Here is a 55976-nt window from a genome sequence, read left to right as displayed (position 1 = left end):
GGCCCAGCGGCAGGAAGCGGGGCTGGGCCACCTGCGGAGCGTCGCGCAGCAGGGCCTCGCGCTGTTCACGCTTGTCCAGTGGCCGGAAAGCGCCGCCGGCGCCCGGCCACGGCGCCACGCGCAGCGTCCGGGCCAGGGCGAACCCGGCGTACACATACCGCTCGAACCCGGTCAGCACCAGGCCGGGCGCGACCGCCGCGGCGGCGAGCGCCGCACGGACCGCGTCCGGGTCCTGCGGCCGGTCCACCGCCACCTCGGCATCGAACTCCCGCCGCCCGAGCAGCCTGCGCCAGCGCAGATACGCGGGTGTCTCCACCAGCACCGCCCGCATACCGCGGCGGCGTGCGCAGTCGAGGTACGGGTCCAGGCCGTCGCGGGTGGCGCCTACCTGCACGAAGTCCCCCGGGGAACTGCCTGCCGACACGGTCACCGGCCGGAGAGCAGCTCGGACACCACGGGGCCCTCGGGGCTGTGCCGGGTGTGCACCACTTGCTTGTGCGGGTCGCCTTCGAGGATGGCGTCGATGAGTTCACCGCCGGCGGGGGTGAGGCTCGGGAGCCGGAGCGAGCTGCCGTAGAGCACCTGGAGCTGCGCCAGCGTCAACCCGCTGGCCGTCTCCAGGCGTGTGACGACCCGGGCGGCTTCCCCGTCCGCCGCCGGGGCCGTGCCGGCCAGCAGCGCGTGGATCAGCGCGGTGTGGGGGAGCAGGTCCGGCTGCTCGGCGGCGAGGTAGGTCTCCAGGTTCGTGCCCTTCTCCGTGAAGGGCGCGTGGACCATGGCGACGAGCTGTTCCTCGGTGAAGCCGTACGCCTGCGCGGCATAGGCGTCCATGGCCGCCCGCATCCGGTCGGCCCGGCCCTCGTAGCGCTCCCGCATCAGCTCCACGAGCTGCGGCGGGAACTCCTTCTTGTGCATGAGGGAGATGGCGAACTCGACGTAACCGGCGAGTCCTTCGGCGTACGACTGGCCGTAGCGGTGCTCGCACTTGAGGGCGCGCAGGTGCGCCATCAGCGCGGGGTTGCCGCAGTCGGACTCGGTGAAGCTGAAGGCGATGTCGTCGAAGCGGAAGCCCAGGTGGTCCGTGAGCAGTTCCCAGTGGTCGCCGGAGGCGTACGCCGTGTCGTCGTAGATGGAGAAGAACTGCAGGCCGGTGCGGACGTCGGTGGTGATGGCGTGCTCGGCGACGACGTCCGGCGCGTCCGGGCCGTGGATGTCGGCGAAGTACGCCTGCGAGATGTTGTCGAGCGAGGCGAGGAAGCCGCGGAAGCCGGCGCGCATGTCGCGCGGCGGCTGGAGTCCGAACTGCCGGGCGAGCCGGGTGACCCACAGGTAGTAGTCCCGCTGCTCCCGCTGGGAGTCGCCGGTGATGATCAGGTCGACGCCGCCGTCGTACCCCGCGGCCAGGCCGAAGGAGTTGACCATGCTCAGGTTGCAGGCGTTGCAGAAGGTGGGGCGGGCGTCGGCGGCCGTGCGGTGGCCGGTCATCAGGATGTCGAGGCGGTTGCGCCCCACGACGTCGTCCGTCTGCGGCAGCGTGACGTCGAAGGTGCGCACCTGCTGCCCGTCGATCAGCAGCAGTTCGCAGTCGGGGTCGTTCGGCAGGCGCAGGGCGCGGTAGGCGCGGTCGATGTTGTCCATCACGGCCTGCGGCATGCCCGCGTGCCGGTTGGTGGCGACCCGCATCCGGAATGTCGCGCCGTGCTCCTGGGCGAGGATGAGCTGCATCGTGCGGACGAAGGCGAGCGTGTACGAGCTGTCCTTGCCGCCGCCGTAGGCCACCAGGACCACGTTGCGGGCGAGTTGCTCCTTGTCGGGGAGGGATTCGTACAGGCGCCCCGCACAGCGGACGGCGCCTTCGTAGTTCTCCGCGGACAGGACGGCTCGCAGCTCCTGGAGGGCCGAGGCGCGGTCGGGTGCCGCTGAGCGTAAGGGCATGGACGCGTCAATAGCCATGGCGGGCGGGTACCTCTTTCAACCGGACGATGGCGGGCCGGCGCCAGTACGGCGCGCGGCGCGCGGAGACGGGTCTGGTAGGGCGCGGGAAGGCAGGGAAAAGGGAGCGGGCGGGCTGCCCACCCGGCGTTCAGTACTGAAGAACGGAATTCAGCTCAGCGCGGCCTGGCGTTTGTGCATGAAAGGCCCGATGGTGTGCCGGTCGGCCTGCCGGTGTTGTGCAAAGGCGGCCGGCCGGCCGGGCAAAAGAAAGGAATAGCCATCCGGAACTTCCCCCCGTCCGGAAACTGCAGCGCTTACGGACTTCGCTGTCCGGGGCCTACTCTTGATCACGGTTCTTCACGTTGTCAATCAACTGGTCTCAAAAAGTGGACCCGCTGGCCGGTTGTCACATCCTGAACTTCACGGCGCGGCCGGCCCGGTGTTCAGCCGGCGTCCTGGGCCGACCGGGCGACATCCCCGCAGGGCCTGGCGGAACCGGCCCCCGGGAAGCGCCCGCGCAGCGCCGCCAGCGCGGCGTGGACGGCGGGCCTGCGGCCGGCCCGGGAACGCCAGACGGCCGAGAGCCGGCGGGCGGGCGTGGGCCGCATCGGGACGACGCGGACGGTGGGCGGCAGCACCCCGCGCCCGAGCCGCGGCAGCACCGTGACCCCCAATCCGGCGGCCAGCAGCGCTATTTGAGACTCGTATTCCTCGATCTGGTACGCAATGTCCGGTTCGGTGTCGAGGCTGGAATAGGACCGCATCAGCCACTCGTGGCACATGGCCCCGGAAGCCTGCCCGATCCACCGCTCGTTCCGCAGGTCGTACGGGGTCACCACGGCCCGGTCCGCGAGCGGGTGCCCGGCGGGCAGGGCGACATCGGCGATGTCCTCGCCCAGTTCGCCGACGGACAGCGAAGCGGGCAGCGTCAGCGGGGTGTTGTGCCAGTCGTGCACCACCGCGAGGTCCGCCTCACCCCGTGCCACCAGGCTGATGGCGCGGTTGGGGTCGGCCTCCACCAGCCGGCAGTCCAGGGCCTGGTGCCGCCCGGCGAGATCGGCGAGCCCGGCGGCCGCGAACCCGCGGCAGGCCGTGGGGAACGCGGCGAGCACCAGCCGGCCCGTGGGCTGGTCACGCTGTTCCTCCAGGCGCGAGCGGGTCCGCTCCAGTACGGCCACGACCTCGTCGGCCGCCTCCGCGAGCAGCCAGGCCGCGGGCGTGAGCTCCACCTTGCCGCCCTGCCGGTCGAGCAGGTCGGAACCGGTCTCGCGCTCCAGCTTGGCGATCTGCTGGGAGACGGCGGACGGCGTGTAGCCCAGCGCGGCGGCCGCACCCGTCACCGTGCCGTGGGTGGCCACGGCACGCAGTGCGCGCAGGCGGTTGAGGTCGAACATGAAGCGATGCTAATACCCCACCTTCAGAAATCTTCGCTGGCCGTCCCGGACGTGCGGCTGCTGTGATGGGACGTCCCGAAAAGCGCGTCCCCAGGAGCCCTTGGCATGAAGCCCGTACACGTCGCCCTGGCGGTGACGGTCGCCGCCGTCTGGGGCGCGAACTTTGTTGTCATCGACGTGGGGCTGCGCGATTTTCCGCCACTGCTCTTCTCCGCCGTACGTTTCCTCCTGGCCGCACTGCCCGCGGTCTTCTTCGTCGGGCGGCCCCGGGTCGCCTGGCGCTGGGTGATCGCGGTCGGTGTCGCGCTCGGCATCATGAAGTTCGGGATGCTGTTCGTCGGCATGCACATGGGGCTGCCCCCGGGGCTGGCCTCCCTGGTGCTCCAGGGCCAGGCGGTGTTCACCGTGCTCTTCGCTGCGGTGCTGCTGAAGGAGCGCGCCCGGCGGGTCCAGGTCGTCGGCACGGCGATCGCCTCGGTGGGCATCGTGCTGGCCGGGCTGGACTCGTCAGCCGGCACACTGGCCGGATTCCTGCTGGTGGTGGGCGCGGCGGCATGCTGGGGACTGTCCAACGTCGCGATGCGCAAGGCCAGTCCGCCGGACACCTTCCGGTTCATGGTCTGGGTGAGTGTGGTGCCGCCCGTTCCGCTGGCGCTCATCTCCGTACCCTTCGAGGGCTGGGAAGCGGACCTGCGAGCGCTGCAGCATCTGAACCTCAGCGGAGTGGGGGCCGCGCTGTACGTCGCGTGGGGCGCGACGCTGTTCGGATTCGCCGCATGGGGATACCTGCTGCGGACCTACGACGCACCCACCGTCGCCCCCTTCTCGTTGCTCGTCCCGGTATTCGGCCTGGCCTCCGCCTGGATCTTCCAGGGCGAACGCATGACCGTCCTGACCTTCTGCGCCACGGCACTCGTCATCACCGGTATCGCGGTGGGAATGCTGCGCCGTACGAAAAAGCCGGCTCCGCTCCAGCCCGAGCGGCCGGCCGTACCGGCCGCGACTCCCTGAGGCTCCGGTTCGCCGCCGCATTCCGTATTCCGCACTCTCCGATGTGCCCTTTTGGGCACCATGCGGTCGACTGGCTCTTTCCGCGGCGGGCGGCCGCAAGGACGTACACGATTCCTGAACAGGCATGGCCCGCGGCAGCGGACGTGCAGTAGACAGTCCCCATGACTGATCTTTCGCCGGACGGGCCGCCGGAAACGGAGCACCGGACGTTCTACCGGAGCCTCGGTGCCGGCCACTACGAGAGCACCGCCGCCACCGCGGGCCCGTGGAGCACCAAGACCCAGCACGCCGGGCCGCCTTCGGCCCTGCTGGGGCGGGCCCTGGAGCGGCACGAGGCCCGGGAAGGATTCCGCGTCGCACGCGTCACCGTGGACCTGCCGCGCCCGGTCCCCGTCGGCGGCCTGCACGTCCAGGTGCGTACCTGCCGCTCCGGAGGGCGTACGGAACTGGTCGAGGGCGAACTGGCCTCGGGCGGCGAGACGGTGATGCTCGCGCGGGCGTGGCGGATCGCCGCCGGCCCGGCCGACACCCCACGGCTGCGCCCCGAGAGCGGACCACCGCCCCTGCCCGGACCCCAGGCACCCCGGACCATGGCCGGCGCCCACCTGGACGGATACGTCGCCGCGATGGAATGGCGCTTCGAACCCGGAACGGACTTCGACACCCCCGGGCCGGGAACCGTCTGGGCGCGCCAGCGCATCCCCCTGGTGGCCGGTGAACCGGACACACCGCTGACCCGCGCGCTCACCCTTGCCGACAGCAACTGGGCGGTCGCCTCCGAGCTCGACCACGTCCGCCAGTTCGTCATCAACACCGACATCACGCTGGCACTGCACCGCGACCCGGTCGGTGAATGGCTCTGCATCCGCGCCTCGACCGCCGCCAGTCCCGCCGGCTCCGCACTGGCGCTCGGACAGCTCGACGACACGGCGGGCGACTGCGGCCGCATCCTGCAGACACTGCTGGTCGCCGGCCGCTGACATGACCCGATCCGCGCAACGACGCACCGGGAGCCCGCCGTGCCGCACGTGACGACCCCGGACGGAACCCGTATCGCCTACCAGCTCCGCGGCGCGGGGCCCGTACTGGTCCTTCTCCCCGGCCAGGCCAACAGCCACCGGTGGTGGGACGGCGTACGCGAGGACTTCCACGCCGCCCGCAGCACACTCACCCTCGACCCCCGGGGCACCGGCGACAGCGACGTGCCGGACGTCCCGTACAGCACGGAGCAGTTCGCCGGCGACGTGATCGCGGTCCTCGACGCGCTGGGGATCGGCGCGCGGACGTCTACGGCACGTCCATGGGCGGCCGGGTCGCCCAGAAACTGGCCGCCCGCCATCCCGGCCGGGTCCGCGCCCTCATTCTGGGCTGCACGTCCCCCGGCGGCCGGTACGGCGTCGAACGGAGCGCCGCCGTACGCCGCTCGCTGGCCACCACGGACCCGGCCGCCGCGCAACGCGCCCTGGCCGCACTCATGTACACGCCCGCCTGGCTCGCCGCCCACCCCGGCCCCCACCGGACGCTGGGGGATCCCACGATGCCCGCCCACGCCAGGCGCCGGCACCTGGCGGCCGGCCGTGACCACGACGCCTGGGAGGACCTGCCCGGCATCCGCGCCCGCACCCTGGTCCTGCACGGCACCGACGACCTCCTCAACCCCACCGCCAACGCGCCCCTGCTCGCCGGCCGCATTCCGGGCGCCCGCATGGTCCTGCTGCCCGGCGCCCGCCACGCCTACTTCGAGGAATTCCGCGGCACGGCGAGCCGGCTCGTACTCGACTTCCTGGCCGAGCGACTTCGGGACGTCTGATGTGACGCCCCTGAAGCGGGCATGGAAACTTCGCTCTTCTGATCCGCCGCCGTCAGGCCGGCTCGGGTCCACGCGAACCAGGTCGAGAGTTACGCGGACAGCCTGACGCGCGCCTCGGACTGCCCCAGGACGCCCGGTGGCCGGGGCGGCCACCGGCATCCGCCCGGACCCTGGAACAGGGCCCGGTGGGGGTCGGGTCCAGGGTCCGGCGAGGGCGGGCCGGTAGCCGGCGGGTGTCAGCTCCGTACGGCCAGGGACAGCGCGAAGCGCCCTTGCGCGTCCGTCCACCAGCGGCTCAGGTCGAACCCCGCGGCCCCCAGCTCCTTCCGCACCCCTTCCTCCCGGAATTTCGCCGAGATCTCCGTCCTGATCTCCTCGCCCTCCGCGAACGGCACCGCCAGATCCAGTGCCGGGATCTTCACCGTCAGTTCCTTCGTCGCCCGCAGCCGCATCTCGATCCATTCCCGCTCGGCGTTCCACAGGGCCACGTGCTCGAAGTCGGCCGGGTCGAAGTCGGCGTCCAGTTCGCGGTTGATGACGTGCAGGACGTTCTTGTTGAAGTCGGCGGTGACGCCCGTCGCGTCGTCGTAGGCGGCTACGAGGGTGGCCTCGTCCTTGACCAGGTCGGTGCCCAGGAGGAGGGCGTCGCCGGGGGAGAGGAGGTCGTGGGCGGAGCGCAGGAAGGCGGCGCGCTCTTCCGGGAGGAGGTTGCCGATGGTGCCGCCCAGGAAGGCGAGCAGCCGGGGGCCGGGGGTGCCGGGGAGGGCGAAGCCCTGTTGGAAGTCGGCCACCAGGGCGTGGACGGTCAGCGAAGGGTGGAGGTCGAGGAGGGCTTCGCCGGCGGCGGTCAGGGCGGTCCCGCTGACGTCGACCGGGACGTAGGTGTGCAGGCCGGTCAGGGCCGCGATGAGGTGGCGGGTCTTGTCGGAGGAGCCGGAGCCCAGTTCGACGAGGGTGCGCGCGCCGGTGGCCGCGGCGATGTCGGCGGACCGGCTGATCAGGATCTCGCGCTCGGCGCGGGTCGGGTAGTAGTCCGGCAGGGTGGTGATCTCGTCGAAGAGCTCACTGCCGCGGGCGTCGTAGAACCACTTGGGCGGCAGCTGCTTGGCCGTGCGGGTCAGCCCGTGCGCCACGTCGGCGCGGAGCGCGGCGGTGGTGGCGTCGGCGGGCAGGGTGCGGGTGACGGTGAGGGGACTCACGCGGTGGGCTCCTTGAGCGGGGTGAGCAGGACGTCGGTGGGCGTGGCCGCGAGCAGGGTGTACGGCGGGACCTCGGTCCAGTGGGGGGAGGCGTCGTACGGCTCGGAGGCGACGGTGGTGCTGCGGCCGGGTTCGGCGAGGTGGAACAGGGAGTCGCCCCAGGTGGTCGCGGTGATCGTGACGCCGTCGGTGAGCAGCAGGTTCAGCCGGGCGCCGGGCGCGGCGGCGGACACCGCCGTGACGGTGTCGGCCAGCGCCTCGGCGGGGTCCATGCCCGCGCTGAGGCGGTGGTGCACCAGCTCCCACAGGAAGGCCGAGTCGCAGCGCGCCTGGAGGGACAGCAGCCGGTGCGGCGGCAGTTCGGCGGCCAGGCCGGCCAGTGAGCCGGGCCAGCCCGGTACGGCACCGTTGTGGCTGAACAGCCACGGCCCCTCGGCGAACGGCGCGGCGGCTGCCTCGGGGTCCGCGCCGGCGAAGGTGGCGTCCCGTACGGCGGCCAGCAGCGCGGTGGTCCGCACCACCCGGCACAGGTCCAGGATGCCGGGGTCGGCCCAGATGGGCCCGGCCCTGCGGTACCGGGCGGGCACCGGGTCGCCGGGCGCGTACCAGCCGACGCCGAAGCCGTCCGCGTTGACCGTGCCGTGGATCTGGTGGCGCGGCTGCCACGACTGGCGGTACAGGCCGTGGGACGGGGCGGTGATCAGGGCGCCGAGGGGGAGTTCCGGGCCGAGGTAGGCGAGGTGGCGGCACATCAGGGTCGCCTCCGGACGATGCTGAGCTGCGCTTTCCGGGGCTCCGGCGGCATCGGGGCCCTCATGCGCCCGCCGTGTCCGCGTCGCGGGCGGTGCGGAAGCCGGCGAAGATCTGGCGCCGTACCGGCAGGTCCCAGTTGCGGAAGGTGCCCCGGCAGGCCACCGGGTCGACGGCGAACGAACCGCCGCGCAGCACCTTGTACGGGCCGCCGAAGAACACCTCGGAGTACTCGCGGTAGGGGAACGCGGCGAAGCCGGGGTACGGCAGGAAGTCGCTCGCCGTCCACTCCCAGACGTCGCCGATCAGCTGCCGTACGCCCAGCGGCGACTGGCCGTCCGGGTAGCTGCCGACGGGCGCGGGGCGCAGGTGCCGCTGGCCCAGGTTGGCGTGGGCGGGCCCCGGGTCCTCGTCGCCCCACGGGTAGCGCCGGGACCGGCCGCTGACCGGGTCGTGCCGGGCGGCCTTCTCCCACTCCTCCTCCGTGGGCAGCCGCCGGCCCGCCCATCGCGCGTACGCGTCGGCCTCGTACCAGCTCACGTGCAGAACCGGTTCGTCCGGCGGTACGGGCTCGGTGACGCCGAAGCGCCGCCGCAGCCACCGGCCGCCGTCGCGCCGCCAGAACAGCGGCGCGTGCAGCCCGTGTTCGCGGACGTGGTCCCAGCCCTCGGTGGTCCACCAGCGTGGCTCGTCGTAACCGCCGTCCTCGACGAAATCGAGGTAGGCGCCGTTGCTCACCGGGGTGGTGTCGATGCGGAAGGACGGCAGCAGACGGCGGTGGGCGGGGCGTTCGTTGTCCAGGGCCCACGGTTCGGTGGAGGTGCCCATCGTGAACGGGCCGCCGGGCACCAGGACTTCGGCGGGCAGGATGCCGTCGGAGGTCACCGGCGGTTCGGGGGCTGTGAGCACGGCCGGGCCGCGCCGCAGCTGGTGGGTGATGAGCATGGTCTCGTCGTGCTGCTGTTCGTGCTGCGCGATCATGCCGAACGCGAAGGCGGAGTCCAGCAGGGGCTCGCCGCGCAGCGGGCTGCTCTCCAGCACGTCCAGGACCCGGCCGCGGACGTCCGCCACGTAGCCGTGGGCTTCGGCGGGCGGCAGCAGGGGCAGGGACGGGCGCTCGGCACGCGGGTGCTCGAAGGCGTCGTACACGGAATCGATGTCCGGGCGCAGCGCGTCCCGCTTGCCGACCGCGCGCAGCAGCCACTGCTCCTCCTGGTTGCCGATGTGCGCCAGGTCCCAGACCAGCGGTGACATCAGGGGGGAGTGCTGGGCGGTCAGGTCGCGGTCGTCGACGCAGGTGGTCAGTGCGCGGGTACGGTCACGCGCGGCGAGCAGGGCGCGGGCCGCGCGTTCCCGGAGCGACTCGGGATCGTGGGTCACAGACTGTCCTTCCCAGGGGTGAGCTGGTCCTCGTACGCGGCGTCCACCGGGTGGGCCGGGCCGGTGCGGGGCGCGGCGGGGGAGGCGCCGAGGGGGGCGGCGGACGAGAGGGTGCGGGGTTCCGGCGGGGCGGTGCCCACCGGACCGGGCGGCCCTTCATCCGTCGCGGACGGCTCCCCGTACGCCCCGTCCAGCAGGTCGTCCGCCGGGCAGCGGCCCCGTGCCACATAGCGTTCGGTGAACCGGGCGACGGCGCCGCGCACCCCGGCCGGCACGTCCAGCCGGGCCAGCGCCTCCTGCGCGATGGTGAAGCAGGCCAGCGCGGCGGCCCGCAGTTCGGGGTCGGTCAGCGCGGCGCGGGTGGCGTGCCGCCACAGCGGATTGCGCGGCGCGGGCCGTGCTCCGGCCGTCTCGGCGAGGGGCTTGACCACGCGGTACACGCTCTCGGCGGCCTCCGGGTCGTCGAAGAGCGCGGCCGTGACGGCCAGCGGCACGACCCAGCCGCTGTCCCCCGGCTGCGCGTCGATCATGCGCAGTTCCAGGTGGCCGCGCGGCCGTACGGGCGGGAAGAGCGTGGTGACGTGGTAGTCCAGGTCCTCCTCGGTCGGCGGGCGCGGCGCACCCGTACGGACCCAGTCGCGGAACGTCAGCCCCTCGGGCGCGTCCCACGGGCCGTCGTCGCCGCGCAGGCACATCACGGGCGCGTCCAGGACGTAGGCGGCCCAGGCGGCACGCGGGTCAGGGCCGTCCGGCGGGGCCAGGGTGCGGGCCGGGTCCATCTGGGACCACACCAGCTGGCGGGTGGAGCGGTAGCCGGTCGGGCAGCCCTCGCTGACGGGCGAGTTGGCGAAGGCGGCGACCAGGACGGCGCCCAGCAGGTGCGCCAGCCGCCAGCGGCGGCCGAGGCCGAGCGGGCCCGGCTCCTCCTGGCCGGCGTCCAGGCAGACCTGTACGGACGCGGTGCCGCACATCATGGATCTGCCCGCGGGGCCCCAGCGGTCGAAGTACGCCTCCATGGCGTCGTAGCGGGGTTCGATGAGCACCCGCCGCGGGGGGTGCCAGGGGTTGTGGCCGTGGCCCGCCATGCCCAGGCCCAGCTCCCGCATGGCGGGGCGCACCAGGGCGAGGTCGGCCGAGACGGCCTCGATGCACGCGGTGAGGGAGGTGGCGGGCAGCGAGCTGAGCTCCAGCTGTCCGCCGGGTTCGAAGGTGAGGGCCGACCGCAGGGGGAGGGCGCGGAGTGCGGCGGCCGCTTCGCGGTGTCGTGCGGGGTCGACGGGACATCGGGGGTGGTGGGCGTCGTGGACCAGCCATTCGATCTCGACGCCGGTGCGCCGGGGCGGTCCGGTCTTGAAGCAGATGCCACGCAGGTGGGCCTCCAGCTCCGCCTCCGTGACCGACGGCCGTGCAGGCATGGGCTCCAACTCCCTCGGATCGGGACGGCGGCTGCCGTCCGACGGCGGGAATGCCGTCCCCCACCTAAGCGGGTGCGGGCGGCGCACTCAAGGGCACATTCTCGTCGGCCCGGTGCCGGCGCGCGAGGGCACCGGCCCGGGGCGGCCTGGCTCCCGGGCCGGTGCGTCCGTCTCTGCCTGCGGTGATGCCGTGGTGGGCACGGGACGGAGGGGGGTGCGGAGGCGGTACGGAGGGTTCGTTTCTTTGTGCGAATTTGGTGAGCGGCGGGGCCGGCGGACCCCGGCCGGTCAGGCCCCGGCCCAGGCCCGCCGTTCCGCGCCGCGGGGGTCGTCGGTCAGGACCCAGGCGGCGTCGACGCGCATCGTCCGCCGGCGCTCGTTGTCGTACGGCTCCCAGCCCGGGCTGCCGGTCGTGGCGAACCGGACCCAGCTGCCGTGCATCCGTGCGGCGAGGTCCGCGGGGGGCGCGCCGGGGCCGAGCAGGCCGCCGGGTCCGCGCAGCCGGGGCAGCTGCGTGCGGTCGAAGACGAACGGGAGCTCCACCGCGTGGGCGGCGCCGAGCGTTCCGCCCAGGGCCGGGGAGCGCCAGGCGAACTCGTAGGCGAAGGTGGCGGCCCCGGGGTGGGCGGCATGGGCGGAAGCCAGGGCCCAGCTGCCCGCGCCGAACAGCGCGTCGCCCATGACGGCGGACCGCAGCGCGCCGTAGGACGCACCGGGACGTGCGGTGCGGTACGTCTCGACGAGCCGCGCCGGGGCCGGGTGCGAGGCGGCCGCCACCGCGTCGACGTCAGCGGCGGTCGAGGTGGCGTACCGGCCCACCGGGGACAGGTAGAGGTTCCCTTCCTCGGCGTTGGTGCCGATCAGCAGGTCCACGCCGGAGCCGGACCCGGCCGCGACGGACTCGGCGGGCTGGGTGTCGAGGACCAGGCTGAAGGGGCTGAGGCCGAGCAGCGGGTCGCGGTGCGTCCCGGTGCGCAGGTCGATGCCCGCCAGCCCGGCCGCGGCCTCGGCCAGGCGCTCGTCGCTGAGGTCCGCGAACGCGCCGGCGTGCGGCTCGGCCCCCAGCGCCGCGGCGGCCGCCCGGGTGACGCGCGCTGCCTGCTCGCCCGTGAACGCCCCCAGGCCGCTCCCGCTCTGGACGATGGCCCGGCGGAAGAGGCCCGTGGCCTCGGGGGTGGCGAGGACGCCGCCGACGATGGTCGCCCCGGCCGACTGGCCGAAGAGGGTGACGCGGTCCGGGTCACCCCCGAAGGCGGCGATGTTCTCGCGTATCCAGCGCAGCGCGGCGACGACGTCGAGCAGGCCGCGGTTGGCGGGCGCGCCGGGGAGGTCGAGGAAGCCCGCGATGCCGAGCCGGTAGTTCAGGGTGACCAGCACGACGCCGTCGCGGGCGAAGCCGGAGCCGTCGTACAGGGCGGACCGCGTCGAGCCGGCGACGAACCCGCCGCCGTGCACGAACACCATGACGGGCAGGCCGCCGGCCGCGTCCGCCGGCGTCCAGACGTTGACGGTGAGGTAGTCCTCTCCGCGGCTCCAGCCGGTGCCGAAGTAGGGGGTCATGTCCAGGTTGCCCAGATTCCGCGCGGACTGCGGTGCGTTGGGGCCGGGCGCGGTGGCGTCCCGTACGCCGTCCCAGGGCGCGTGCGGCCGCGGCGGCGCGAACCGTCCGGCGCCGACGGGCGGGGCGGCGTAGGGGATGTCCAGGAAGGCGGCCGTGCCGTCCTGGCGCAGGCCGCGGACAGCGCCCTGCGCGGTGGTCACGACGGGGGCCGGGTGACGGTGGTGCGTCGGTCTCACGGGCATGCCTCTCTGCGGCCTCAGTCCTGCTCGGTGTACGGGGTGAACGGGGCCCAGCCCTTGACGGCGAACGTGCTCCCGTCGCGCACCACCTCCACGGCACCGTGGCCGCCCAGGTGCGCGGGGATCACCAGGGCGTTGGTGTCGGCCGCCCGGCCCAGCACCTTGCGCCGGGTGGCGCGGGCGCCCGCGGGATCCTCGCAGAAGCAGCTGTTGGCGTCCGGTTCGAGGATCTGCAGCGGGGTGTGCAGCAGGTCGCCGACGAACACCGCGCGGTCCGTGCCGGACGCGAGGGTCAGCACGCAGGAGCCGGGGGTGTGCCCGGGGGCCGCGTCCAGGCGCAGGTTCGCGTCGATCCGGTGGCTGCCCTCCCACAGCAGCGTCAGACCGGCCTCGTGCACGGGCGCCACGCTGTCCTCGAAGACATTCTGATTGCCGCGGCCGAGCAACGGCCGGTGATGGTTGAGGGGGTTCCAGAACGTGAAGTCGTCCTTCGGTATCAGATAGGTGGCGTTGGGAAAGGTGGGCACCCAGTTCCGCCCGTCCAGATACGTGTTCCAGCCGACGTGATCGACGTGGAGATGGGTGTTGATGACGACATCCACGTCTTCGGGCGCGACACCGGCCCGGGCGAGACCGGCCAGGAACCCGGTGTCGAGACGGCTCCAGACCGGGGCGTACGGGCGCTCCTTGTGATTGCCCACCCCGGTGTCGACCAGGATGTTCTTCCCTTCGCTGCGCAGCAGCCAGGTCTGGACCGCGGACCGGACGACACGGGTCCGCGCGTCCATGAAATCCGGGGAGATCCAGGAGGCGTTGTCCTTCCACACGCGCTCCGGAAGGTCGGGAAAGAACGTGTCCGGCGTCATGCCGACCGGGCCGAAGAATTCCCGGACGCGCGTGACGGTGACCTTGCCGAGTTCGATGGTTTCCATGGTTTCCCTACCGTGCCTTTGCGAATCCGTGAGCTGTCCCGGAACCGTACGAACGGCCCGCGCCTGCGCGGTATCCGTCAGGTGACTGCACCCGCGCACGCCCCGTACGCCGTCGCGGCGGGTGATCCGGCCGCTTGTAATCTGGGCGTGACGAGGCACGGCGGCTCCGGCACGGGAGCCCACACCCCTGGAGACCCCGTGGACGAGCACCCAGCGGCCTCCGGCGCGGCCGGGGGACCGGTGCCCGACACGGAGGACTCCCTCGTCGGCCGGGGCGCGGAACTGGCGCGCCTCTTCCGTACGGTGGACTCCCGGGCGGCGGACCCGGCAGCCGCGGCCGGCCCGGTGCTGATCCTCACCGGAGACCCGGGGGCCGGGAAGAGCGCGCTGCTGGACGCCGCGGCGCGCCGGGCCGCGGCGCAGGGCGCCCGGGTCCTGCGCGCCGGCGGGAGCGAGTCGGAGTCGGGTCTCGCGTTCTCCGCCCTGCACCAAGTGCTGCGGCCGGTACGGTCCGTGGCCGACACGCTCCCGGAGCGGCAGCGCGCGGCGCTCCACGACGCCTTCGGTACGGGACGGGCCGCGGCGTCCCCCGACCCCATGCTGACCGGGCTCGCCGTCCTGAGCCTGCTGTCCGCGCTGGGCGAGCGGCAGCCCGTACTCGTCGTACTGGACGACGCCCAGTGGTGCGACCGCGCCTCCCTGGACGCCCTGGCCTTCGCCGCCCGGCGGCTGGCGGAAGAGCCCGTCACGCTGCTGGCCGGCGTCCGCACCGGCGACCGCCTCCCGGGCTTCGACCGGCACGTACCGGCGCTCACCCTCGGCCCGCTCGACGACACCGCGGCCCACCGCCTCCTGGACCTCCAGCCGCAGCGCCCCACCGGCCGGGTCAGGACCCGCGTCCTCGACCAGGCGGGCGGCAACCCCCTGGCACTGATCGAGCTGGCGCGGTCCGCCGCCGAGGCCGGGGATCCGCTGTCCGCGGGCCCGCTGCCGCTCACCGACCGTCTGGAGCAGCTCTTCGCCGCCCGCCTGCACGGCCTCCCGGCCCGCACCACGCGGGCGCTGCTCCTCCTGGCCGCCCTGGACACCGCCGACTCCGCTCAGGCCGGACCGGCCGGGCATCCGCCGCACACGGGGAGCGACGCACGGCTGCCGTACGCTCAGGACGGGCACGGGCTGCCGTACGCCGAGGGTGCGCCCGGGCTGCCGTACGCCGACGACGCCGCCTGGCCGCCCGCCGAGGAGGCCGGGCTCATCCGCCGGACCGGCCGGGACATCCGGTTCCGCCACCCGCTCGTGCGGTCCGCCGTGTACCACGCGGCGCCCTTCGAAGCGCGGCGCGACGCCCACCGTACGCTCGCCGAGAGGCTGCGCGACGCACCGGACCGGCGTGCCTGGCACCTCGCCGCCGCCTCCGCCCGCCCGGACGCGGCCGTGTCCGCCGCACTGGAGCGGACCGCCGGCCGGGCCCGCCGCCGCGGCGGCCACGCGGCAGCGGCCAAGGCCCTGCAACGCGCCGCCGAACTGGCACCACGGCGCGCGGACAGCGCCCGGCTGCTGGTCGAAGCCGCCGGCACGGCCGTGCTCACGGGCGATCTCGCCTGGGTCGAGGAACTGGCCGCCGCGGCGCGCGCACGGACCGACGACCCGGTGCTGCTGGCCGCCGCGGCGGCGCACGTCGGCCGGCTGGCGGCGCTGACCGTACGCCATGGCGTGGTCTTCGCCCGGCTCGCCGGTACGGCCCGGGAGCTGGCGGCCGCGCAGCCCGCCACGGCGCTCGACTTCCTGTCCGCGGCCGCCGTGGTCCGCTTCTACTCCGGGGAGGAGAGCCACCGGCAGGACATCCGGGACATACTGCGGCTCATCCCCGAGTGCGAGCCCACATCGCAAGGCTGGCTGCGCGCTTGGGTGCGAGCCGTATCGGACCCGTTCCGCGGCAGACCGCAGCTCGTGGCGGCCCTGCGTGCGGCGACCGCCGCGGCGGAGCACCGGCCCGACCGGCTCACCGCTCTCGCGGTCATGGCATGGCTCCTGGACGAGACCCCGCGGGCCGCACGCGCCTTCGACACGGCCTTCGACCACCGGCAGCCGCACGGACCGCTGCCGGCGGGGCTGGGTGGTGCCGCCGCCTGGACCTACGTGGAACTGGGCAGGTGGGGGCAGGCCCGCGAGGTGTGCGCCCGTACGGCGGCGGTCGGCGCCGCGGCGGGGCTGGACCACGCCGTGGCGTGTACGGCCGCGGTGGACGCCGTGGTGCTGGCCCACCAGGGCGACGCGGCGGCAGCCCGGGCCCGTGCCGAGGACGCGCTGGCCCTGATCGACCCGCTGGAGAGCCGTTCGGTCGCCGTCTACGCCCGGCGCGCGCTCGGCGCCGCCGCGGCCGCGGACGGCGCGTACGACACCGCGTACGATCAACTCCGGTCGGTCTTCACGGCAGACGGCGCGCCCGTCCACTACCACGCCTCCTGTCCGGCCCTCGCGGACCTGGCCGCCGCCGCGGTGCGCAGCGGCCGGCGTGCGGAGGCCGCCGCGATCGTCGAGCGCTGCGCCCGCACGCTCGGGGACGACGCCTCACCCCGGCTGCGCGCCCTGCTCGGCCGCGCCCGCGGTCTGCTGGCGGCCACGGCCGACGCCGAACCGCACTTCCGGGCGGCCCTGGCGGACCCGGCGTTCGCCTCCTGGCCCTTCGAGCGTGCCCAGACCCTGCTGGACCTCGCCGAATGGCTGCGGCGCCGTCGGCGCATCGCGGAGGCACGGCCCCTGCTCGCCGAAGCCCTGGAGACGTTCCGGCGCCTGGGGGCGCGCCCGTGGACCGAGCGCGCCCGGGCCGAAGCGCGCGCCGCCGGCCTCGACGCCACGGCGGCAGCCCCCGACGCGCTCGCCGAACTGTCGCCGCAACAGCAGCAGATCGTCGCCCTCGCCGCCCGCGGCCTGACCAACCGCGAGATCGGCGAACGGCTCTTCCTCTCCCCGCGCACGGTCGGTTCGCACCTCTACCGCAGCTTCCCCAAGCTGGGCGTCACCGCCCGCTCGCAGTTGCGCGACCTCGTCGACGGGACGGGGGACGCGGAGAGCTGACCGGTGCTGCCGGATGCCGCCCCGTGCGGGCCGCCGGTGGCGGCACCGAGCACGGCGCCCCGCGCTCCGGGCCCCGGCGGCACGGCTCACGTACGATCGTTCCGGTGGCCGGAACGGCCGGCACCGGACGAGGGGACGCGATGACGAGAGCGGGCAGCGGCGGTCGCGGCGCGGCGTCGCGGCCCCTGGCGGTCTTCGACCTGGACGGCACGCTCGCCGACACCGGACACCGCCAGCACTTCCTGGAGCGCCGGCCGCGCGACTGGAAGGGCTTCTTCGCCGCGGCGCCGGACGACCCGCCGCTCGCGCCGGGCGTCGAACTGGCCCGGAAGAGCGCCGAGGAGTGCGAGGTCGTCTACCTGACCGGCCGCCCCGAGCGCTGCCGCCGGGACACGCTGGCCTGGCTCGGGCGGCACGGCTTGCCGGAAGGACGGCTCCACATGCGTCCGAACGAGGACCGGCGCCCCGCCCGGTACACCAAGCTGGAACTGCTGCGCCGCCTGGCGGGCAACCGCGAGGTGCGCCATGTCGTGGACGACGACGAACTGGTCTGCGACGCCTGCGAACAGGCGGGCTTCCCGGTCGTACGGGCCCGCTGGGCAGCCCCCTCCACGGACCTGAAGGACGCTCAGGAGCGGGAGGGGCGTACCTGAGTCGGCGGAGCTCCGTAGCGCTCTGCGCGCGGCGGCCGCCGCCCTGTCGAGGAGGTGCGGGCCGCGTACTGCCAGCCCCTGAAAGGACAAGGCACGGGAAGGAACGGACGGTGGACGGTACGACCACAGGCGTGGCCGAGGTGGACGGCCTGCGGCTGCACTACACCCGGGCGGGCTCCGGCCCGCTGGTGGTGCTGCTGCACGGCTGGCCGCAGACCTCCCGCTGCTGGCAGCCGGTCCTGGGCGAACTGGCCAGGGACTACACCGTCGTCGCGCCCGACCTGCGCGGCTACGGCCGCAGCGACAAGCCCACGACCGGGTACGACAAGCGGCGGATGGCGGCCGACATGGCCGGTCTCGTCGAGTCGCTGGGCTTCGCCCGGGCCGCCGTCGTCGGGCACGACCGGGGCGCGCGGGTGGCCCACCGCTGGGCCCTGGACCGGCCGGGACAGGTGGAGCGGGTCGCGCTCCTGGACATCGTGCCGACGCGCGAGATGCTCCGCCGGATGGACGCCACGATCGCCGCCGGTTACTGGCACTGGTTCTTCCACCTCCAGCCCGACCTGCCCGAACGGCTCGTCGCCCCGGACATCCGCGGCTACCTGGAGTACTTCTTCGAGCGCTGGACCTACCACCGGCACGCCCTGACCGACGAGGCCGTGGACGCGTACGTGGCGGCGTTCTCCCGCCCCGGCGCGCTGCGTGCGGGCTTCGACGATTACCGGGCCGCGGAGGACGACACCGCGCTCGACGACGCGGACTTCGCCGAGGGGCGGCTGCTGACCGTGCCCGTACTGGCCCTGTGGGGCTCGGCCGGCCTGCCCGCGCGGCTGCCGACGCTGGACATCTGGCGGGACTATTCCGCCGACCCGGACCAGGTGACGGGCGCGGAGATCGCCGAATGCGGCCACTTCATCGCGGAGGAGGCGCCGGAAGCGCTGCTCGGGCACCTGCGGGAGTTCCTGCCGGAACCCGGCTGACATCCGTGCCCGCCCGGCCCGCCCGACGGCCCGGCGCCCTTCACCGCACCCGACCGCTCCCCACCAGCGCGGTGTGCGGCAGGACGAGCCGCCCGTCCGGCCCCGTGAACTGCGCGCACAGCGCGTCGTACCGGCGCTTGATCTCCGCGATCTCCGCGGGCGGCCGGCTCACCACGATCTGGCCGGCCGACGCCACCCCGGCGGCGGGCCCGCTCCACCATTCGTCGGGGGTGGCCCGGTGGTCCCAGGCCAGCGTCGTACAGCGGACGTCGGCGAGCCCCGCCGCACGCAGCAGGCGGGCGAAGCCCTCCTCGGTACGGGGGAAGTCGTCCTCGGGGGCGAGGGTGGGCAGGTGGGCGGGGCGGGTGACGCCCGCGGCGCGGATCGCGCGGCCGATCAGGGCCTGGCCGGGGGCCGGCGGAGCCGCCCAGAGGGAGAGCGCGACGCGGGCGCCCGGGCGCGCGACCCGGCGCAATGCGGCGAGAGCCGCGCGCGGGCGTCCGACGTGGTTGAGCACGAAGTTGCCCACCACGGCGTCGAACCGGCGGTCGGCGAAGGGCAGACGGGGCAGGGCCGCGACGCACACGTCCGCGTCCGGGACGGCCGAGGCGGCGCGGGCGGCCATGCCGGGGTCGGCGTCCACGGCCGTCACCGTGGCGCCGCGCTCGCCGGCGGCGCGGGCCGCCGTGCCGGTGCCGGTGCCGGCGTCGAGGACACGCAGGCCGGTACGTACCTCCGCGGCGTCGAGCAGCGCTGGTACGGGGTGGGCGCAGAGCGCGGCGAAACTCCGCTCGTACGCCGCCGCCCGCCCGGCCCAGGCGCGCCGTTCGGCGGCGTCGAAAGCGGTGGAGAACGTCGGCATGGCCGCCGCCTTTCCGGTGCGGGGATGACGGCCCGTCGAACGGCGGGGAGCGCCCCGGTGTCCGCGCGCGGTGGTGCTGACCGGCGGTGCGGCGTGCGGGCGGCCGGGCTCCGGGAGAAAACGGACCGGATGCCTCCGAAACTTGTCATAGACACGGAGACACTATTGGATCAGGGGTGCCGGGTGCGTACTATGCGCCACAGTTGATCGATCAAAGACCGGCATGTCTGTTTCCATATCCGGCCCCCTGTGCCGTGACGCTGCTGAGAGGTGGTCAGGAGTGGGATCCGAGCTGACCGTTCCGCCGACCTACTCGCCCCTTCCGCCCGCCATCCATCCCCGGCACCTGGAGATCGAGGCCCGGACGACCGCATGGGCGAATCGTTTCTCCATAGGCTCCGACGAGCTGCGCGCCCGCCTGGTCACCCACGGGATCGGCGGCTTCTCCGCCCGTATCCTGCCCGACGGCCGGGAAGAGGTCGTCTCCCTGCTCGCCGACTTCGTGCTGTGGCTCTTCGGCGTCGACGACGGTTACTGCGAGGAGAGCGACCTCGGGCACGACCCGGGCGCGCTGACGGGCGTACTGCACCGGCTGCTGCGCGTGGCACAGAACCCCGAGGCCCCGATCCTGCCGGGCGACAGCCTCGCCGAAGGCGTCCGGGACCTGCGCCACCGCGTCTCCCGGTACGGCACCGCGGGCCAGGCCGCCCGCTGGGTCGACGCCCTGCGCGAGTACTTCTTCTCCGTGGTGTGGGAGGCGTCCTACCGCCGCTCGGGCGCCGTGCCGAGCCTGCCCGACTACACCCTGATGCGTCTGTACGACGGAGCCACCTCGGTCGTCCTGCCGATGCTGGAGATGGGGCACGGCTACGAACTCCAGCCGCACGAGCGCGAGCACACGTCCGTTCGCGCCGCCGCCGAGATGGCCTCCTTCATCATCACCTGGGACAACGACATCTTCTCCCACCACAAGGAGAGCCGGGGCCCGGGCTACTACCTCAACGTGCTGCGCGTCCTGCAGAACGAGTACGGCATATCCCAGGACGAGGCCCTGACCACGGCGATCGCCCAGCGGGACCGCGTGATGACGCTGTTCATGCGGCTGAGCGCACACCTGCGGCAGCAGGCCAGCCCGCAGCTGCGCCAGTACCTGCACAATCTGGGCACATTCATCCGCGGCTCCCAGGACTGGGGCATCACCTCCCTGCGCTACACCACCCCGGACGACCCGGCCCAGCTGCCCTCGACGCTGCGCACCACGCCCACCGACGCCAGCCACGCGCCGCTGGACATCCCCGTCATCTCCTGGTGGTGGGACCTGATCCCGGCCGCCCACGCGCAGGCGCGCGGGGGAGCGGACGAGGGCGCGCGCACGCACGCGTGGGCGGCGCAGCCCACCGGCTGACCCCCGGCCCCCGGAGCAGGGCACTTGGCTGATACCCGGCCCCCGGGGCAGGGCGCTGGCTCCCCCCCCCGCACAGCCCACCGCGCACCCGGCCGGCTCACTCCGCCGGGTCGTCCGGGCGGTCGCCGAGCCGGTTGCGGCCGGTCAGCGACCGCTGGAGACGAGTGAGCGTGTTGCTCGGCGACCGCCTGCGCAGGGCGGCGCGCGCCGCGTTGGCACCCGGCGCGCCGTGCACGCCGCCGCCCGGATGCGCCCCGGCCGAGGCCAGGAAGAGGCCCTTGACCGGCGTCTCCGGGCGTCCGGTGCCCGGCACCGGGCGGAAGATGAGCTGCTGGTGCATGGCGGTCGTACCGCCGTTGATGGCGCCGCCGTGCAGGTTGGCGTCGAGCGCCTGGAGGGCGGGCGGCGCGAGGATGCGGCGGGCCCGGACGCGGGCGCGGAAGCCCGGTGCGTACCGTTCCACCTGCTCCTCCACCCGGTCCGCCATCGCCTCCTGCTCGCCGGGGCTCCAGGTGCCGGTGATGCCGGCGTCCCCGGCGTCCGCGCGGACGTCGTGCGGTACGTGGGTGTACGCCCACGCCGACTCGGTGCCGGCCGGCGAGCGGGTGGCGTCGGACGTGGTCATCTGCCCGAAGAGGGCGAACGGCCGGTCCGGTACCCGGCCCGCCGCGAGCTGCGCGGCGAACCGTGTCAGTTCGTCGACGCCGTCGGCCAGGTGCACGGTGCCGGCGCCTGCCGCCTCCGGGGCGGCCCACGGCACCGGGCCGTCCAGCGCCCAGTCCACCTTGAACGTCGCGAAATCCCACTGGAAGCGGCGCAGGTCCGCCAGCAGCCGGGTGGGGAGGTGCCGGCTGTCGACCAGGTCGCCGTACAGGGACGGTACGGAGACGTCGGCCAGCACGGCCCGGCGCGCGGGCACCGGCTCGCCGCCCGCGGTGCGCACCCCCACGGCGCGGCCCGCCCGTACGACGACCTCGGCCACGCGTTCACCGCAGCGCAGCACTCCGCCGCGCGCCTCCAGCCGCCGTACCAGGGCCTCGGTGAGCGCGCCCGCGCCGCCGACCGGCACGGGGAATCCGTACGACTGGCCCAGCATGGACATCAGCCAGCCGAAGCCGCCGCTGCCCGCCGCTTCCGGCGCCAGGTCGGCGTGCAGGGCGTTGCCCGCGAGCAGCAGCCGGCCGCCCTCGCCGCCGAACTCCTCCTCGCCCAGCCGCCGTACCGGCAGCACCATCGTGCGGGCCAGCCGCAGGCCGCCCGCGCTGTGCAGCCGGGCGGCGAGCCGGGCCGTGGCCCGTACCGGCGGGAACGGCGTGAACAGGGCGCTCAGGATGTCCGGGCCCACCCGGTCCCAGATCTCGCAGAGCCGCTGCCAGGCGGCGCCGTCGCCGGTGGCGAAACGTTCCAGTCCGTCGGCGGTGGCCGGCCGCCGGCGTTCCAGCACCGCGCACCGGCCGTCGGTCAGCGGGTGCGCGAGGACCCGGGGCGCGTGGCTCCAGCGCAGCCCGTGCTCGTCGAGGCGGAGCGCGTCGAGCACGGGCGAGGCGGCGGCCAGCGGATAGAAGGAGCTGGCCACGTCGTTGACGAAGTCGGGGTGTACGCCGCGGTCGCTGCGGACCGCGCCGCCCGCCTCGGGCTGTGCCTCCAGGACCTCCACGCTCCAGCCCGCGTCGGCCAGCAGGTTGGCGGCCACCAGCCCGTTCGGGCCGGCACCGATCACTACCGCGTCCGGCATTCCGGCCTCCTTCCCGCCGCGCTCGTCACACCGCCTCGCTCGGCTGCCGCGGGCAGCTCTCGACGACCTTGGCCAGCCGGCCCAGCATGCTGCGGTGCCGGAGCTGGAACAGCGCGTCCAGGACGGTGTTGTGCACCAGCCCGCCGGGTCCTTGCAGGGGGTGTTCGTCCATGATGATCAGGCTGTGGTCGCCCCAGGGGCGGATCTCGATCGCGATCCGCGCGGTGCCCAGCGCGCCGCTGTCCACCTCCAGCTCCAGTTCCCGCGGGGCTTCGCAGCGCCGCACGATGGTCCGGCCGGTGAGGTTCAGCGGCCCCAGGCGCACGCTGTACGAGAGGGTGGCCCCCAGCTCCGGCCAGTCGCCCTCGCACGGCCGCGACCGGTACGGCCCGACCACCCAGTCCTGGTACCGCGTGCCGTCGGCGAGCACCGCCCACACCGCGTCAGGATGCCTCTTGATCAACTGATGTCTTACCGCCATGCGGTCTCCAACGTCGGGGGGAACCGGTCGTCGGCGTCGCTTGTCAGCGTAGGCCGGTCCCCTCGGTTCGGCCTCCGGGACCACACCCGTGTGCCCACGGGGCACCGGGCCACACACGGGCGCGCGCCGGGCCGCGCGGCCGTCACGGCGTTACGTTGAGGAAGCCCGCATCCGGGTACCCGCCCCCGGATCCGCCCGCCTGACCTCCCCGCACCCGCCCGTACCGCCCACACCCCCGGCACCGTCCGCAGAGCCCGTGGAGGACCGCCCGTGAGCCACGACCTCCCCCTGCGCGGACGCACCGCCGTGGTGACCGGCGCCGCGCGCGGTCTGGGCGCGCACATGGCACGTTCACTCGTACGGCGGGGAGCCGACGTGGCCCTGCTCGGCCTGGAGGAGGACGAACTGGAGCGGGTCGCGGCCGGCCTGCCGGGGCACGCCGCCCACTGGCCGGTGGACGTCACCGACGAGGACGCGATGGACCGGGCCGCCGCGCTCGTGGAGCGCCGCTTCGGCCCGCCGTCCGTCGTCGTCGCCAACGCCGGGGTGGTGGCGGGCGGCCCCTTCCTCGACACCGACCCGGCCGTCTGGCGCCGCGTCGTCGAGGTCAACCTGATCGGCAGCGCGGTGACCGCCCGCGCCTTCCTGCCCGGCCTCCTGCGCACCCGGGGCTACCTCCTCCAGGTGGCCTCCCTCGCGGCCATCGGCCCGGCGCCGATGCTCTCCGCGTACTGCGCCTCGAAGTCCGGGGTGGAGACCTTCGCACAGGTGCTCCGCGCCGAGCTGGCGCACCGTGGGGTGGGTGTCGGCACCGCGTACCTCAGCTGGGCGGACACCGAGATGGTGCGCGCCTCCGACCGCCGGGCGGCGATGCGGGAGCTGCGGGCGCATCTGCCGTGGCCCATGTCGAAGACGTACGACGCCGCGCCGGTGGCCGACCGGATGGTACGGGGCATCGAACGGCGGGCCGCCACGGTCTACGCACAGCCGTGGCTGCGCGCGGGCCAGGCGGTGCGCGCCGTCCTGCCGGGCATCGTGACGGAGGGCTCCCGCCGCGCGTTCCTGCGCCTGGCGGGCCGCGCCGACCTCCCGGCGACCGGGCTGCTCGGGGCGGGCGGCCGGGCGGCCGAGGACTCCGGCGACCTCCGTGCCTGACCGTCCGCAGGGCGGGGACGGGGGCGGGGCGGGGCGCGGCCGTTCGGCGCAACCGGCACGCGGTCCCGCCGCCCCCGGGACAAGCTCGGGGCATGGACCAAGCATCGGCTCCCCGGGCGCGGCTCGGGCTCGTGTTCCTGCTGGCGGCGGCCGGGGTCGCCGCCACCCTGACTCCCGGCGCGGCGGCCCAGGACCGTACGGGTGCCGCGCCCCGGGACCGTACGGCCGCCACGGACCGAACGGTCTCCGCCTGGCTGCCCTACTGGGGCGACACCAAGGGCGCCTACCGCGACGCCCTCCAGAACGCCGCCCACCTGCACACCGTCAGCCCCTTCTGGTACCGGGCCACCTCCGCCACCACCGTCAAGGGCCAGCACGACGCGGGGGACCGGCAGGTCATCGAGGGGCTGCACCGGGCCGGCATCAAGGTCGTGCCGACCGTCAACGAGTCCATGGACGCCGCCGCGATGGCCGCGCTGCTGCACGACCGGGCCCGCCGCGGCGCGCACATCGCGGCGCTGCTGCGGCTGGTGGCCTCCCGCGCGTACGACGGCATCGACCTCGACTACGAGACGATGGCGACCACCGGAACCGCCCGGATGCGGGAGCGGGTACGCACCGGCTACGCGCTGTTCGCCGAGGAGCTGTGCGCCAAGCTGCACGCCAAGGGCAAGAGCTGCGTCATCACGGTCATGGCCCGCACCGGCGGCTCCGGCAAGGCGTACGACTACGTGCGCCTCGGCAAGGCCGCCGACCGCGTCCGGATCATGGGCTACGACCTGCACTGGGCGGAGGGCGCACCGGGCCCGCTGTCCTCGCTCGCCTGGTACGAGGAGTTCCTGCGGTACGCCACCCGCACCGTGCCGCGCGACAAGCTGGAAGTGGCCTTCCCCGGTTACGGGTGGGACTGGACCCAGGGCGTCAGGGCCCGCGCCAAGCACGTGACCTGGAAAGAGGCGGAAGCGCTGCGCCGCCGTAAGGGCGCCGCCTACCGCTTCGACGAGAAGTCCGGCACGCCGCACTTCACGTACCGGCAGGGCCGGGCCGTGCACCACGTCTGGTACCAGGACGCGCGCGGTGTCGCCGCGCACCTGCCGGTGCTGCGCAAGTACGGCGTGCGGAACAGCGGGCTATGGGCGCTCGGGTTCGAGGATCCGGGGTTCTGGAAGGCGCTGCGCGGCGAGTAGCCGCAGCGCCGCCTCGGACGGGCTGCCGGCCCGCGCGGTGAACATCAGCAGCCCCTGCCCGGAGCTGTCCGGCGTGTGCAGCATCTCGAAGTCCAGCTCCATGGCGCCCACCAGCGGATGGTGGAAGTGCTTGACGCCGAAGCTGCAGTTGCTGACGCCGTGCCGCGACCACAGGGCGCTGAACTCGGCGCTCTTCATGGACAGTTCGCCGACCAGCTCGGCCAGCTGCTGGTCGTCCGGGTGCTGCCCGGCCGCCATGCGCAGCGCGGCGACGGCCCGCCGGGTCTCCGTCTCGCGGTCCGGGTACAGCTCGCGGGTGTGCGGGTCGAGGAAGAGCAACCGCTGGGTGTTGGGGCGGTCCAGCGGCCGGCCGGGGCTGCCGAAGTCCAGGTGCCCGGCCACCAGCGCGTGCCCCGCCCGGTTCCACGCCAGCACCTCGAAGCGCCGGCCGAGCGCCAGGGCGGGCACCTCGCCGAGGGCGGCGAGCAGCTGGAGCGTGCCGGGGCGCGCCTTGTCGGGCCGGACGGCCGGGCGGCGCCGGGCCCGGGCGGGGCGGGCCAGGTCGCGCAGGTGGGCACGTTCGTCGGGGGACAGCCGCAGGGCGCGGGCGAGCGCGTCGAGGACCTCGTCCGAGGCGTTGTGGCTCTGGCCCTGTTCGAGCCGTGTGTAGTACGCGACGCTCACGCCGGCCAGCTGCGCCAGCTCCTCGCGGCGCAGGCCCGGTACGCGGCGCCGGGCGCCGTAGGAGACCAGGCCGACGTCCTCGGGCTGGAGGCGGGCGCGGCGGGTTCTGAGGAAGTTGCCCAGCTCGGCGGGTGTGTCCATGACGGCCAGTGTCGTCCACCGGGGCGCGCCGTGCCTGACCCTGCCGTTGTCAGGCTCCGACGGTGCGGGTTCCGGGCTCCTGGCGATCGGCTGTTCCCTCCGGCATACCGACCGCTTAGTATGCCGAGGGTCGCGGGGTCCGGCACCCCGCGCTCCCCGCGTACCCGAGGTCTGTGGAGGCACCTGTGAAGGCATGGCGCGTACACGAGAACGGCGAGCCTCGCGAGGTGATGCGGCGCGAAGAAGTGCCGGACCCACAGCCAGGACCGGGGCAGCTGCTGCTGCGGGTGCGGGCGGCCAACGTCAACTTCCCCGACGCGCTGCTGTGCCGCGGCCAGTACCAGGTGCGCCCGCCGTTCCCCTTCACACCGGGGGTGGAGATCTGCGGCGAGGTGCTCGAAGCGGGCGCGGGCACGTCCGCCGAGGCGGGCGCCCGGGTGCTGGCCCAGCCTCCGCTGCCGGACGGCGGTTTCGCCGAACTGGCCGTCGTGGACGCGGCGGCGGTCCGCCCCGCACCGGACGCCCTGGACGACGCGGAGGCCGCCGCACTGCACATCGGCTACCAGACCGGCTGGTTCGGCCTGCACCGCCGGGCCCGCCTCCAGCCCGGCGAGACGCTGCTCGTGCACGCCGCGGCGGGCGGCGTCGGCAGCGCCGCCGTACAGCTCGGCAAGGCCGCCGGGGCGCGGGTCATCGGGGTGGTGGGCGGCTCGGCGAAGGCGGCCGTCGCCCGCGAACTCGGCTGCGACGTCGTGCTGGACCGGCGCGCCGACGACATCGTGGCCGCCGTCAAGGAGGCGACCGGCGGCCGGGGCGCGGACGTGGTCTACGACCCGGTGGGCGGCGACGCGTACGCCAAGTCCGTCAAGTGCGTCGCCTTCGAGGGCCGCATCGTGGTCGTCGGCTTCGCCGGCGGCACCGTACCGGCCCCCGGCCTCAACCACGCCCTCGTGAAGAACTACTCGATCCTCGGCCTGCACTGGGGCCTCTACACCACCAAGGACCCGGCCGCGGTCGACGCCTGCTACGAGGAACTGGCCAAGCTCGCCGCCCAGGGCGTCATCCGGCCGCTCATCGGCGGCCGGGTGCCACTGTCCGGCGCGGCCGAGGCCGTCCAGCGGGTCGCCGACGGCACGACCACCGGCCGGCTGGTCGTCGTGCCCGGCCTGGAGGACGCGTCATGACCAGGGAGACCACCGAGACCGGACGCATCGACGCCACGGAACTCCGCCGCCGTACAGCCGGCTTGCTCGCGTCCCACCCGCCCGCCGCCACCGCTCCGCTCGACTTCCTGAGGGCCCGCTTCGACGCCGGACTGGCGTGGGTGCACTTCCCCCGGGGCCTCGGCGGACTCGACGCGCCGCGCGCTCTGCAGGCCGTCGTGGACACCGAGCTGGAGGCGGCGGGCGCGCCCGACAACGACCCGCGCCGCATCGGCATCGGCCTGGGCATGGCCGCCCCCACCATCCTCCGCTTCGGCACGGACGAGCAGAAGAAGCGCTTCCTGCGGCCGCTGTGGACCGGCGAGGAGGTGTGGTGTCAGCTGTTCAGTGAGCCCGGCGCCGGATCGGACCTGGCCGCGCTCGCCACCCGCGCCGTACGGGACGCGGACGGCAGCGGCTGGGTGGTGGACGGCCAGAAGGTCTGGACGTCCGGCGCCCACCAGGCCCGCTGGGCGATCCTCATCGCCCGTACGGACCCGGAACTGCCCAAGCACCGCGGCATCACCTACTTCGTGTGCGACATGACCGACCCCGGCGTCGAGGTGCGGCCGCTGCGCCAGATCACCGGCGAGGCCGAGTTCAACGAGGTCTTCCTGACCGGCGTACGGATCCCCGACGCGCACCGCCTCGGCGAGGTGGGGGAGGGCTGGAAGGTCGCGACCACCACCCTGATGAACGAGCGGGTGGCGATCGGCGGCGCCCGCCTGCCGCGCGAGGGCGGCATGATCGGCGTCGCCGCGCAGGCCTGGCGGGCCCGCCCGGAGCAGCGCACCCACGACCTCCACCAGCGGCTGCTCGGCCTGTGGGTGGACGCCGAGGTCGCCCGCCTGACGGGCGAGCGGCTGCGCCAGCAGCTCGCCAAGGGGCAGCCGGGCCCGGAAGGCAGCGGCATGAAGCTGGCGTTCGCCCGGCTGGCGCAGCAGATCAGCGGCTGGGAGGTGGAGTTCCTGGGCGAGGACGGGCTGGCGTACGACGACTGGACCCTGCGCCGCCCCGAGGGCGTGGACTTCACCGGACGCCAGGCCGGCTACCGCTACCTGCGGGCCAAGGGCAACTCCATCGAGGGCGGCACCTCCGAGGTGCTGCTGAACATCGTCGCCGAACGCGTCCTGGGGCTGCCGCCCGAGCCGCGCACCGACAAGGACGTCGCCTGGAAGGACCTCCCCCGATGACCGCTCCGAACGGGGCCCCGGGCCTCACCGAACCGGGCCTCACCGAACCGTCCCCCGCGCAGCCCGACGCGGCCCCCGGCCTCCTCTACTCGGAGCCGGAGGACGACCTGCGGGCCGCCGTCCGCTCGCTGCTCACCGACCGCGGCGGCCCGGCCGCCGTCCTCGCCGACCTGGAGAGCGGCCGGACGCACGACACCGGCCTGTGGCGCGCGCTGGCCACGGACATGGGCACGGCCGGGCTGCTGGTACCGGAGAAGCTCGGCGGACAGGGCGCGAGCGCCCGCGAGGCCGCTGTCGTCCTGGAGGAACTGGGCCGCTCGGTGGCCCCCGTGCCCTATCTGACCAGCGCGGTACTGGCCGTGACGGCTCTGCTCGGCTGCGAGACGGACCGCCCGGAAGTGGCCGCGCCGCTCGCCGCGCTCGCCGAAGGGCGCAGCGTCGGCGTACTCACCGTCCCCCTGCCGACGGCTCCGGACGCCCTGCCGGAACCGGCCGTACGGGCCGCCGCGGACGGCACACTGAGCGGCGAGGTGACCGGTGTCGCGGACGCCGCCGCCGCGGACGTGCTGCTCGTCCCGGCGGACGGCCCGTACGGCTACGCGCTGTACGCGGTGGACGCGACGGCCGACGGGGTGCGCGTCGCACCGGGCGTCCCGCTCGACCTGACCCGCGTCCCGGCCCGGGTCACCCTCGACGGCGCCGCCGGACGGCTGCTGGCCGGGCAGGACACGGCCCGCGCCGCGGTGACCGGGGCGCTGCTGGCGGGCGCGGGCCTGCTCGCCTCCGAGCAGCTCGGCATCGCCGAATGGTGCCTGGCCGAAACGGTCCGGCACACCGCCGGGCGCACCCAGTTCGGCCGTCCCGTCGGCTCCTTCCAGGCACTCAAGCACCGGATGGCCGCACTCTGGCTGGACGTCGCCTCGGCCCGCGCGGCCGCCCGCAACGCCGCCGACGCACTGGCCACCGGCAGCCCGGACGCACCGGTGGCGGTGGCCGTCGCGCAGGCGTACTGCGCGCCCGTCGCGGTGCGCGCGGCCGAGGAGTGCATCCAGCTGCACGGCGGCATCGGCATGACCTGGGAACACCCCGCCCACCTGTTCCTCAAGCGCGCCAAGGCCGACGAAATCGCCCTGGGCACACCGGGCCGACACCGCGCCGCACTCGCGCAACTGGTGGACATCCCGGCCCCCTAGCGACTCCGGAACCTCGCTCTGACGCCCCGTACAGGCCGCTTCGTACTCGCCTGCACGGGGCGTCGTCGTGCGCGTGCCATGGATGTGCAGCCCACTGCGGCTACGCCGGCGAGAGAAGCGTGTGTCAGGGTGTGCGCATGCTTGAGGTCGTGGTGGAGACGGAAACCGGGGAGCGGCACGTTCGCGTGTCCGCCGAGGAGCTGGCCAGGCTGGTCCGGCGGATCGGCGGCGACGGGGACCGGTTCCTGGTGCTCCAGCGGATACCCGACCTGCCTGACGTTTTCGCCCAGGTATGGCACGAGGCCGGTGGCGACTACACCCTGGAACACCGCGACGGCGGCGCGGACCGCCACTTCCGGGCAGGGGCCGGCCAGCCGGGGGCCGTGGTGGACGCGCTGTCCGGATGGGCCCGCCGACAGACGGACTGGGACGCCGGCCTGGCCTGGTCGCCGCTGGACGTGGGCCCCGTCCGGGAGGCGCCGCCGCTCGACCTCGACGAGGACGAGCGCGAGGAACTGGAAAGGCGCGTGCGCGAGGTGCTGGCCGGCGGGTACGCCTCTCGTGCCTCCCTGGCCGAACTCGCCGAGGACTTCCTGGCCACCGAGGACCGCCGTCCTGTCTCGCGCGAGCAGGCCCGGGCGCTGGCCGACAGGATGTGGCTGCGGCGGGTGGCGGAGCAGGCCACCTGGCAGGGCGAGACCAACCCCGAGCGGCTCACCCGCGCCTTCGACGCCCTGCAGGAGGCGGGCATCACCACGCGCGAGAATTTCACCTGCTGCCGTCACTGCGGCCAGTCCGAGATCGGTGGCGAGGCCGCCCCCGGCGCCCGTGGCTTCGTCTACTTCCACGCCCAGTGCACGGCCTCCGCCGCCGCAGGCCACGGACTGACGCTTCTCTACGGCGGTTTCGACGGCTCCCCCGAGACGACCGCGGCCATCGGCCACGAGACCGTGGCCGCCCTCGAAACCGTCGGCCTGCGTGCCGAGTGGGACGGTGACCCGGGCCGCGCCATCACCGTCGCACCGCTGGTCTGGCGCCGTCGCCTGATCGGGTAACGAACGCCGGCCCACGCCGCGCACCGCACCGAGGCTCCCAGGCAGCGGCTCTCGTCGACCGGGCTCAGCCGGCGGCCGGAAATCCGGTCCGCTCGGTCACAAGCCGAAGGGCATGACAGGCGGGTGGGGTCGCCCTGTCCCCGTTCAATTGGGTTCAGGGGCTGGGGGAAGGTTCGCGTCCGTATACGCCTCCGCGATGCTGAACACGCTGCCGCACGCCGGGCACTCCGCACGGCCGAAGACGTGCCTGATCCCCTCGGCGAGTCGCCGCTGCCCGTCCCGGACGGCTGTGGCGTGCATCCACCGGCCCGGATCCCGAAGCTCCCCGGCCGGGACGGGCCGCAGCTCCCGCCGCTCGATGTCGCCCCGCTCCCAGTCGCGGACGGCCGAGTAGCGGCCGTGGTCGCCGACAGCGATGGTCACCTCCGCTTCGCAGTGCGGGCAGGGCACGGCACCTGCGTCCAGTCCGTCACCAGGGCATTGAACTGTCCCCAGAGCCCCGCTGCCAACTTGCGGAACGGCGGGAACAGGGGCCTCTGCTGCCTGCCCGGCATTGCCACACCGGCGGCCGCGACCCGGCTGGACCTGACGCTGTCGGCCCCACCGAGCGCCGGCGCAGCCGGCCCCAGGACCGCCGGCTGACCGCCACCGGTCGTCGCCCAGAGCCGCGCTGCCCCACCGCTTCGAAGAGAAAGGGCGGGGGGAATAGCGCTACGCGTCGGTGGGTTGCCTGATGTTGATCACGTATGTGTGACGCGCCGACAAGGAACCGCCATGAGTCGACTGCCCCTTGACGCTGAAGCCCACCACGACGGGCGCCTCGCGGGGCGCACGGTCGTCCTGATCGGCGGTGGTTCGGGCATCGGGCTGCGGGTCGCGCACCATGCGGCCGCGGCCGGGGCCCGCGTCGTGCTGGGCGGCCGTACTCCCGCGCGCCTGGCCGCCGCGGCGGAGCGGGTGGGTGACTCGGCGACCTGGCGGACCGTGGACGTCACGGACGGCGCCTCGCTCGCGGCGTTCTTCGCGGAACTCGACCGCGTGGACCACCTGTTCACCTCCGCCGCCTCCTACCAGGTGGGCCCGATGCTGGAGCTGGACGACGAGGAGGCGGCGAGCCCGTTCGTCTCCAAGTTCTGGGGCCAGTACCACGCCGTGCGCTGCGCCGCGCCGAAGCTGGCGGCGGATGGCTCCGTGGTGCTGATGTCCGGTGCCGCAGGGGCCCGGCCCCCGGCGCCCGCACCCGCCTATGCCGCGTGCAACGCGGCGATCGAAGGGCTCGGGCGGGGGCTGGCCCTCGAACTCGCCCCGGTCCGCGTCAACGTCGTCTCGCCCGGCACCATCGACGGCGACCTCTGGGCGCGGCGTCCGGCCGCAGACCGTGAAGCCGCCTTCACGCAGTACCGGAGGGACACGGTCCTGCACCGCCTGGGTACCGAGGACGACATCGCCCATGCCGTGCTGTTCCTCTTCACCAACGGCTTCACGACCGGCTCCACCCTCTACCCCGACGGCGGCTACACCCTGCGGTGACTCCATCCGGAACCGGCGGATCGCGCCCTCCCGCGACAGTCAGCCGGGACCTCAGGGCTCCGGTGGCCGATCCGGTGGCGCCTGCCGGGAACTGCCGGCCGGCCGGGCTCAGCCGTAGTCATAGACCGTCACCGGAATGCCACGGTCGGCCAGCCGAGCCTCGACCATCGGCTCCACGCGCTCCCAGCGACCGCCGGCGAGACCGCAGCCGATGCGGGGCATGTGGACCGAGGCGCCCAGCTCGATCGCCTGGTCAGCGACCTTCTCCAGGGCGGCGTCGATCGCTTCGTAGCGCACGGGAACGCCCTTGCTGCCGGTGCGCATTCCATGCTGCCCCACCATATTGGCGACCCAGGCCAGCCGTTCCACCTGCACGAGCTGCACGGCGCCGAGGCCGAAGTCATTTCCGGCGCGTTCACGGTGCCAGCGCCGGTACGCCCGCTCCGGCTCGGGCCAGCGCCGCGAGAGGGCCAGCACGAAGCCTTTGCCCCACCCGCCCAGGTCGTTGCAGACATGCGCGATCACCTTGGGGCCTTTACCCCGCGGTGCCGTCGCGTCCCCCTGTACGTATGCGATACGTGTTCCCATCGGGTGACCCTATGCGCTGTCTGGCAGGGCCGTCAGCGGCCCCCGGTCCGGCGCGCTCCCCGCTTCCGTACCAGCAGGCTAACCGATCGGACAGATAACTAACCGATCGGTCAGCCACCTGACCGATCGGTTAGTCTGCTGCCGACCCGCCGCACCGACCCGCGGCGGACGACAGTGAGGGGGCAGGACATGGGACAGGTCTCGGAGCGCACGGCGTGCTGTGTGGTGGGCGGCGGGCCGGCGGGAATGATGCTGGGGCTGCTGCTGGCCCGGGCCGGGGTGCAGGTGACCGTTCTGGAGAAGCACCCGGACTTTCTGCGCGACTTCCGTGGCGACACCGTGCATCCTTCGACCTTGCGCCTGCTCGACGAACTCGGCCTCGGTGAACGGTTCGCGCGGCTGCCCGCCGGCCGGCTCGAAGAGGTACGGATGCGCATCGGCGACCGCACCCTCGTGGCCGCCGACCTGCGTCACCTGCCCGGCCGTCACCGGTACATCGCGATGGTCCCGCAGTGGGACTTCCTCGACCTCCTGGCCGAGGCCGCCGCCGCGGAACCGTCCTTCACCCTGCGCATGAGCACCGCCTGCACGGGGCTGCGGACGGTAGGCGGGCGCGTGACCGGGGTGCGCTACCGCGACGAGCACGGTGCGGAGGGCGAGTTGGCGGCCGGCCTCACGGTGGCCTGCGACGGGCGCAGGTCGCTGGTGCGTGAGCACGCCGGGCTGCGGCAGCGCACCTTCGACGTGCCCATGGACGTGTGGAACGTCCGCGTGCCCGTGCCGGGGGACGGCCGGGTCTTCATGCGGGCCGACGCCGGGCAGTTCGCGGTCACCATGGACCGGGGCGACCACTGCCAGACCTCCTACCTGATCAAGAAGGGCACGGACGCGGAGCTGCGGGCCCGCGGCATCGCCTGGTTCCGTGACCGGCTCGGCGCGCTCTTCGGCTGGGACGCCGGGGTGACGGACGCCATCGGGTCGTGGGACGACGTGAAGCTGCTCGACGTGACGATGGGCCGGCTGCCCCGCTGGTACCGGCCCGGCCTGCTCTGTCTCGGTGATGCCGCCCACACCATGTCGCCGACCGGCGGCGTCGGCGTCAACCTCGCCGTACAGGACGCCGTCGCGGCGGCCCGTCTCCTCGCCGGTCCGCTGCGCCGCGGCACGGTCGGCGTGGCCGACCTGGCCCGTGTCCAGCGGCGCCGGCAGCTGCCCGCGGCCGTCGTGCAGAAGTCCCAGCTCGCCGAGCACGAGACGCTGCTGCGCCCCGCCCTGGACGGCACGCTCGACCCGGACCGGCTGCCGCTGCCGCTCGAACTGCTGCAACGGCTGCCGTTCCTGCGGACCCTGACGGGATACGCCGGCGGGATCGGGCTGCGGCCCGAGCGCGCGCCGGCCTTCGCGCGCGCCTGAAACTCCGGTCGGGGCGGGGTCCGTCGCAGGGTGGAGGGCAACGGGGCTCGGTCCGCTGGGAGTTGGAGTGGAGCGGGTAGAGAATCCGGTCTGGGGGAGGATCCGGCCGGCGGTCCGGGCCGGGCACGATCGGCCTTGTCCGGCAACCGAACGGAAGGACCGGCCCATGCGCACCACGTACAGACCGAGAAAGCGCGCCTGGCTCGCCCCGCTGACCGGGGCGAGCCTCTTACCTCCCCTCGTACTCGCCGCTCCGGTCACCGCTGCCCCCACCCCGGCCGGTCCCCTCACCGCGTACACCTCCCAGCGCCTCGACTGGCACACCTGCGAACCCGGCCTCCCCGACGACCTCCCGCCCGGCCCGCGTCCACGCGTCGAGTGCGCGACCGTCACGGTGCCGCTGGACCACCACGCGCCGCGCGGGCGGACGATCGGCATCGCGATATCCCGTATCAGAGCGGAGGGGGCCGCGGCACAGCGCCGCGGCGTGCTGCTGTTCAACCCTGGCGGGCCCGGCTCGTCAGGGATCGGCTATCCGTCCGCGCTCACCCGGCTCGGGCTGCCCCAGGCCGTACGGAACGCTTTCGACCTCATCGGGTTCGATCCGCGCGGCGCCGGTGACAGCACCCGTGCCCACTGCCGTCTCACCCCGGAAGAGCAGGCATGGCCCCGCCCGTTGCGCTCCTTCGAGGCCAACGTCGCCTGGGCGCGCACCGTCGCCGAGAAGTGCCGCAAGAGCGTCGGTGGTCTGCTGCCCCACCTCACCACCCGTGACACGGCGCGTGACCTGGACATCATCCGCGCCGCTCTCGGTGAGCGCCGGATCTCGTACCTCGGCGCTTCGTACGGAACCGCGCTCGGCGCCGTCTACACCCAGCTGTTCCCCGACCGCGCCGACCGCGTCGTGCTCGACAGCGCCGTGGACCCCGCGCTCATGTGGCGTGCGCAGTTCCGCACCTGGGGCCCGGAGGCCGAACCCGCCTTCACCCGCTGGGCCGGGTGGACCGCTCGGCACCACACCACGTACCGGCTGGGGCGGACGCCGGCCGCGGTGCGGAAGACCTTCTGGGACCTGGTGGCCCGCGCCGACCGGCAGCCCGTCGTCCTCGGCCGCACCCCGTACACGGGCCGGCAGCTGCGGCACCTGCTGCGCCGCGAACTCTTCTCCGTCCGGGCCGGTGCCGAGGCGGTGGCCCAGGTCCGGGACGCCGCGGCCGGCAAGCCCGTACCCGGCCCGGAGCTGCCCACGCTGACCGACCAGGAGATCTCCACCTTCTGGAGCGTCGTGTGCAACGACGCGGCGTGGCCCCGCGATCCCGAGGTCTACCGCCGGGACTCCCTCCGCGACGCCGCCCGCAGCCCGCTCTACGGTGACTTCGCGGCCGGGATCACCCCCTGCGCCTTCTGGGGCGAGTCCGCCGAACGCACCGGTCCCGTGAAGACCTCCGTGCCCCTGCTCATCCTCCAGAACGAATGGGACTCCCAGACCCCGCTCGCCACCGCCCGCGGCCTCCACCGCGCCGCCGTACGCTCCCGCATGGTGACCGTCGACGAGGGCGAGGGCCACGGCGTCTACATCCTCACCCGGAACACCTGCGCCGGGACCGCCGCCACTTCCTACCTCGTCACCGGCCGGTTGCCCGCCCGGGACCTCACGTGCCCAGCCGGTCCCGCCGGCCGCGCCCTCACCGGTCGCGGTGTGTGATCGCGTCGAGGGTGAAGGTCTCCAGCTCGTCGGCCGCGGCGTCGAGGTCGTATGTGGGGTGGGCGAGCCAGTGCGAGACGACGCTGTCGATCGCGCCGCCGATCGCCAGCGCCACCGTGCCCGGGTCGAAGTCCCGGAAGCAGCCCGCCCGCTGACCGGCCGCCAGGAGGTCGGCCAGCTCCTGCAGGCGGTTGCCGGTGCCGTGCTGCCCCGGTGTCTTCAGCCGGGTGCCGCCGTGGTCGTCGAGCAGCATCTCGGTGATGACGCGGACGTGCCGCCGGTTGGCCTGCTGGTAGCCGATCATCGCCCGGACGTAGGCGACGACGGCGGCCGGCGGCTCGGACGCGCGGTCCACCCGCTCCCGTACGTACGCGGTGAACTCCGCCAGCACGTGCGACAGGGCGGCCTGGGTCAGGTTGTCCTTGGAGGAGAAGTGGTACAGCACGGCGGCCTTGGAGATGCCGGCCCGCTCGGCGATCGCGGCCAGCGAGGTCGCCGGGTAGCCCCGGGTGGAGATCAGCTCGATGGTGCAGTCCACCAACTGCTGGCGCCGCGCCTGCTCCGTGAAGGTCGCGGTGCCCGGGGCACCGCCCGCCCGTGCAGCCATCGCGCCGCCACCCCTGTCTCTGCTCGCCCGCCCGTCGGCTTCCGACCGTACACGGGCGGCACCTACCGGATGAGGCTCAGGGGGCCGCTGACGTCGCTCTCCGCGCCGTCCTGGGTCGTCACCTCGATGGTGTAGGAGGTGCCGGGCGGGACCGTCGGCAGCGTCGCCAGGGCTTCACCGGCCTTCTTGCTGCCCGCCTTGGGTGCCACCAGCGACAGCCGGTCGTGCGCTCCGGACGGCGTACGGGCGCTCAGCCAGACGTCCACCTCCTTCCCGGTCGTGTTCGACCACTGGACCAGGAGACTGCCGTCCACCTTGGCGCTGGAGCCGGCGGCCGGCGTGGTGACCTTCAGGGCCGGTCCGGCGGCGGACGGGACGGCGGCCGGTCCGACCGCGAGGGCGGCCGCCACGGCGGTGGTGGCGGCCGCGGCGGCCATGCCCTTGGCCTTCGCCGTACGCATGATGACCTCCGTCGTGTCGGGGGCGGTCGGACGGAGTGTCCCCGCCCGCCGAGATCATCACCGGTGCCGGGGCGACGGCCACCTCACCGGGGGCCTTGGAGCGGACGGGGCGCCGCGGGTGTACGACACTGTGCCCGCGCGGGGTGCGGGCACGGCGGACGTGTCGTGGCCGCCCTTCGGGGGAACGTGCAGCACAACTCGGCGCGTTACGCAACCGTTATGTCTAAAAAGTGTGATTCGGGTAGCGTCGTACCCATGAAGATCGCAACCCGCCGCCCCGCGGCCTTCGGGACGGCGCTCCGGTACCCGCAGGCTGCCCCGGCGCTGCTGCTGGCCGCCGCCCTCCTGGCGGTGCTCACCGCCGTGGCGCCCGGTGCGCGGGCCGCGGGCGGGCTCGACGAGGCGGCGGACGCCCTGAAGAAGGGCCCGGTGTACGTGGACCCGCGGGCATCCGCCGCGCTGTCGTCGGCCGACGCGGGCGCCCTCGCCAAAAAGATCAAGGACTCCGGGAAGCCGGTCTTCGTCGCGGTGCTGCCCGCGGCCGCCGAGTACCGGCCCAGGACCCTCCTTTCGGACCTGCGCACCAAGACCGGCGTCAGCGGCGTCTACGCCGTCCAGCTCGGCGACCGCTTCAACGCCGCCGCCGACGGCCGCGTGATGTCGCGCAACTCCGTACGCAACCTCGTCGGCGCGGTCCAGCGCTCCGACTACAGCGCCACCAAGGACCGCCTGAACAGCTTCGTGGACACCGCGATCCAGCAGGCGTCCGGCCACGAGCCCGCCTCCTGGGGCGGCGACGGGGCCGGTGTCAGCACCGGCGCGCTCGTCGGCCTGGGCGCGCTGGTGGTGGTCGGCGGCGGTGGCGCCGTCGCGCTGCACCGCCGCAACAAGAAGCGGCGGGCCGAGGAGGAGCGGGCCGCGCTGGAACAGCTGCGCGTCGTGGTGGACGAGGACATCACCGCCTTCGGCGAGGAACTGGACCGGCTCGACTTCACCCCCGGCGAACCCGGCGCCGACGACGCGATGCGCGCCGATTACACCCACGCGCTGGACGCGTACGAGAACGCCAAGGCGGCGATGGCCCGCGCCGAGCGCCCCGGCGACGTCGAACAGGTCACCAAGGCCCTGGAGGGCGGCCGGTTCGCGCTGGCCACCCTGGCCGCGCGGCGCGAGGGCAAGCCGCTGCCCGAACGCCGGGTGCCGTGCTTCTTCGACCCGCGGCACGGGCCGTCCGTCGCGGACGCCGAGTGGGCGCCGGACGGCGCGGCGCCACGCACGGTCCCGGTGTGCGCCGCCGACCGGGCGCGCCTGGCGGACGGCCAGGAGCCGATGACCCGTACGGTGCAGACCGAGTACGGGCAGCGCCCGTACTGGGACGCGGGACCTGCGTACGGCCCCTGGGCGGGCGGCTACTTCGGCGGTGGCATGCTGCCCGGCCTCCTCATGGGCACCATGCTCGGCAGCGTCCTGATGGGCCCGTCCGCGTACGCCTCCGACCTCGGCGGCGGTATGCAGGGGGCCGAGGGCGGCGACGTCTCCGGCGCGGACTTCAACCCGGACGACTTCTCCGGCGGCTTCGGCGGCGGCGGAGACTTCGGCGGCGGTTTCGGGGGCGGCGACGGTGGCGGGGGCTTCGGGGGCGGGGACTGGTGACCTCGGTGGTGACGCGTGGGGCGGGGCGCGGCTACGGGCTGACGCCGGTGGGGCGGGGTGCGGCTACGGGCTGACGCCGGCTTCCCGTACGTACCTCCCCCGCCCGCTGACCCGCACCCGCTTCGCCCCCAGGAACCGCGCGTACCGCGGCCGCTCCGCGAAGTCCGCGTACGACCACACGGCGGGCCGCCCGGCCTCCTTGCACAGGTGCAGCACCTGGCCCGGCCCCAGGTGCACGCCGACGTGCGCCCCGTACCCGGTGGGCCGCCCCGGCACCTCCCCGGCGTCGAAGAGCACCAGGTCCAGCGGGCCCGGCGGCTCCGCCCGTACGGTCGCCGCGGTGTCCGCCCACAGTTCGGCGGACCGCAGCGGCGGCACCACGCGCCCGAAGTGGCGCAGCACGGCATACGCGTAGAGCTGGCAGTTCGCCCCGGCCGACAGGTCGTACGGGTCGCGGCCCGGCAGCGGGGCGGCACCGGGATGCCGGGAGCCGGCGTACGGAACGTCCCGCAGGGCCGCGGGCAGGCGCGACAGCGGGCCGGGCGACGCTCCGGGGCCCGGGGGCGAGGCGGGGGCAGCAGGCATGGCGCCCATGATGGCGGACCCCGCGCACAGGGGTAGCGGAGCTTCCGTTTCTCACATGCTGTTTAATTGCCTGCGCTTTGCAACAACAGTCGATCTTCAGCAGGGGAGTGGGCATGACGTCCCGGTCGATACGCTCAGCGGCCGCCGCGGCTCTGGCGGGAACCATGGCGCTCGGGGTGGCCGCCTGCTCGACGCCGTCCGGCGGCGGCAAGGGCGGCGCGGCCGGTGCCCAGGACTCCGCCGTGGTCGGCATCGCCTACGAGCCGGAGACGCTCAGCCCGCTGCTGGGCTACGGCAAGGACGGCAACTCCAAGATCTTCGACGGGCTGCTCACCCACGACGCGGACATGCGGCTGAAGCCCGCGCTGGCCGCGAAGCTGCCCGAGGTCTCCGACGGCGGCAGGACGTACACCTACACGCTGCGCGACGGCGTGACCTTCAGCGACGGCAAGCCCTTCACCGCCGACGACGTGGTCTTCACCTACGAGACCATCCTCGACGAGAAGACCAACAACGCCTCCAAGGCCGAGCTGGACGCCCTGGAAAAGGTCGAGAAGAAGGACGCCCGCACCGTCGTCTTCCACCTGAAGTACCCCTACGCGCCGTTCGCCGAGCGCACCGTCCTGCCCATCGCCCCGCAGCACATCGCGGGCAAGCAGGACGTGAACACCGGCTCCTTCACCACCCGGCCGATCGGCACCGGCCCGTACATCCTCACCAACTGGTCCAAGGGCGAGAAGCTCACCTTCAAGGCCAACCCGCACTACTGGGGCGGCGCGCCCAAGGTGAAGAACTTCACCATGGCGATCATCAAGGACGACGACGTACGCGCCACCCGGCTGCGCTCCGGCGACCTCGACGGCGCCATCCTGCCGCCCAACCTCGCCGCCACCTTCAAGACCGACCAGGACAAGAAGACCCTCGCCGCGAAGACGTTCGACTACCGCAACGTCACCCTGCCCACCGCCAACAAGGTCACCGGCGACAAGGCCGTACGCCAGGCCCTGGACGTCGCGGTGGACCGCAAGGCCATGGTCGACGGCATCCTCGACGGCGCCGGCAAGCCCGCCTACGGGCCCGTGCCGACCGACAGCCCCTGGTTCACCAAGGGCACCGAGCGCGCCCACGACCTGAAGAAGGCCGAGCGGATCCTCGACGACGCCGGCTGGCAGAAGGGCGAGAACGGCATCCGGGAGAAGGACGGGCAGCCCGCCTCCTTCAAGCTCTGGTACCTCGCCGGCGACAAGCTCCGCCAGGAGCACGCGCTCGCCTTCGCCTCCGACGCCAAGAAGGCCGGCATCGAGGTCAAGGTCGAGTCCGGCCCGTGGGAGGCGATCCAGCCGAACATGAAGACCGACGCGGTCCTCGCGGGCGGCGGCAGCCCCGCCGACCCGGACTTCGACCAGTACCTGCTGCTGCACTCCTCGCTGGCCGGCGACGGCTTCAACAACATGTCGCGCTACGACAACCCCACGGTCGACAAGGCGCTGGTGGACGCCCGCCGCACCGACGACAAGGCCGCGCGCAAGGCCGGGTACGACACCGTGCAGCGCGAACTCGTCGACGACCCCGCCTACATCTTCCTCACCCACATCGACCACGAGTACGTGCTCAAGGACCGGTGGAAGGACCTCACCACCCAGGTCGAACCGCACGACCACGGCCTGGCCTCCGGTCCCTGGTGGAACGTAGAGGACTGGCAGCCCGCGAAGTGAACCGCCTCGCACAGCTGCCCTGGGGGCCGATGGCGCGGATGACGGGACGGCGGGCCCTGTTCGCCGTGCCCGTCCTCCTCGCCGTCACCCTCGGCGTGTTCGCCGTCGCGGCCGCCGCGCCCTTCGACCCGGTCCGGGCGTACGCGGGCACCGCCGGGCTCACCGCCTCCCAGGAGAACCTGGACCAGATCCGGCACAACCTCGGCGTCGACCAGCCGCTGCTCGGCCGCTGGTGGCACTGGCTGACCGGCGCGCTCACCGGCGACCTCGGCGACTCCGCGACGCTGCGCGCCCCCGTCTCCCAGGTCATCGGCGAACGCATCGGCTGGTCGGTGCTGCTGTGCGCCCTGGCGTTCGTCCTCGCGATCCTGGTGGGCACGCTGCTGGGCGTCCTCGCGGCCCGCCGGCCCGGCTCGATGCTCGACCGCGCCGTCACCTCCGCCGCGTACACCCTGGAGGCCGCCCCGCCGTTCTGGCTCGGGCTGCTGGCCGTCTGGCTGTTCGCGCTCAAACTCGGCGTGCTGCCGGCCGGCGGGCTGACCGACACCGGCAGCGAGGTCGCCACGGCCGGGCAGATCGCCCGCCACGTGATCCTCCCGGCGCTGGTCCTCGCCGTGTCACAGCTCCCGTGGTTCGTGCTGTACGTACGCCAGGGCGTCGGCGACGCCCTGGAGGAGGACCCGGTACGCGGCGCGCGGGCCCGCGGCCTGAGCGAGCGCACCGTCCTGTTCCAGCACGCCCTGCGCTCCGGGCTGCTGCCGGTCCTCACCCTGGTCGGCTCCCGGGTACCGGAACTGATCACCGGGGCGCTGCTGGTCGAGTCCGTCTTCAGCTGGCCGGGCATCGCTTCCGCCACCGTCGACGCGGCGACCAGCGTGGACTTCCCGCTGCTGGCCGCGCTCACGGTGCTCGCCACGATCGCCGTACTGATCGGCAACCTGCTCTCCGACCTGTTGTACGGACTCGCCGACCCGAGGGTGGGATTCGATGGCTGAGACGGTGAAGGCACCCAGGGATACGGCGGCCGGGACGTCCGCCGCCCCCTCCTGGCACCAGCGCCCCGCCCGGCGCGGCGGGCGCAGCACCCGCACCCTGCGCGTCCGCACCTCCGCCGTCCTGACGACGGCCGTGGTCCTCGCCGTGGTCGTCGTACCCCTGCTGGTCCCCCTGGACCGGCAGGCCGTCGACCTCGCCGCCAAGCTCCGGGCGCCCTCCCTCACCCACCCCTTCGGCACCGACGAGGTCGGCCGCGACCTGCTGCTGCGCTGCGTCTACGGGCTGCGCGTCTCGCTGCTCGTCGGCGTGGTCGCGGCGCTCGCCGCCACCGTCATCGGCACCGCGGTCGGCGCGCTGGCCGGGGCGCTCGGCGGCTGGGCGGACCGCGGTGTGATGCGCGTCGTGGACCTGTTCTCCTCCGTGCCCCACCTGCTGCTCGGCATCTTCATCGTGGCGATGTTCCGCCCCGGTGTCTGGCCGGTGATCGTCTCGGTGGCGCTGACCCACTGGCTCTCGACGGCCCGCATCGTGCGGGCCGAGGTCCTCTCCCTGCGCTCCCGCCCGTACATCGACGCGGCCGTCTCCGGCGGCGCCTCACGCCTGCGCGTCGCGGTCCGCCACCTGCTGCCGGGTGTCCTGCCGCAGGCCGGGCTCGCCGCCGTCCTGATGGTCCCGCACGCCATCTGGCACGAGTCCGCGCTGTCCTTCCTGGGGCTCGGACTGCCCGCCCACGAGGCGAGCCTGGGCAACATGGTCAACAGTGCGCGCAGCTCGCTGCTCGCGGGCGACTGGTGGCCGACCCTCTTCCCTGGCCTGTTCATCATCGTCCCCACGCTCGCCGTCGCGGGCCTGGCCGGTGCCTGGCGCGAACGCATCAACCCGCGCCGCCGATCGGAGCTGATGCTGTGACCGAGCCGCCCACCCCCTCGGCCTCCCCCGTCCTGTCCGTACGCCACCTCTCCGTACGCTTCCGGATGCGCGGCGGGCGGCACATCGCCGCCGTCACCGACGCGTCCTTCGACCTCGCGCCGGGCCAGTGCCTCGCGCTGGTCGGCGAGAGCGGCTGCGGCAAGTCCGTGCTGGCCTCGGCCCTGCTCGGCCTCCTCCCGGGCAACGCGCAGACCGCCGGCACCGCGCACCTGGACGACGTCGAACTGCTCACCGCCTCCGAACGCGAGCTCTCCCGCTCGGTACGCGGCCGCCGCATCGGCCTGGTGCCGCAGAGCCCCGCCGCCCACCTCACCCCCGTACGCACCGTACGGGCGCAGCTCGAAGAGACCGTCCGGGAACTCACGGACACGCCCCAGCACGCGCTGCGGGCCGCCGCCGAGCAGGCCGCGGCGCGCGCCGCCTTCCCCGCCGACCACCTGGACCGCCACCCGCACGAACTCTCCGGCGGCCTCGCGCAGCGCGCCGCCACCGCCCTCGCGCTGGTCGGCGACGCCCCGCTGCTCCTCGCCGACGAGCCGACGACCGGGCTGGACCGCGACCTGGTGGACCGTACGGTCGACGAACTGCGCCGCCACATCGACGGGCCGGACGCGGCCGACGGCACCGGACGGGCGCTGCTCATGATCACCCACGACCTGGCGGCCGCCGAACGGATCGCCGACCGGGTGGCCGTCATGTACGCGGGCCGCATCGTCGAACTCGCCGACGCCGCGGACTTCTTCGGCGCCCCCGGCCCCCGCCACCCGTACGCCCGCGGCCTGCTCGACGCCCTGCCGGACCGCGCCTTCACCCCCGTGCCCGGCATGCCGCCGGAACTGGGCGACCTCCCGCCGGGCTGCGCCTTCGCCGCCCGCTGCGACCGCGCCACGGACCGCTGCACGACCGCCGTACCCGCACTGACGGACGGCACCGCCTGCCACCACCCGCCGGGGGAGCCCACGGCCGCCGTACGAGAGGGAGCAGCCGGTGCTCGAACTCTGTGAGATCACCGCCGGGTACGACCGCGCCCGCCCCGTGGTCCGCGACGTCTCGCTGCGCATCGCGGCCGGGGAGGCCGTCGGCCTGCTCGGCCCCAGCGGCTGCGGCAAGTCGACCCTGGCCCGGGTCGCCGCCCTCCTGCACCGCCCCGACTCCGGCACCGTCGTCCTCGACGGCCACCCCGTCAGCGGCTACCGCCACCGGGCCACCCGCGCCCAGCGCACCGCCTACGGCGTCGTCTTCCAGCAGCCCCGCCTCTCCGCCGACCCCCGCCTGCGCCTCGCCGACCTGATCACCGAGCCGCTGCGCGCCACCGGCCGCCGCACCGAGGCCCCCGCCCGCCTCGCCGAACTCGCCCCCACCGTGGGCCTCTCCACCGACCTCCTCTCCCGCCGCCCCCACGAGGTCAGCGACGGCCAGCTCCAACGCGCCTGCCTCGCCCGCGCCCTGATCCTGCGCCCCCGCTGGCTCATCTGCGACGAAATGACCGCCATGCTCGACGCCTCCACGACGGCCGCCCTGGTAGCCGTGGTGGAGGAGTACCGCCGGGAGTCGGGGGCGGGCCTGCTGGCGGTGGGGCACGATCGGGTGCTGCTGGAGCGGTGGTGCGATCGGGTGGTGGGGTGGAGGGAACTGGGGGACTCCGGGGCGGGCGGCTGATCGCCCCACGCGATCGCGTGCCCTACGAAAGAGGGGTGCGCATCGAGCCCGGGCCGGGCAGGGCGTACCGCACCTCGCGTTGTCAGTGCCCGCTGCCATAGTTGAGGCGGTTCGGATCGCCGGTCTGCCGACGGGGCCGGGTCCGGGCTGCCGCGTGTGGTGGTACGCGTGGGGTGCGCCGTGTTCGAGGAGGAACTGCCGATGTCCGTTCGCCGGGTCGTGCCCGACATCCGTACGCAGGCCATGGAGGAGAGCCGGGAGTTCTACGGGCTTCTCGGGTTGGAAGAGGTGATGAATCTGGGGTGGGTCAGCACCCTGGCCGCTCCGGACAACCCCGCCGCGCAGATCATTCTGATGACCGAGGACCGGTCCGCGCCCGATACGCCGCCCGACATGAGTGTCGAGGTGGACGACGTGGACGCGGTGTACGCGGCCGTGCTGGCCAGTGGGGCGCCGGTGGTGCGGGAGTTGCGGGACGAGGAGTGGGGGGTGCGGCGGTTCTTCGTGCGGGATCCGAACGGCCGGGTGGTGAACGTGGTGAGTCATCGGTGAGGGGGCGGGGGCGGGCCGGGGTCAGGGGGTGCCGTATCGGGATCTGATGTGGTGGCGGGCGGCCTTGCCGGTGCTGGAGCGGGGGAGGTCCGGGGCGACCACGGCGGTGCGGGGGATCTTGTAGCGGGCCAGGCGGCCGGTCAGGGAGGTGAGGACCTCGGCCGGGTCGAGGGTCGCGCCCGGTGCCGCCACCAGGACCGCGCGCCCGACCTCGCCCCATTCGGGGTCGGGTACGGGGATCACGGCGCACTCGGCGACGTCCGGGTGGGCCAGCAGGGCGTGTTCGACCTCGGAGGGGTAGATGTTCTCGCCGCCCGAGATGATCACTTCCTTGATGCGGTCGACGATGGTCACTCCGCCGTCGGTGTCCGTGCGGGCCACGTCGCCGGTACGCAGCCAGCCGTCCGTGAAGGCCGCCCGGGTCTCCTGCGGCCGGTTCCAGTAACCGGTCATGACATTCGGGCCGCGGACCAGGAGTTCGCCGGTTCCGGGGACGGGAGCGGCGGGGACGGGGGTGGCGGGGGAGTCCGTTTCGGGGGGCACCACGCGGATGTCGGTGAAGAAGTGGGGGACGCCGGCGTACCCCGGCCCGGCGCCGGTGTGCTGCTCCTGCGTCAGCGAGACGCCCGGCGCCGCTTCCGTCATGCCGTACCCCTGGCGCAGGGTGAGCCCACGGCGTGCGTACGTGTCGATCAGGGGTTCGGGGACCGGCGCTCCGCCGCACACGAGGGTGCGCAGGGAGGACAGGTCGGCCGAGCGCCAGCGGGGGTGGGCGGCGATCCGGCGGAACATCGTGGGGACGCCGAACAGGGACGTGATGCCGTACCGCTCGACGGCTTCGAGCGCCGCGCCCGCTTCGAAGGTCTCCATCAGCACGCACGTGCCGCCCTTCAGCAGCACGGGCAGCGCCTGCATGCCCAGCGCCGCCGCGTGGTAGAGCGGCGCGGCGATCAGGGCCGTCTCGTCGGCGGTCAGGTCCTCGTCGATCAGGACGTTGACGGCGTTCCAGGTGAGGTTGGCGTGGGTGAGCACGGCGCCTTTGGGCCGGCCGGTCGTGCCGGAGGTGTAGAGGATGACGCAGGGGTCGTCCGGTGCCACGGCTTCTTCGACCGGCGTGCCGGGACCGGCCCCGCCTGCCGCATCCACCTCGACGACGGGCACGCCGGTGCCCGCCGGAGCGCCGGGGGAGCGGCCGGAGCGCAGCAGCACCCGGGCGCCGCAGTCAGCCAGTTGGTAGCTCAGTTCCGGCGGGCTGAGCCGTACGTTGAACGGGACGAACACCGCGCCCAGCAGTCCGGCGGCGAACAGGGACGCCAGGAACTCGGGCCGGTTGGGGCCGAGGAAGCCGACCCGGTCGCCCTTGCGTACGCCGTGGTGCCGCAGGGTGTGGGCGATGCGGGTGGCGTGCTCGTACAGCCCCGCGTAGCTGATGCGCCGTCCGTCGCCGTGGACCACCGCCGTGCGGTGCGGGGTGCGCCGCGCCCGCCGTGCGGCCCAGGCGCCGATGCCTTCGTTGTGCAAGGTGCTGCCCCTGTCCGCTCGCCTGTGAGGCTCGCCTGCTGCGTCACCCGTTCGAAGGAGACGCGTAGTGACATGATATTACTGGTGGTAATTTAACGGTGACGCTATGTGCTCGGCGAGTGGGGAGGTTGCGGTGACCGCTGGTCCCGGTACGGCACTTCTGATGGACGCGCGGGTCCGCCTCAGCCCCGAGGCCGAGCGCATCGACACCCGCGGCGAGCCTCCGGTGTGGCGCGCTGAGCTGCCCGACGGATCCTCGGCCTGGGTCGCGAGCGGGTACGACGCCGCGCGCCGGGTGATGACGGACGGCGGTTTCGGCAAACCGGCCGTCCGGGGCGGTGAGCGCTGGACGCGCTACCTCGGTTTCACCGGGCCGGAGGTCACCGACAGCATCGTCCGCAGCATGCTCAACACCGACGGTGACCTGCACCGCCGGCTGCGGGAGCTGGGCGCGACGGCGTTCACGCCCGAGCGCGTACGGGCCGCCGTGGACCGCGCCGGCGACGTGGCGGAGGAGCTGCTGGACGCTGTCGCCGAGCGCGGACACGCCGATCTCGTACGCGAGTTCGCCCACCCGTTCGGTGTCCGGGCCGTCACCGGACTGCTGGGATATCCGCCCGACTTCGTCCGGCGCACGCTGGAGCTGCGGCGCTGGGGCCCGTCGCCGCTGTTCGATCCCCCCGGCTCGCCGGACCGCGTGCAGTACGCGGCCGACCGGGAAGCCATGAGCGCGCTGATGCACGACCTCGTGGCCTACCGGCGGCGCAGCCCCGGGACCGACGCCGTCAGCGCGATGATCGCGCACGCCGACGCCGCCGGCCTCGACGAAGGCCAGCTCACCTCCACCCTCTTCCTGCTGCTCGTCTCCGCCTACGAGCCCGTCGCCGACTTCCTCACGACGAGCCTGTACGCGCTCTGGCACCGTCCCGACCTCCTCGCCGAGCCCGCCCGGGTCACCGACGGCCTCGACGAGCTGCTGCGCTACACCTCCCCCCTGGCGGCCACCATGCCGCGCTTCGCCCTGCGGCCCACCGAGCTGTACGGCGCGGAGCTGGAGCCGGGGGACGCGGTCATCGTGCACGTCGCCCTCGCCAACCGCGACCCGCGGCGGTTCACCGACCCCAACCGCCTCGACCTGACCCGGGACTCCGGCCAGGACCTGGTCTTCGCCCACGGCCCGCACTTCTGCCTCGGCAGCGGCTTCGCCGTCGGGCTGTGCCGCACCGCCCTCGGCGCCGTGCTGCGCCGACTGCCCGGCCTGGCCGCCGCCCAGCCGCTCGACACGCTCCCCTGGCAGCGCGGCTCGACCGACGGCATCACCCATCTGCACGTCACGGCCGGCCTGACGGCGCTGCCCGTCACCTTCCGGCCCCACCCCGCGGTGGTGTCCTGATGGCCCAGGTCACCGGCCTGTCCGTGCTGACCGCTTACGGCCACGGCCCGGACGCCCTCTGGAAGGGCCTGACCTCCGGGACACCGGCCACCTCCCCGGTCACCCGCTTCGACACCACCCGTCACCGGGCCCACCACGCCGCCACCGTCCCCGGCACGCCCGACCTGTACGCGGAGCTGGAGCGGCTCATCGGAGAAGCGTGCGACCAGGCCGGACTGTCCCCGGCCGAGCGGGCCGGCACGCCGCTGGTCCTCGCCCTGCACGCAGGACCGGACACCGCCGCCCTGGCCGTCGAGCTGGCGGGCGCCTGCGGCCTGCGCGAGGTGCTCACCGTCCACACCGCCGCCTGCGCCGCCTCCAACACCGCCGTCGCCGAGGCGGCCCACCTCATCGGCACCACCGCCGAGCGGCGGGCCGTGGTCGCGGGCGGCAGCTTCGTCGACGCGAGCATGTTCGCCGCCTTCGACAGCGCCGGCATCCTCGCCCCGGACGGCGTCTGCCGCCCCTTCAGCGCCGGCCGTGCGGGCCCGGTGCTGGGCGACGGCGCCGCCGCCGTGGTCCTCGAACGCACCGGCACCGCACCGCCGTGGGCGACCGTCCGCGGCTGGGGCAACGCGGGGGAGGCCCACCACGTCTGCCGGCCCCACCCCGACGGCCGGGGCCCGGCCGCGGCCGTCGCCACCGCGCTGCGCCGGGCCGAGGTCGGCGGCGACCGGATCGGTTACGTCAACGCCCACGCGACGGCCACCCCCGCCTTCGACGCGGGCGAGGCCGCCGCCATCGTGAGCGCCCTCTCCCCGTACGGCGCGCGGACCCCCGTCAGCTCCACCAAGGCCCTGCACGGCCACTGTCTGGAAGCCTCCGGCCTGGTCGAACTGGCCGTCTGCGCCCTCGCCTTCCGCCACGGAGAACTGCCCGTCAACGCCAACCACCTCGCCCCCGACGAGGACTGCCCCCTCGACCTCGTGCTCGACCCGGGCCGTGCACCGCGGTCCCGTTACGCCCTCAGCCTCAACAGCGGCTTCGGCGGCGTCTGCACGGCCCTCCTGCTGGCGATGCCCTAGCCGTGCCGTGCCGCGCCGTCAGCCCCGACCACCCCGTACCGCACGACGACACGAGTGCGGAGGAGCCTCATAGGACGCCATGGAACTGACCGTCGAGACCCGCGCCCAGTGGCCGCCGCCGGACGACCCGGCGGCCCGCCTGCCGGAGGTCCCGCGCTTCGACACCTCCGCCTTCGCGCCGCTGCTGGTGGCCGTCGGCGAACGCTGCCTCACCGACCGGTACGGCCCGCCCCCGCTGCCCCCGGCGCTCGGCGCGCGCACCGCGCTCGTCCTCGCGGCCACCCGCGGCGACGTGGTCACCCAGAGCGCCATCGACACCGCGGTGGCCGGACAGCGGCAGGTGCCCAAACCGCTGCTGTTCCAGAACGTGCCCTCCACGGCACTCGGCCACCTGAGCACCGTATGGGGCCTGACCGGCCCGCTGGTCGCCACGCTCGCCATCGGTGACGTCGTGGCCGCGGCCCGCGCCACCGCCGCCCGCCTCATCGCCACCGGCGACGCCGACCAGGCCCTGGCGATCGCCGCGGACCCCGGCGACAGCCCCGGGTCACCCGGTACGGCGTGGGCCCACCTGTTCACGGCCGACAGGCGCTGACCGCCCGTACCGGCCGTCCGGGGCGCCCCGCGCCGTCACCGTGGCCGCGCTTCCCCTCCGCCCGCGGTCCCACCGTCACCCCACCCAAGGAGAGCGATGTCCTCGAACTTGCGGCCCTCCACCACCGAGTTGCGGTTCCCTTCGGTCCTGACCCCCGAGACGCTCGAACGCGCCGCCGCGCCCGTCACCGTACGGCTCGACGACGCCTCCCGAGCCGCCGTCGCCCGCTGCCACGACTACCTGCACACCTGCATGGACCAGGGCCGCGAGATCTACGGCACCACCACCGGCTTCGGCCCCCTCGTCGTCTACGCGGGCCAGGACGAGAGCGCCGACCAGTGCGAGAACGTGCTCTGCCACCTGGAGGTCGGCCAAGGGCCCGACCTGGAGCCGCCGGTGGCCCGGGCCACCCTGCTCACCCGTCTGTGGAGCCTGGCCAGGGGCCACTCCGGCGTGGCACCCGCCGCCGTGGACGCCCTGGTGGCGATGCTCGGCACGTCCTTCGCGCCGGTGATGCCGGAGTACGGATCGGTCGGCGCCAGCGGTGACCTCGCGCCCCTGGCGCACGCCCTCAGATCCCTCCAGGGACGCGGTGACGCGTACGTCGGCACCACCCGTATGCCCGCCGGCAAAGCGCTCGCCGAGACCGGGCTGCAACCCGTGGAACTGACCGGCCGGGACGCGCTCGGCATGGTCAACGGCACCTCCGTGACCGCGGCCGGAGCCGGCCTCGCGCTCGCCCAGCTGCACCGCTCGGTGGCCGCCGGCACCGCGCTGACCGCCCTGCTCGCCGGAGTCCTCGGCTGCCGCCCCGACTTCACCGCCTCCGAGATCTTCGAGGCGCTGGGCCACCAGGACACCACCGAACGCGCCGCCGACCTGCGCGAACGCCTCACCGGTCACGAACCGAGCGGCACCCGCGCCCTCCAGGAGCCCTACACCCTGCGCTGCGCACCGCACATCCTCGGCGCCGCCGCGACCAGTCTGCGCCACGCCCGCCAGGTCGTCACCGACGACCTCAACGGCATCAGCGACAACCCGCTCTTCTTCCCCGAGCGCGACGTCGTCGCCCACGGCGGCAACTTCTTCGGACAGCAGGTCGCCTTCGTCGCCGACCTGCTGTCCATCACCGCGGCCCAGCTCGCCAACCTCGCCGAACGCCAGCTCGACCTGCTGATCGACCCGCGCCGCAACGGCGGCCTCAACCCGATGCTGGCCGAACACCCCGGCCGGGACCACGGCGTACAGGGCATCCAGCTCGCCGCGACCTCCCTCGTGGTCGCGATGCGCCGCGCCGCGACTCCCGCCGCCATGCAGAGCGTCCCCACCAACTGGCACAACCAGGACATCGTCCCGTTCGGCACCCAGGCCGCCTTCACCGCGCTGAAGCAGGCCAGGACGCTGCGGCTGCTGCACGGATCGCTCGCCGTCGCCCTGCGCCAGGCCGTCCGCGTGGGCGGGCGGCGCCCCGCCGCCGGTGCCTGCGTCCGCCTCCTGGACGCCCTGGAGCCGACCGTGGGACCGGACCGGCCGTGGGCGGTGTCCGTACGGGACGCGGCCGACGTGCTCGACCGCGTCTGCTGACCCGGAGGCCGCGGCCCCGCTCAGGGCCGCGGCACCACCATCACCTCGGTGCCCCGCGCCCGTACGGCCCGGACCTCGGCCGCCGGCAGTCCGTCGTCCACGACCAGCAGGTCGAAGTCGGTCAGCGGCGCCAGCGCGTACAGCCCGCCCTTGGTGAACTTGGTGTGGTCGGCGACCAGCACCCGCCGTCCGGCGCTCTCCATCATCGCCCGCTTGACCTGCACCGTCTCCGGTGACGTGTGGTAGCAGCGGCCGTTGGTGACGGCGGTGGTCGACAGGAACAGCACATCGGCGCGGAAGGCCCGTACCGCGTCCGCCGTGTGCGGGCCCATGAACGCGTCGTACGCCGGGAAGTAGGCACCGCCCAGCGTGATCAGCGAGATGCCGGGCTCCTTGGCGAGCGTGGTGACGGCCGGCAGCGAGTTGGTGATGACGGTCAGCGGCGCGTGCTCGGCGAACCGGTGCGCCAGCAGCAGGCAGGTGGTGCTGTCGTCGAGCAGGACGGTCTGGCCGGGCACCAGCAGCGTCGCCGCGGCCCGCGCCAGGGCCTGCTTGACCGGCGCCATCACCGCCATCCGGTCGGCCACGCTGCCGTGGAACTGCGCCGACGGCAGGCCGGTGGCCCCGCCGCGCACCTTGCGCAGCCAGCCCTGCGCCTGGAGGGCGTCCAGGTCGCGGTGGGCGGTCATCAGGCTGATCCCGTACTCCTCGGCGAGGTCGGAGGTGCGCACGAAGCCGCGGGCGATGACGGTGTCCCGCATCCGGCGGCGCCGTTCCTCCTGGGCTTCGAGGCGGTCCATGGTGCTCACTTCCTGTGCCGTACGGGGTGCGGGGCGGTCCGGGGCACCCGGGCGTTCACCGTACGCCGTGTGAATTCGCCGCGTTATGTTCGCACGGATCTAACGCGGCGCGCGCGGCCGCCACCGGGGGCGCCGACAGGACACAACACGGCAGGCCACCGGCCCGATGCGAAGATTTCCGGCCACCATTGACGCTGGTTTCGGCCGGGCTGTTGCATCGGCTCCGTCCGCTCCGCGGGCCTCCCGCCACCGCCTGCCGCCGTAGAAAGGGGAGACTTCGATGACGAACCCTCTCCCGTGTTCGCCGATCACACGGGCGATCACCCGCCTGGGCATCCCGCCGACGCTCGCCTGGGGCTATCTGGGCCTGCTCCTGTTCATGATCGGGGACGGGGTCGAGTCCGGCTACCTCTCGCCGTACCTGATCGACCAGGGCGTCCCGGAGCCCCGGGTGGCGCTGCTGTTCACCGTCTACGGCATCGCGGCCGGGGTGGCCGCCTGGCTCTCCGGCGTGCTGGCCGAGCTGTGGGGCCCGCGCCGCGTCATGTGGACCGGCCTCGCCGTCTGGGGCGCCTTCCAGGTGCTCTTCCTCACCGCGGCCGTGCCGCTGGGGAGCTACCCGCTGATGATGCTGGGCTACGGCCTGCGCGGCCTGGGCTACCCGCTGTTCGCGTACGGGTTCCTCGTCTGGATCGCCGGGGTCGCGCCGCGGGCCCGGCTGAGCACCGCCATGGGCTGGTTCTGGTTCGCCTTCACCGGCGGCCTGCCCACCCTCGGCTCGCTGGTCGCCAGCGGCCTCATCCCGCACATCGGCGCGTACGCCACCCTGTGGGCCGCCCTCGCCCTGGTGGCCGCCGGCGGCCTGATCGCCCTGCTGCTGGTCCGCGACGACAGCGGCGCCACACGCCCTCGCGGCGCGGGCGACCGCCCGCTGGCCACCCTGCTCGGCAGCGTCACGATCCTGTGGCGCAACCCCCGGGTCGGCACCGGCGCCCTCGTACGGACCATCAACACGGCTTCCCAGTTCGGGTTCTTCGTCATCCTGCCGGTGCACTTCACCCGTACCGTCGGCTTCAGCCTCACCCAGTGGCTGCACCTGCTCAGCGCGATGTTCGCGACCAACATCGTGGCGAACCTGCTGTGCGGCATGATCGGCGACCGGTTCGGCTGGCGCCGCACCATCGCCTGGTGCGGCGGCGCGGGCTGCACCGTCAGCACCCTGCTGCTCTTCTACGTGCCGCAGGCCGCGGGCGCCGACTTCGGCCTCGCCCTGGTGGTCGCCGCGTTCTACGGCGCTACGCTGGCAGGGTACGTCCCGATATCGGCACTGATGCCCTCGCTGGAGCCGCGGCACAAGGGCCAGGCACTGGCCGCGCTCAACCTGGGCGCCGGAGCCAGCACCTTCGTCGGACCGGCCGTCGTGGCGGTCTTCGCCGGACCGCTCGGCGTCGAAGGGGTGGTCTGGATCTTCGCGGGGATGTACGCGGTCAGTACCGTGCTCACCGTCTTCCTGAAGCTGCCGGACGAGCCGGGTACGGCACCGGCGGGCCCGGCCCCCACCGCGGCCGCCACGCCGTCCGCCCCGTCACCGGCGTGAGAGGTCGCACCTGATGTCCGTACTGACCATCGACGTCGGCACCACGATGATCAAGTCCGTCGTCTTCGACGACCGCGGCACCGAGATCGCGGTCTCCCGGCTCGCCACCGAAGTGCTCCGCCCCCGGCCGGGCCGGGCCGAGCAGGACATGGACGCCGTCTGGAACGCCGTCGTCTTCACCGTCCGCAACGCCCTGTCCGAACTCGCCGCCCGCCCCGGCCCGGCCGACCCCGTGTGGCTGGTCTCCTTCACCGCCCAGGGCGACGGCGCCTGGCTCGTCGACGACCGGGGCCGCCCCACCGGACCCGCGATCCTGTGGTCCGACGGCCGGGCCGGCGACATCGTCGGCCAGTGGCAGCGGGACGGCGTGCTGGAGGCCGCGTTCCGCCGCAACGGCTCGCTGACCTGCGCCGGCATGCCCAACGCGATCTTCGCCTGGCTGGCCCGGCACGACCCGGACCGGTTGGCCCGCTCACACACCGCGCTCACCGCTGCCGGCTGGCTCTTCCTGCGGCTGACCGGCGTCACCGCCGTCGACGAGTCGGACGCCTCGGCACCGTTCCTCGACCACGCCACCGGCGCGTACGACCCGTACCTGATCGACCTCTTCGGTCTCGCCGGGTACCAGCGGCTGCTGCCGAAGGTGCTGGGCGAGCACGAGCGGATCGCCGAGATGACGTCCGACGCGGCCGGCCAGCTCGGGCTGCCCGCCGGCCTCCCGGTCGTCATGGCCCCGTACGACATCGCCGCCACCGCGCGGGGTGTCGGCGTGGTCAACCCCGGCCAGGCGTGCAGCATCCTCGGCACCACCCTGTGCACCGAGATCGTCCGCACGACCGTGGACACCACCGGCGAACCCTCCGGCATCACCATCGCCTACCGCGGCCGCGAACGCGTCCTGCGCGCCTTCCCGACCCTCAACGGCGCCGAGGTGCTCGGCTGGGCCGCGCGCACCCTGCACCTGTCCGGCCCGCCGGAACTGTCGCGGCTGGCCTTCGAGTCCGAACCGGGCGCGCACGGCCTGATGTTCCTGCCGTACCTCTCCCCGGCGGGCGAGCGGGCACCGTTCCTGGACGGGCACGCCCGCGGCGGCTTCTGGGGCCTGTCCCTGGAACACACCCGCGCCGACCTCGCCCGCGCGGTCCTCGACGGCCTCTCGCTCGTCCTGCGCGACTCGCTGACCGCCTCCCGTACGCACGTCAGCGAACTGCGCCTGTGCGGCGGCGGCGCCAACAGCGACGCGTGGTGCGCGCTCATCGCGGACGCCACCGGCGTACCGACCGCCCGCTCCGGCGACACCGAACTCGGCGCCAAGGGCGCCTTCCTCACCGGCCTGGTGCTGTCCGGCGCCGAGTCCAGCATGCACAGCGCCGCCACCAAGTACGTCCGCATGCGCAGCAGCTGGGAGCCCGACCCGGAGCGCACCGCCCGGTACGCGGAGCTGTACGAGGACTTCCTGCACTGGCGCGACCTCGCCCGTGAGGCGGGCTGGCGCCCCCGGGCCGGCAGTACCGCGCCGGCCCCCGACCGGCCCCCGGCCCTGTCGCGACAGCCGGCCGTACCACCCGAACCCCCCGCCCTAGGAGCCCCCCACCGTGTCTGACGCCCTGACCGCCGACGCCGTCTGGCTCGGTCTCGACCTCGGTACGCAGAGCGCCCGCTGCGTCGCCGTCGACGGGACCGGACAGCTGCTCGCCGCCGCCTCCCGGCCGCTGACGAGCCACCGCGACGGCAGGCGCCACGAACAGCGGCCCGAAGAGTGGTGGAGCGCGCTGTCCGCCGCCTGCCGCGCGGCCCTCGCCGGCCTCGACCCGGCACGGGTACGCGGCCTGGCCCTCGACGCCACCTCCGGTACGGTCCTCCTCGCCGACGCCGACGGCACCCCGCTCACCCCCGGCCTGATGTACGACGACGGGCGCGCCGCCGCGGAGGCCGAGGCCGTCAACGAGGCCGGGGGAGCGGTGTGGCAGGAACTCGGCTACCGCACCATGCAGCCCTCCTGGGCCCTGCCCAAACTGCTCCGGCTGCTCCGGCAGGACCCGGACCTGGCCGAGCGCGCCCGGCTGCTGCACCAGCCCGACCTCATCACCTGGCGGCTGACCGGCCGGCAAGTCCCGTCCGACGCCAGCCACGCCCTCAAGACCGGCTACCACCTCACCGACGAACGCTGGCCGTCCGCCGAACTGACCCGGCTCGGCATCCCCGAGCGGGTCCTGCCGCAGGTCGTACGGCCCGGAACCGTCCTGGGCGCGGTCTGCGCCGCCGCGGCCGCGGCCACCGGCATCCCCGAAGGCACCACCGTCGTCGCCGGGATGACCGACGGCTGCGCCGCCCAGATCGGCGCCGGCGCGCTCACGCCCGGCGCCTGGAACGCCGTACTCGGCACCACCCTCGTCCT

The 55976-nt window shown here is 74.1% G+C and carries 49 protein-coding genes and 1 pseudogene (2 of these 50 cut by a window edge); 30 read left to right on the top strand and 20 right to left on the bottom strand.

Annotation, left to right across the window (positions count from 1 at the left end):
- The 3 genes from AB0L45_RS22380 to AB0L45_RS22370 all read right to left on the bottom strand — a co-directional run.
- Positions 1 to 430, bottom strand: the 5' end (the start) of a protein-coding gene (locus AB0L45_RS22380; RefSeq protein WP_365842491.1) for an ATP-grasp domain-containing protein. The gene continues 854 nt to the left of window position 1, outside the view; only the first 430 of its 1284 coding nucleotides appear in the window; the start codon lies at positions 428 to 430; its stop codon lies beyond the left edge, outside the window.
- On the bottom strand, positions 427 to 1935 hold the full coding sequence (locus AB0L45_RS22375) for a PqqD family protein (protein WP_365842489.1): 1509 nt from the start codon (positions 1933 to 1935) through the stop codon (positions 427 to 429). The genes AB0L45_RS22380 and AB0L45_RS22375 overlap by 4 nt, the downstream gene beginning before the upstream one ends.
- 443 nt (positions 1936 to 2378) lie before the next feature.
- Positions 2379 to 3329, bottom strand: a complete 951-nt coding sequence (locus tag AB0L45_RS22370; protein ID WP_365842487.1) for a LysR family transcriptional regulator — start codon at positions 3327 to 3329, stop codon at positions 2379 to 2381.
- Positions 3330 to 3434: 105 nt separating this feature from the next.
- Between AB0L45_RS22370 and AB0L45_RS22365 the strand changes: the two genes are divergently transcribed.
- The 3 genes and pseudogenes from AB0L45_RS22365 (at position 3435) to AB0L45_RS22355 (ending at position 6150) form a co-directional block, all read left to right on the top strand.
- Positions 3435 to 4340 (top strand): EamA family transporter, encoded by a 906-nt coding sequence (locus AB0L45_RS22365; RefSeq protein WP_365842485.1) that lies wholly within the window; start codon positions 3435 to 3437, stop codon positions 4338 to 4340.
- Positions 4341 to 4501: 161 nt separating this feature from the next.
- Positions 4502 to 5320 carry a thioesterase family protein gene (locus AB0L45_RS22360; protein ID WP_365842483.1) on the top strand — a complete coding sequence of 273 codons (819 nt, stop codon included), beginning with the start codon at positions 4502 to 4504 and terminating at the stop codon, positions 5318 to 5320.
- A 39-nt stretch (positions 5321 to 5359) separates the two neighbouring features.
- Positions 5360 to 6150, top strand: a pseudogene (locus tag AB0L45_RS22355) (alpha/beta hydrolase).
- A 236-nt stretch (positions 6151 to 6386) separates the two neighbouring features.
- Here AB0L45_RS22355 and egtD read toward each other — a convergent pair.
- From egtD to AB0L45_RS22325, 6 genes are all read right to left on the bottom strand, one after another.
- Positions 6387 to 7349 (bottom strand): L-histidine N(alpha)-methyltransferase, encoded by a 963-nt coding sequence (gene egtD / locus AB0L45_RS22350; protein ID WP_365842481.1) that lies wholly within the window; start codon positions 7347 to 7349, stop codon positions 6387 to 6389.
- Complete coding sequence (gene egtC / locus AB0L45_RS22345) at positions 7346 to 8101, bottom strand: ergothioneine biosynthesis protein EgtC (RefSeq protein ID WP_365842479.1); 756 nt, start codon at positions 8099 to 8101, stop codon at positions 7346 to 7348. The genes egtD and egtC overlap by 4 nt, the downstream gene beginning before the upstream one ends.
- Positions 8102 to 8162: 61 nt before the next feature.
- Entirely contained in the window at positions 8163 to 9479 is a 1317-nt protein-coding gene (gene egtB / locus AB0L45_RS22340; protein WP_365842477.1) for an ergothioneine biosynthesis protein EgtB, read from the bottom strand.
- Complete coding sequence (egtA, locus tag AB0L45_RS22335; protein WP_365842475.1) at positions 9476 to 10894, bottom strand: ergothioneine biosynthesis glutamate--cysteine ligase EgtA; 1419 nt, start codon at positions 10892 to 10894, stop codon at positions 9476 to 9478. Before egtA ends, egtB begins: the two co-directional genes overlap by 4 nt.
- Before the next feature lie 288 nt (positions 10895 to 11182).
- On the bottom strand, positions 11183 to 12691 hold the full coding sequence (locus AB0L45_RS22330; RefSeq protein WP_365842473.1) for a carboxylesterase family protein: 1509 nt from the start codon (positions 12689 to 12691) through the stop codon (positions 11183 to 11185).
- Positions 12692 to 12711: 20 nt separating this feature from the next.
- Positions 12712 to 13626 (bottom strand): MBL fold metallo-hydrolase, encoded by a 915-nt coding sequence (locus AB0L45_RS22325; protein ID WP_365842471.1) that lies wholly within the window; start codon positions 13624 to 13626, stop codon positions 12712 to 12714.
- Positions 13627 to 13824: 198 nt separating this feature from the next.
- On the opposite strand from AB0L45_RS22325, the gene AB0L45_RS22320 reads away from it, so the two are divergent.
- The 3 genes from AB0L45_RS22320 to AB0L45_RS22310 all read left to right on the top strand — a co-directional run bounded on the left by AB0L45_RS22320 (position 13825) and on the right by AB0L45_RS22310 (position 18337).
- On the top strand, positions 13825 to 16704 hold the full coding sequence (locus AB0L45_RS22320; protein WP_365842469.1) for a LuxR family transcriptional regulator: 2880 nt from the start codon (positions 13825 to 13827) through the stop codon (positions 16702 to 16704).
- A 140-nt stretch (positions 16705 to 16844) separates the two neighbouring features.
- A complete protein-coding gene (locus tag AB0L45_RS22315; RefSeq protein ID WP_365842602.1) occupies positions 16845 to 17357 on the top strand; it encodes a hypothetical protein in 513 nt (170 codons plus the stop codon).
- 110 nt (positions 17358 to 17467) lie between these two features.
- Positions 17468 to 18337 (top strand): alpha/beta hydrolase, encoded by an 870-nt coding sequence (locus AB0L45_RS22310; protein ID WP_365842467.1) that lies wholly within the window; start codon positions 17468 to 17470, stop codon positions 18335 to 18337.
- 40 nt (positions 18338 to 18377) lie between these two features.
- On the opposite strand, the gene AB0L45_RS22305 is transcribed toward AB0L45_RS22310, so the two are convergent.
- Positions 18378 to 19199 (bottom strand): class I SAM-dependent methyltransferase, encoded by an 822-nt coding sequence (locus tag AB0L45_RS22305; RefSeq protein WP_365842465.1) that lies wholly within the window; start codon positions 19197 to 19199, stop codon positions 18378 to 18380.
- A gap of 280 nt (positions 19200 to 19479) precedes the next feature.
- On the opposite strand from AB0L45_RS22305, the gene AB0L45_RS22300 reads away from it, so the two are divergent.
- On the top strand, positions 19480 to 20604 hold the full coding sequence (locus AB0L45_RS22300; protein WP_365842463.1) for a selina-4(15),7(11)-diene synthase: 1125 nt from the start codon (positions 19480 to 19482) through the stop codon (positions 20602 to 20604).
- 97 nt (positions 20605 to 20701) lie between these two features.
- On the opposite strand, the gene AB0L45_RS22295 is transcribed toward AB0L45_RS22300, so the two are convergent.
- Positions 20702 to 22339, bottom strand: a complete 1638-nt coding sequence (locus tag AB0L45_RS22295) for an NAD(P)/FAD-dependent oxidoreductase (RefSeq protein ID WP_365842461.1) — start codon at positions 22337 to 22339, stop codon at positions 20702 to 20704.
- A gap of 25 nt (positions 22340 to 22364) precedes the next feature.
- Entirely contained in the window at positions 22365 to 22820 is a 456-nt protein-coding gene (locus AB0L45_RS22290) for an SRPBCC family protein (protein ID WP_365842459.1), read from the bottom strand.
- A 270-nt stretch (positions 22821 to 23090) separates the two neighbouring features.
- Between AB0L45_RS22290 and AB0L45_RS22285 the strand changes: the two genes are divergently transcribed.
- A complete protein-coding gene (locus AB0L45_RS22285) occupies positions 23091 to 23975 on the top strand; it encodes a short-chain dehydrogenase/reductase (RefSeq protein WP_365842457.1) in 885 nt (294 codons plus the stop codon).
- A 92-nt stretch (positions 23976 to 24067) separates the two neighbouring features.
- On the top strand, positions 24068 to 25162 hold the full coding sequence (locus tag AB0L45_RS22280; RefSeq protein WP_365842455.1) for a glycosyl hydrolase family 18 protein: 1095 nt from the start codon (positions 24068 to 24070) through the stop codon (positions 25160 to 25162).
- On the opposite strand, the gene AB0L45_RS22275 is transcribed toward AB0L45_RS22280, so the two are convergent.
- Positions 25106 to 25987: a helix-turn-helix transcriptional regulator gene (locus AB0L45_RS22275; protein WP_365842453.1), complete on the bottom strand. Its 882-nt coding sequence runs from the start codon at positions 25985 to 25987 to the stop codon at positions 25106 to 25108. The genes AB0L45_RS22280 and AB0L45_RS22275 overlap by 57 nt on opposite strands.
- A gap of 185 nt (positions 25988 to 26172) precedes the next feature.
- On the opposite strand from AB0L45_RS22275, the gene AB0L45_RS22270 reads away from it, so the two are divergent.
- From AB0L45_RS22270 to AB0L45_RS22255, 4 genes are all read left to right on the top strand, one after another.
- A complete protein-coding gene (locus AB0L45_RS22270) occupies positions 26173 to 27171 on the top strand; it encodes an NADPH:quinone oxidoreductase family protein (protein ID WP_365842451.1) in 999 nt (332 codons plus the stop codon).
- On the top strand, positions 27168 to 28382 hold the full coding sequence (locus AB0L45_RS22265) for an acyl-CoA dehydrogenase family protein (RefSeq protein WP_365842449.1): 1215 nt from the start codon (positions 27168 to 27170) through the stop codon (positions 28380 to 28382). Before AB0L45_RS22270 ends, AB0L45_RS22265 begins: the two co-directional genes overlap by 4 nt.
- Entirely contained in the window at positions 28379 to 29575 is a 1197-nt protein-coding gene (locus AB0L45_RS22260; protein WP_365842447.1) for an acyl-CoA dehydrogenase family protein, read from the top strand. Before AB0L45_RS22265 ends, AB0L45_RS22260 begins: the two co-directional genes overlap by 4 nt.
- A gap of 137 nt (positions 29576 to 29712) precedes the next feature.
- Positions 29713 to 30630 carry a hypothetical protein gene (locus AB0L45_RS22255; protein ID WP_365842445.1) on the top strand — a complete coding sequence of 306 codons (918 nt, stop codon included), beginning with the start codon at positions 29713 to 29715 and terminating at the stop codon, positions 30628 to 30630.
- 144 nt (positions 30631 to 30774) lie between these two features.
- Here AB0L45_RS22255 and AB0L45_RS22250 read toward each other — a convergent pair whose 3' ends face one another.
- Positions 30775 to 31053 carry a hypothetical protein gene (locus AB0L45_RS22250; RefSeq protein WP_365842443.1) on the bottom strand — a complete coding sequence of 93 codons (279 nt, stop codon included), beginning with the start codon at positions 31051 to 31053 and terminating at the stop codon, positions 30775 to 30777.
- Positions 31054 to 31404: 351 nt separating this feature from the next.
- Here AB0L45_RS22250 and AB0L45_RS22245 point away from each other — a divergent pair, with 351 nt between their 5' ends.
- Positions 31405 to 32160, top strand: a complete 756-nt coding sequence (locus AB0L45_RS22245; protein ID WP_365842441.1) for an SDR family oxidoreductase — start codon at positions 31405 to 31407, stop codon at positions 32158 to 32160.
- Positions 32161 to 32268: 108 nt separating this feature from the next.
- Here AB0L45_RS22245 and AB0L45_RS22240 read toward each other — a convergent pair whose 3' ends face one another.
- Positions 32269 to 32748 (bottom strand): macro domain-containing protein, encoded by a 480-nt coding sequence (locus tag AB0L45_RS22240; protein ID WP_365842439.1) that lies wholly within the window; start codon positions 32746 to 32748, stop codon positions 32269 to 32271.
- Positions 32749 to 32937: 189 nt separating this feature from the next.
- On the opposite strand from AB0L45_RS22240, the gene AB0L45_RS22235 reads away from it, so the two are divergent.
- Together AB0L45_RS22235 and AB0L45_RS22230 are read left to right on the top strand one after the other, a co-directional pair.
- Complete coding sequence (locus AB0L45_RS22235) at positions 32938 to 34161, top strand: FAD-dependent oxidoreductase (RefSeq protein ID WP_365842437.1); 1224 nt, start codon at positions 32938 to 32940, stop codon at positions 34159 to 34161.
- Between the two features lie 166 nt (positions 34162 to 34327).
- Positions 34328 to 35866 carry an alpha/beta fold hydrolase gene (locus tag AB0L45_RS22230; protein ID WP_365842435.1) on the top strand — a complete coding sequence of 513 codons (1539 nt, stop codon included), beginning with the start codon at positions 34328 to 34330 and terminating at the stop codon, positions 35864 to 35866.
- Here AB0L45_RS22230 and AB0L45_RS22225 read toward each other — a convergent pair.
- Complete coding sequence (locus AB0L45_RS22225; RefSeq protein ID WP_365842433.1) at positions 35847 to 36473, bottom strand: TetR/AcrR family transcriptional regulator; 627 nt, start codon at positions 36471 to 36473, stop codon at positions 35847 to 35849. The genes AB0L45_RS22230 and AB0L45_RS22225 overlap by 20 nt on opposite strands.
- 62 nt (positions 36474 to 36535) lie before the next feature.
- Positions 36536 to 36934 (bottom strand): hypothetical protein, encoded by a 399-nt coding sequence (locus AB0L45_RS22220; RefSeq protein WP_365842431.1) that lies wholly within the window; start codon positions 36932 to 36934, stop codon positions 36536 to 36538.
- Between the two features lie 255 nt (positions 36935 to 37189).
- On the opposite strand from AB0L45_RS22220, the gene AB0L45_RS22215 reads away from it, so the two are divergent.
- Positions 37190 to 38587, top strand: coding sequence for a hypothetical protein (locus tag AB0L45_RS22215; protein WP_365842429.1), 1398 nt, complete (start codon positions 37190 to 37192; stop codon positions 38585 to 38587).
- A 63-nt stretch (positions 38588 to 38650) separates the two neighbouring features.
- Here the strand turns inward: AB0L45_RS22215 and AB0L45_RS22210 are convergent, their stop codons facing one another.
- Entirely contained in the window at positions 38651 to 39172 is a 522-nt protein-coding gene (locus AB0L45_RS22210; RefSeq protein ID WP_365842427.1) for a cell wall hydrolase, read from the bottom strand.
- 113 nt (positions 39173 to 39285) lie between these two features.
- On the opposite strand from AB0L45_RS22210, the gene AB0L45_RS22205 reads away from it, so the two are divergent.
- The 6 genes from AB0L45_RS22205 to AB0L45_RS22180 all read left to right on the top strand — a co-directional run bounded on the left by AB0L45_RS22205 (position 39286) and on the right by AB0L45_RS22180 (position 45024).
- Entirely contained in the window at positions 39286 to 40887 is a 1602-nt protein-coding gene (locus AB0L45_RS22205; protein ID WP_365842425.1) for an ABC transporter substrate-binding protein, read from the top strand.
- A 38-nt stretch (positions 40888 to 40925) separates the two neighbouring features.
- Complete coding sequence (locus AB0L45_RS22200) at positions 40926 to 41882, top strand: ABC transporter permease (RefSeq protein WP_365842600.1); 957 nt, start codon at positions 40926 to 40928, stop codon at positions 41880 to 41882.
- Positions 41875 to 42792 carry an ABC transporter permease gene (locus AB0L45_RS22195; protein ID WP_365842423.1) on the top strand — a complete coding sequence of 306 codons (918 nt, stop codon included), beginning with the start codon at positions 41875 to 41877 and terminating at the stop codon, positions 42790 to 42792. The genes AB0L45_RS22200 and AB0L45_RS22195 overlap by 8 nt, the downstream gene beginning before the upstream one ends.
- Before the next feature lie 65 nt (positions 42793 to 42857).
- Positions 42858 to 43817: an ABC transporter ATP-binding protein gene (locus tag AB0L45_RS22190; protein WP_365842598.1), complete on the top strand. Its 960-nt coding sequence runs from the start codon at positions 42858 to 42860 to the stop codon at positions 43815 to 43817.
- Positions 43801 to 44472 (top strand): ATP-binding cassette domain-containing protein, encoded by a 672-nt coding sequence (locus AB0L45_RS22185; protein ID WP_365842421.1) that lies wholly within the window; start codon positions 43801 to 43803, stop codon positions 44470 to 44472. Before AB0L45_RS22190 ends, AB0L45_RS22185 begins: the two co-directional genes overlap by 17 nt.
- Before the next feature lie 201 nt (positions 44473 to 44673).
- Positions 44674 to 45024, top strand: coding sequence for a VOC family protein (locus AB0L45_RS22180; protein ID WP_365842419.1), 351 nt, complete (start codon positions 44674 to 44676; stop codon positions 45022 to 45024).
- A 21-nt stretch (positions 45025 to 45045) separates the two neighbouring features.
- Here the strand turns inward: AB0L45_RS22180 and AB0L45_RS22175 are convergent, their stop codons facing one another.
- The gene (locus AB0L45_RS22175) at positions 45046 to 46545 is read right to left on the bottom strand and encodes a long-chain fatty acid--CoA ligase (protein WP_365842417.1); all 1500 of its coding nucleotides are present in this window, start codon (positions 46543 to 46545) and stop codon (positions 45046 to 45048) included.
- Between the two features lie 133 nt (positions 46546 to 46678).
- Between AB0L45_RS22175 and AB0L45_RS22170 the strand changes: the two genes are divergently transcribed.
- The 4 genes from AB0L45_RS22170 to AB0L45_RS22155 all read left to right on the top strand — a co-directional run bounded on the left by AB0L45_RS22170 (position 46679) and on the right by AB0L45_RS22155 (position 51181).
- Positions 46679 to 47938 carry a cytochrome P450 gene (locus tag AB0L45_RS22170; RefSeq protein WP_365842415.1) on the top strand — a complete coding sequence of 420 codons (1260 nt, stop codon included), beginning with the start codon at positions 46679 to 46681 and terminating at the stop codon, positions 47936 to 47938.
- A complete protein-coding gene (locus tag AB0L45_RS22165; RefSeq protein ID WP_365842413.1) occupies positions 47938 to 49002 on the top strand; it encodes a beta-ketoacyl synthase N-terminal-like domain-containing protein in 1065 nt (354 codons plus the stop codon). Before AB0L45_RS22170 ends, AB0L45_RS22165 begins: the two co-directional genes overlap by 1 nt.
- Positions 49003 to 49081: 79 nt before the next feature.
- Complete coding sequence (locus AB0L45_RS22160; protein WP_365842411.1) at positions 49082 to 49597, top strand: hypothetical protein; 516 nt, start codon at positions 49082 to 49084, stop codon at positions 49595 to 49597.
- 96 nt (positions 49598 to 49693) lie between these two features.
- On the top strand, positions 49694 to 51181 hold the full coding sequence (locus tag AB0L45_RS22155; RefSeq protein WP_365842409.1) for an aromatic amino acid ammonia-lyase: 1488 nt from the start codon (positions 49694 to 49696) through the stop codon (positions 51179 to 51181).
- A gap of 20 nt (positions 51182 to 51201) precedes the next feature.
- Here the strand turns inward: AB0L45_RS22155 and AB0L45_RS22150 are convergent, their stop codons facing one another.
- Positions 51202 to 51981: a DeoR/GlpR family DNA-binding transcription regulator gene (locus tag AB0L45_RS22150; protein WP_365842596.1), complete on the bottom strand. Its 780-nt coding sequence runs from the start codon at positions 51979 to 51981 to the stop codon at positions 51202 to 51204.
- Positions 51982 to 52261: 280 nt separating this feature from the next.
- On the opposite strand from AB0L45_RS22150, the gene AB0L45_RS22145 reads away from it, so the two are divergent.
- The 3 genes in view from AB0L45_RS22145 to AB0L45_RS22135 are tightly spaced (at most 13 nt apart) and all read left to right on the top strand, a layout consistent with a single transcriptional unit that may run on beyond the window.
- On the top strand, positions 52262 to 53578 hold the full coding sequence (locus tag AB0L45_RS22145; protein WP_365842407.1) for an MFS transporter: 1317 nt from the start codon (positions 52262 to 52264) through the stop codon (positions 53576 to 53578).
- A 13-nt stretch (positions 53579 to 53591) separates the two neighbouring features.
- The gene (locus AB0L45_RS22140; protein WP_365842405.1) at positions 53592 to 55181 is read left to right on the top strand and encodes an FGGY-family carbohydrate kinase; all 1590 of its coding nucleotides are present in this window, start codon (positions 53592 to 53594) and stop codon (positions 55179 to 55181) included.
- Positions 55174 to 55976, top strand: the 5' portion of a protein-coding gene (locus AB0L45_RS22135) for an FGGY family carbohydrate kinase (RefSeq protein ID WP_365842403.1). The gene runs 703 nt beyond the window's last position; 803 of the gene's 1506 nt are visible here — the first part of the coding sequence; its start codon is at positions 55174 to 55176; its stop codon lies beyond the right edge, outside the window. The genes AB0L45_RS22140 and AB0L45_RS22135 overlap by 8 nt, the downstream gene beginning before the upstream one ends.

The organism is Streptomyces sp. NPDC052496, from assembly GCF_040679095.1.
In the GTDB taxonomy this organism is placed as follows: Bacteria; Actinomycetota; Actinomycetes; order Streptomycetales; family Streptomycetaceae; genus Streptomyces.
This window is presented reverse-complemented; position numbering and strand designations above follow the sequence as displayed.

What these genes read in the sequence shown, in the direction of transcription:
- AB0L45_RS22165 (WP_365842413.1), top strand. Translation starts at nt 47,938, where the DNA reads ATGGCCCAGGTCACCGGCCTGTCCGTGCTGACCGCTTACGGCCACGGC.
- AB0L45_RS22280 (WP_365842455.1), top strand. Translation starts at nt 24,068, where the DNA reads ATGGACCAAGCATCGGCTCCCCGGGCGCGGCTCGGGCTCGTGTTCCTG.
- AB0L45_RS22315 (WP_365842602.1), top strand. Translation starts at nt 16,845, where the DNA reads ATGACGAGAGCGGGCAGCGGCGGTCGCGGCGCGGCGTCGCGGCCCCTG.
- AB0L45_RS22195 (WP_365842423.1), top strand. Translation starts at nt 41,875, where the DNA reads ATGGCTGAGACGGTGAAGGCACCCAGGGATACGGCGGCCGGGACGTCC.
- AB0L45_RS22370 (WP_365842487.1), bottom strand. Translation starts at nt 3,329, where the DNA reads ATGTTCGACCTCAACCGCCTGCGCGCACTGCGTGCCGTGGCCACCCAC.
- AB0L45_RS22205 (WP_365842425.1), top strand. Translation starts at nt 39,286, where the DNA reads ATGACGTCCCGGTCGATACGCTCAGCGGCCGCCGCGGCTCTGGCGGGA.
- AB0L45_RS22180 (WP_365842419.1), top strand. Translation starts at nt 44,674, where the DNA reads ATGTCCGTTCGCCGGGTCGTGCCCGACATCCGTACGCAGGCCATGGAG.
- AB0L45_RS22235 (WP_365842437.1), top strand. Translation starts at nt 32,938, where the DNA reads ATGGGACAGGTCTCGGAGCGCACGGCGTGCTGTGTGGTGGGCGGCGGG.
- AB0L45_RS22365 (WP_365842485.1), top strand. Translation starts at nt 3,435, where the DNA reads ATGAAGCCCGTACACGTCGCCCTGGCGGTGACGGTCGCCGCCGTCTGG.
- AB0L45_RS22325 (WP_365842471.1), bottom strand. Translation starts at nt 13,626, where the DNA reads ATGGAAACCATCGAACTCGGCAAGGTCACCGTCACGCGCGTCCGGGAA.
- egtC (WP_365842479.1), bottom strand. Translation starts at nt 8,101, where the DNA reads ATGTGCCGCCACCTCGCCTACCTCGGCCCGGAACTCCCCCTCGGCGCC.
- AB0L45_RS22220 (WP_365842431.1), bottom strand. Translation starts at nt 36,934, where the DNA reads ATGCGTACGGCGAAGGCCAAGGGCATGGCCGCCGCGGCCGCCACCACC.
- AB0L45_RS22200 (WP_365842600.1), top strand. Translation starts at nt 40,926, where the DNA reads ATGACGGGACGGCGGGCCCTGTTCGCCGTGCCCGTCCTCCTCGCCGTC.
- AB0L45_RS22155 (WP_365842409.1), top strand. Translation starts at nt 49,694, where the DNA reads ATGTCCTCGAACTTGCGGCCCTCCACCACCGAGTTGCGGTTCCCTTCG.
- AB0L45_RS22140 (WP_365842405.1), top strand. Translation starts at nt 53,592, where the DNA reads ATGTCCGTACTGACCATCGACGTCGGCACCACGATGATCAAGTCCGTC.
- AB0L45_RS22255 (WP_365842445.1), top strand. Translation starts at nt 29,713, where the DNA reads ATGCTTGAGGTCGTGGTGGAGACGGAAACCGGGGAGCGGCACGTTCGC.
- AB0L45_RS22265 (WP_365842449.1), top strand. Translation starts at nt 27,168, where the DNA reads ATGACCAGGGAGACCACCGAGACCGGACGCATCGACGCCACGGAACTC.
- AB0L45_RS22375 (WP_365842489.1), bottom strand. Translation starts at nt 1,935, where the DNA reads ATGCCCTTACGCTCAGCGGCACCCGACCGCGCCTCGGCCCTCCAGGAG.
- AB0L45_RS22275 (WP_365842453.1), bottom strand. Translation starts at nt 25,987, where the DNA reads ATGGACACACCCGCCGAGCTGGGCAACTTCCTCAGAACCCGCCGCGCC.
- AB0L45_RS22305 (WP_365842465.1), bottom strand. Translation starts at nt 19,199, where the DNA reads ATGCCGACGTTCTCCACCGCTTTCGACGCCGCCGAACGGCGCGCCTGG.
- AB0L45_RS22150 (WP_365842596.1), bottom strand. Translation starts at nt 51,981, where the DNA reads ATGGACCGCCTCGAAGCCCAGGAGGAACGGCGCCGCCGGATGCGGGAC.
- AB0L45_RS22190 (WP_365842598.1), top strand. Translation starts at nt 42,858, where the DNA reads ATGCGCGGCGGGCGGCACATCGCCGCCGTCACCGACGCGTCCTTCGAC.
- AB0L45_RS22260 (WP_365842447.1), top strand. Translation starts at nt 28,379, where the DNA reads ATGACCGCTCCGAACGGGGCCCCGGGCCTCACCGAACCGGGCCTCACC.
- AB0L45_RS22210 (WP_365842427.1), bottom strand. Translation starts at nt 39,172, where the DNA reads ATGCCTGCTGCCCCCGCCTCGCCCCCGGGCCCCGGAGCGTCGCCCGGC.
- AB0L45_RS22360 (WP_365842483.1), top strand. Translation starts at nt 4,502, where the DNA reads ATGACTGATCTTTCGCCGGACGGGCCGCCGGAAACGGAGCACCGGACG.
- AB0L45_RS22245 (WP_365842441.1), top strand. Translation starts at nt 31,405, where the DNA reads ATGAGTCGACTGCCCCTTGACGCTGAAGCCCACCACGACGGGCGCCTC.
- AB0L45_RS22145 (WP_365842407.1), top strand. Translation starts at nt 52,262, where the DNA reads ATGACGAACCCTCTCCCGTGTTCGCCGATCACACGGGCGATCACCCGC.
- AB0L45_RS22215 (WP_365842429.1), top strand. Translation starts at nt 37,190, where the DNA reads ATGAAGATCGCAACCCGCCGCCCCGCGGCCTTCGGGACGGCGCTCCGG.
- AB0L45_RS22240 (WP_365842439.1), bottom strand. Translation starts at nt 32,748, where the DNA reads ATGGGAACACGTATCGCATACGTACAGGGGGACGCGACGGCACCGCGG.
- AB0L45_RS22160 (WP_365842411.1), top strand. Translation starts at nt 49,082, where the DNA reads ATGGAACTGACCGTCGAGACCCGCGCCCAGTGGCCGCCGCCGGACGAC.
- AB0L45_RS22225 (WP_365842433.1), bottom strand. Translation starts at nt 36,473, where the DNA reads ATGGCTGCACGGGCGGGCGGTGCCCCGGGCACCGCGACCTTCACGGAG.
- AB0L45_RS22230 (WP_365842435.1), top strand. Translation starts at nt 34,328, where the DNA reads ATGCGCACCACGTACAGACCGAGAAAGCGCGCCTGGCTCGCCCCGCTG.
- AB0L45_RS22290 (WP_365842459.1), bottom strand. Translation starts at nt 22,820, where the DNA reads ATGGCGGTAAGACATCAGTTGATCAAGAGGCATCCTGACGCGGTGTGG.
- AB0L45_RS22295 (WP_365842461.1), bottom strand. Translation starts at nt 22,339, where the DNA reads ATGCCGGACGCGGTAGTGATCGGTGCCGGCCCGAACGGGCTGGTGGCC.
- egtA (WP_365842475.1), bottom strand. Translation starts at nt 10,894, where the DNA reads ATGCCTGCACGGCCGTCGGTCACGGAGGCGGAGCTGGAGGCCCACCTG.